Here is a 57671-nt window from a genome sequence, read left to right as displayed (position 1 = left end):
TGCTGCGTCTTCTGAGGCCCCCGAACGATCATGGCGGCCAGCCATCCCGGAGAATGAGACGATCACACAGGTTTTTGCACGGTAACGCTCATCGCACTTTGCCATCCGGACGATGCATCCCGCATCCCCCACGGTAGCCGCCTCCGACCCTCATGCCGACCACCGTATCTTGCCCCACCTGCGGTAAGCAGGTCATCTGGAACAGCAAATCGCGCTGGCGTCCTTTTTGCAGCGAGCGCTGTCGCCTGATCGACCTCGGCGATTGGCTGGACGAGTCGCACCGCATCAGCGACAGCGGTATCGAAACAGACGGGCCCTCTGACGGGGCTCCTTGGCCGAGCGCCGACGCTAGCGACGACACGCCACGTCACTGAGGCCAAGTGCACTCGAATTCTGAGCGCTCCAAGCGTTTGCGGCTCAGCCAACCAGTCGATCGATCAACCGAAAACCGGCGAGATAGGTGCCGAGCGCGGAGCCGAGCGTGCTGAAGATGAACACCAGCAGCACGCGGGAGACGCGATTGTGCCACCAGCCGCGGAGCCGGGTGACGTCGTCGCGCAGGCTGCTGAAATCGCCGACGCTCGGGCGCCGCAGCAAGAGCTCCAGGCCGCCGGCGACCATGCCAGCGCCGATGGTCGGATTCAGCGAGGTCAGCGGCGCCGCGCAGAACGCGCCGAGCACGGTCAAGGGATGCGCCGCGGCCAGCAGTGTACCCAACGCGGAGAGGCCGCCGTTGATCAGAACCCAATCACCGACCATGTTCCAGCCGAGCTCAGGGCTGCGGGTGAAGCCGTAGACGAAGACCGACAGGATCAGGATGACGACTAACCATGGGAAGGCACGCCAGAAGCGCGACGGTGGCGGCACCTCATCCAGTGTAGCGATGGTCTCGTCGGCGGACTCGTCATCGGCCAGGTGCTGAGCGACGCCTTTGAGGTGGCCGGCCCCGATCACGGCAAGGATATGCTTATACCCATGCGTCGTGGCCTCCTGACGCAGGCGTGCGGCCATGTAGCGGTCGCGCTCGGCAATCAATGGCGCGAACAGGTCCGCTCGATCCTGAGCGAATTCGGCGAAGGCCGTCTCGAGGATATCGCCCTGCTTCAGCTGCTCGACCTCTTCCTCGGTCACCTGCTCACGGGTGAGCAGCCCGGCGAGCAGGCCGCTAAACAGGTTCAGTCGCTTGAAGAAGCCGAGCCGGTGTGCCACCCGCCGCAGCGTCGTCCCGATCTCGCGGTCGATCAGGAGCATCGGCCGATGGGTCGCCTCGGCCAAACGGATTGCCGCCCGCTGCTCGGCGCCCGGCTCGATCCCGAACTGATCCGCGATCCGCTGCTGATAAGCGCCCAACGCGAGACTGGCCGCAACCATATAGACCCGCTTCTCGCGGATCACGGCGAACAGGTCGAGGCGCGCAAGCGCATCGGGATCGGTCATCGAAGCGGCGCGGCTCGCACAGAGCTCGACGGCGATGGCGTCGACATCGAGCCCGTCGTCGCCGAGCAGCTCGGTCACCTTATCGGCACTCGCACGCGAGACATGCGCGGTGCCGAGCAGGGTCACACGGGTCCTACCGATCGCTGTTTCGATGAGGGGCTCTTCAGGCGGCTGGTCACTCACGAGGTCTTGCGGATCAATCAGCAGAGGAGAGGTGCATGATAACCCAGCGAAGGGGTTCGGCCAGGGACTGGCATCGGGGACCTGAAGTCGCCTATGATCGCGAGGTGGATGAGCGAAGGCGCCCCCTCGGCTGTAGCCGAAGACCTGACTGCGGAGCTGGCAGCGCCGTCGCGCTGTGGCCCTGGCTGGCGTTGCTCATCGTGCTCGCTGGGCCCGGCTGCGGCCCGGTCAAGGATGATGCGAAGCGCAACGCCCTCGACAACACGCTACGCAGTTACCGGCAGGCGATCCGTTGGGGTCAGTTTCCCGCTGCAGCCGGCTTCATCGGCCCGGATGGGGGCGCTGAGATCGACCTGAGCAACATCCGCGTCACCGGCTATGAGGTCATCCAGCAGGGCGTCATCGGCCCCGACGACAGCGCCGTCCAGCTGGTCCAGATCGACTACGTGCTCGAGGACCGTCAACGGCTGGAGCAATTGATCGACCGCCAGCTCTGGCGCTATGACGAGCAGAGCGGCGCCTGGTGGCTGGAATCCGGCCTCCCGCGCTTCGTTGCGCCCGATGCGAGTGATACGCGATGACCGACCACCTGCTCGCACTGCTGCTCGTGCTCGGCGTCGGCTGGTTCTGGCTCGATTCAGCACGAGCACGCGAGATGGCGGTCGGACTCGCCCAGCGTGCATGCCGCGAGCGGGACGTGCAGATGCTCGACCAAGCGGTTGCGTTGCGCCGCATCGGGCTGCGCTGGCTGCAGCGGGGTCTGCGGGTCCGCCGTGTCTATCGATTCGAGTACAGCGAGGAGGGGATCGGGCGCCGCACTGGCTATCTGGTGCTGCTTGGTCTGCAACTCGAGGAACTGAGCCTGGGCCTGCCGCAGGTCAGCACCGACGCATAGGCAAAGACCGGACGCTGATCCAGACGAAGGCGCCCGCGAGCGGGTGCGACCCACCCTCCGCTACTTCACCACGCGCAGCGCTGGCCGCTTCCCCTTCTCCGCAGCCTCTCCCGACGAATCCGACGACGATCCATCGCTGCCATCGGCTGTCTCCGAGCCCTCTTGCTCAGGTGTCTCTCCGGTTATATCAGCCTCATCAGCAAACAGCATCCCTTGACCGTTTTCTCGCGCATAGATCCCGAGCACCGCTGCAACGGGTAGCTCCACTGGAAACGGCTTGCCGCCAAAACGCGCCGAAAAGCGGATTGCATCGTTGCCGAGGACGAGGCCGTGTACCGCAACGGCAGCGACGTTCAGCACGATACGCCCGTCCGCGACGTAGTCGCCCGGGACGACCGCCTCGGGATGATTCGCGTCCACCAGAAGGTGCGGTGTCATCTGGTTGTCAGCGATCCATTCGTACAAGGCTCGAATCAGGTAAGGGCGGTTCGAGGTCATCGCTCACTCCGACTTCGCGTTTAGCGGAAAGACTTCAACCGTCGTCGGCAGCGCTCTAGGCCAGATCCGTGACCATCTCGCGCTCTGCCTCGGTGAGGCTGTTCCGGAACGACGGCCATTCGAACATCCGTGCGGCGTATTCGGTCACCGGGCTCGCCGCCGCTGGCAGCTCAAGCTCGAGGACCGGTAGGCGCCATAGCAGTGGGGCGACGCAGCAATCGACCAGCGAGAACTCGTCGCTCATGAAGAACCGACTGGCACCAAAAATGGGGGCAACGCCCGTGAGACTCTCGATCAACGCCTTGCGCGCCCGGCCTGCCGCGGCCGCGTCACCGGTTCGGATATCGCGCATCCAGGCATACCAATCACGATCGATGCGATACATGAAGAGTCGAGCGTTCGCACGACCGACCGGATCGACTGGAAGCAGGGGTGGATGCGGAAACCGCTCATCGAGGTACTCCATCACGATCAGGGATTCGTAGAGCCAGAGCTCACGATCGACCAGGGTCGGCACCGTTCCATAAGGGTTCGCCTCAAGGACCTCGCTCGGCAGGGCCTGCGCATCGACATCGATGACATCGATGTTGATGCGCTTCTCCGCAATGACCATCCGGACGCGGTGGCAGTAGGGACAGGTCGGATCGGAGAACAACATCAAGGGCGCTCGTCTGATAGCAGCCACTGGCTCACTTTCCTGATAAGGAGCTTGCCGCTGCGTGGCGGGGAACGCAGGGTGCCGTAGGAGGTAGGTTGCAGGTCCCAATGACCAGGCGCCGCTCTCCCCCGAGTCGGACACCCTGCGGGAAGGATACACTGAAATCAGGCAATTGGGTTGCTGGAGCCGCCGCTGTAAAGACGCCGCGAGTGACCAACGAAAAACGGCCGGCGATCCGAAGATCGCCGGCCGCATCAGGCAAGCGCCCAGGCTAGGGCGAAGGTGCCAGGTCTCTCATCTTCCCTCTACTAGTGCACGTCCTTCCAGAACTCGCGCTTGAGATAGAAGGCCAGGATGAACAGTAGTCCCAGGAACAACAGCACGTAGAGGCCGAGCTGGCGCCGCTCCAGCTTGTAGGGCTCCCCGACATAGGTCAGGAAGTTGGTGATATCCCGGACCATCGCATCGTACTCACCCGGGGTCAGCTGGCCGGGCTCGACCAGCTTGACATCCACGACATGCCCATCGCCTTCATGGCCTTCGCCGTGGGAACCCGCATAGACCGGCGCTTGAATCCCTTGCAGGTGAGCGAACGGATGCGGCATGCCGACGTCCGGAAACACCAGATTATTGACGCCGTAGGGCCGCGAGTCATCGACATAGTAGGCCTTCAGGTAGCTATAGACCCAGTCTGGCGAGCGCCAGCGTGTGACCAACGTGAGATCCGGGATCTCGGTGCCGAACCACTTCTCACCATCTGCAGGCTTGAGTGCATTCGTCATCATGTCGGTTGCCTCGGCGTCGCCGAACAACAGGTTCTCTCGCAGCTCGTCTTCCGGGATCTCCAGGTCATCTGCCATGCGCTGATAGCGCATGTACTGCAGCGAATGGCAACCCATGCAGTAGTTGACGAAGTACTTGGCCCCACGCTGAAGCGAGGCCTTGTCCTTCAGATCGATGTTGGCATCTTCCAGCTCCGGACCATGCCCGCCGGCGGCGAGCGCAGCCAGCGGCGTCACGAGGAGGGCAAAGGCAAGGATTAGATGTCTCATGAGGTCACGCGCTCCGGGACTGGCTTGGTCTTTTCCAGCTTCGTGTAGATCGGCATCAGTAAGAAGAATGCGAAGTACACGACCGTGAAGATCTGCGCCAACAGCGTGTAGAGATCGGTCGACGGCATCAGACCGAGATAGGCCAGCACCACGAACGACACCGCGAAGGCACCGAGGAAGAAGCGCGACAGCAGCCCTTTGTAACGCATCGAGCGAACCGGACTCCGGTCCAGCCACGGCAGCAGGAACAGGATCAGGATGGCGCCGAACATCACCACGACACCCGGGAACTGAGACCCGCCAATCGGCGGAACCGCTCGCAGCATCGCGTAGTAGGGCGTGAAGTACCAGACCGGCGCGATATGCTCAGGGGTCTTCAACGGATCGGCCGGCTGGAAGTTTGGTGGCTCGAGGAAGAGCCCGCCCAGATCCGGCGCATAGAAGACGACGAGCGAGAAGATCGCGAGAAAAACCACCAAGCCGGTGATGTCCTTGACGGTGTAGTAAGGATGGAATGGGATGCCGTCGGCCGGCTGGTTCGGGTCCCACTTGTTCCCCTTCGGTCCCTTCTTGATCTCGATCCCGTCCGGATTGGTCGAGCCGACCCGATGCAGCGCGACGATGTGCACGAACACCAATGCCGCCAGCAGGAACGGGATCACGAAGTGGAAGGCATAGAAGCGGTTGAGCGTGACATCGGAGATCACATAGTCACCGCGCACCCAGGTCGAGAGGTCGGCGCCGACCTCCGGCACCGCCGCGAACAGATTGACGATGACCTGCGCGCCCCAGTAGGACATCTGTCCCCAGGGAAGCAGATAGCCGAAGAAGGCCGTCGCCATCATCGCCAGGTAGATTACGACACCGATGATCCACAGCAGCTCACGCGGATTCTTGTAGGAGCCCCACATCAGCCCGCGGAACATGTGTAGATAGACGAGGATGAAGAAGAAGGAGGCGCCCGTCGAATGGATGTATCGCAGCAGCCAGCCCCAGTTCACATCACGCATGATGTACTCAATAGACGCGAAGGCTTCTGCTGCCGATGGCTTATAGGCCATCGCGAGCCAGAGGCCGCTCACGATCTGGATGATCAGCACCACCAGGGCCAGCGATCCGAAGATCGACCAGAGGCCCATGTTCTTCGGCGCGTAGTACTGGGCCATGTGGTCATTCCACACGGCCATGACCGGAAAGCGCTTGTCTAGCCAGCCGAGAAATCCTCTCGGCGCCGTCTCTACCGTCTCAACGCTCATCAGGCGGCTCCTGCTTCATCCTCACCAATGAGGAGGGTCGAATCGTTTAGATAGGTATGCTTCGGGATGACGAGATTCGTCGGTGCCGGAACTCCCTTGTAGACCCGCCCGGCCAGATCAAACTTCGATCCATGGCAGGGGCAGAACCAACCGCCCTTCCACTCAGGCCCGAGATCGTCCGGCGCGAACTCGGGACGGTAGGTTGGTGAGCAGCCAAGATGGGTGCAGATCCCGATCGCGACGAAGTAGCGTGGCTTGATCGCGCGAACCGGGTTCTGGCAATACTCGGGTTGTTGCGTGGCGACCTGCGAGGCGGGATCGACCAGCTTCGGCTCCACCGTTGGCAGGGCCTCAAGCATTTCGTCGGTGCGATGCACCACCCAGATCGGCTGCCCGCGGAATTTGACGCGCAACAGGGCGCCCGGTTCCAGCTTACTGACATCCGCCTCGACCGGTGCACCCGCCGCGCGCGCGCGCGCGCTCGGGTTCATGGAGGCGATGAAAGGGACGGCCGCAAAGCCGACGCCGACGGCACCGACTGCGCTCGTTGCAGCAACGAGGACGCGCCTGCGGCCCTTATCCGTGCCTTGTTCGTTCATGCGTGTGTCGACCCCTCGCTAGGCTCGATGAACGACCTCTCGCGCGACGAGATGGCCGAACAGTCAAAAGATAAAGATAAGAATATCGCTAAGCTTTGCATAACCGACCGCGCATTCTCTATGAAGCGGCCAGCCCAGGTCAAGAAAGACCCCGAATGATCAGGGTTTTACAACAACCGCGATCTGGCCCCGATTACAACCAGCAAACGCTTCCCAAGCGACGACAAAGGTCAAATAGCCCTCAATAATCGCGGGCTTGCGAGCAGGGATGCCCTGCAAAGGGCGTCAGCCCGCACCGGTGAACCGCCGATACGGCCCAGCAGTGGCGGCGTCGCGACTGCGACAGCGTGTGAGCGGATCAGTTCACACCGGGTTATCGATCTCGATGTAGCGGTGCTCGATCCCAAATGCTTCCGCCAGATGCTCGCCCAGTGCCTGAACGCCATAGCGCTCGGTCGCATGATGGCCAGCCGCCAGGTAGTCGAGCCCGAGCTCGCGGGCCAGATGCACCGTTTGTTCCGAGACCTCCCCACTCAGATAACAGTCTACCCCGAGCGCAGCGGCGCGCTCGATCGCCCCCTGAGCAGCCCCGGTGCACCAAGCCAGGCGCTGTAGCGGACGATCGATCACGGCAATATGCAGCGGCTCACGTCCCAGGCTGTGCCCAACCTGGGCGGCGAATGCCGAGGCCGGCATCGGGCTCGCGAGCGAGCCACACCAGAGCAGGTCATCATCGCCTGCGCAGGGTTGAACGCCTTGCAGCTCCAGGATGGCCCCCAAGCGGCGGTTGTTACCGAGCTGCGGATGCGCGTCCAGTGGCAGGTGGTAGGCGAGCAGACTGATGCCGGCCCGGTTCAATGCCCGAACCCGCTGCCCTTTGACACCGGTCAGCGCCGCGGCCTCGCCTTTCCAGAAGAACCCATGGTGAACCAGCAGCGCATCGGCCTCGGCCGCGACGGCCGCCTCGATCAGCCGTTGACAGGCCGTGGCCCCGGTGACGAGGCGCCGAACCGGTCGGTCACCTTCGACCTGCAGCCCGTTCGGACAATAATCGCTGAAGCGCTCGCAGCGTAGCAGTGCGTCGCAGTGGCTGGCGATCTCGGCAGCTGTGATCATCGAACCTCGCTCGATTCGGTTGGTTTCGGAAGCCCTTCAGGAGATGCTGATTGATTGCCCGTGCAGGCCAAACATTGCACGGGGCCGGAACCTGTTCGCAAGTGGGCAGTTTCCCGACCCCTTCATTTTCAAGCGCTTGGGCGCCTACCAATGGCGGTACATCCTGATCCCACGCGGGAAGCGCCGACAAACCAGCGCCTCCTTCAGCAGTCTCGCGACGAACAGCCGGCACATCCGGTCGTCATGCGATCGACTCGGACCCGTGATAGCTTATCGGCATGCACCCGACGACCCACAGTATCGCACTCACGCTGATCGGCTTCACGGCCGGCGCCGTCGTCGTCTTCGGCCTGGACCGCCTGCCATCGATCAAGGCTGCACCGGAGCCTTCCAAGCCCGCATCCAAGGAGGCCCCGCTCAGTCATCGGGTGCCCGTTCCCGCATCCGCCGCGGCCTCGCCCGGGTTCGCCGAAGCCGTTGCCGCAGCGGCGCCGGCCGTGGTCAAGGTCTATGGTCGCGGCCAGCCCCACACGCATCCATCACCGTCGTCCACCCTCAGCGCCGGCTATCTCGCTCAGCCCAGAGCCCGGAGCCGTTTGGGCTCCGGGGTCGTGATCGCGCGCAACGGCCTGATCGTCACCAACAGCCATGTTGTCCGAGGACTTGCACGGATCGAGGTCGAGCTGATCGACGGGCGCCGGGCTGTCGCCGATCTGCTCGGGATCGATGAGGCCACCGATCTTGCCCTGCTAAGGGTACCATTCACCGATCTGCCCAGTATCGAGATCGGCGATCCGACGCAGCTGCGTATCGGCGACCTGGTGTTGACCATCGGCAATCCGTTCGGGATCGGCCAGACCGCGAGCCTCGGGGTCGTTTCGGGCACCGGGCGCTCTCAGCTCGGCCTGACCGAGATCGAGGACTTCATCCAGACCGATGCGGCGATCAACCCCGGGAGCTCCGGTGGCGCACTGATCGACATCGAGGGCCGCCTCGTCGGTATCGCAACCGCCGGCATCAGTGAAAGCGGACACTCGGAGGGGGTCGGCCTAGCCATCCCGGCCTCACTCGTGATGCAGGTGGTCGAGGCACTCTCCGCGCACGATCACCCTGCGCCCGGCTGGATTGGGCTTGGCGGCCGCAGCGTCACCAGCGAGCTCGAGCAACGCTTCGGCTTGCGCACATCCCGGGGCGTTCTGGTCTCGACCCTCGACGAGCAGGGACCAGCCGCCGCAGCGGGCTTGCGGGCCGGCGATGTCATCACCGGCTTCAACGGCGTCGAGATCGACGATGCCTTGCAGCTGCAGGCGTTGATCTCGGAGACCCGGCCGGGCAGCGCGATCGAGCTGACCGTGTCACGCGGCAGTGAGCGTATCCAGATGCAGCTGCATATCGATGGGTCGGGGCCGGCGCAACGAGACCCAACCGCCGCCCACCGCCAGCGACAAGCCCAGGTCGGCCAGGCGGTGACCGACTGGGAACGCGCAGCGACGCCCTCCGCACGGCCTGGCTGTCAGCACAGCAGCCGCGGCTGCTGACGACCTGTTGCGCGTCGCAACGCGCCCAACCTGACTGACCCAGCTGACCGCGCGACCCGACGGGCACAGCCGGCTGGGTCGGCCTCTTTGCCCTGTGCCGCACGAGCAGCGATCCGATGAGCACAGCACGGTTCAGGTCCGATGGGGGTAGAGCGGCGCGAGATCGTCGGCGCGAGCACGATCCGCGCGGTCCCGACCCGGGTCGGGACCGAGCCCATGCTCAACCGCCTGCCACAGGACATCGCCGCGCCAAGCAGACTCGTCACTGCCCGCTCCATACAACGCCTGCTCAAGCGCCTCGAGTGCCGGGCGCTGCGCGACCGCAGCGCGCTCCGCCAATGCCCTCAGACTCATCGGCGGCGCGTCCGGCCAGCGTGCCCTGCCCCACTGAAGCAACGCACTCGCCGCAGCCCGGGCATCGTTGTGCTCGCAGGCGCGCTGCAGTGCCGCCTTCGCCCGATGCTCCGCTTCGGGACCTCCATTGCCATGTGCAGGCACAGCGCCGCCGTCCCGGCGCAGGCCACGACTGATCGCAGGGCGGGTCGCAGCGGGACGCGCCGCACTGGCCACCGCATCGCTGCGGACGGACTCGGCGCCGCCGCTGCGCTCCACCGACGACAAACGACCAAACCGCACAGGCCGCCAAAGCCAGAGCGCTAAGGCCGCGAACAAGGCGCCGCCGAGCCCAACCGCCAGCGCAGGCCGCAGCCAACCGCCGCTCGCGCCCGGCCCCGGCGCATCGGGCGCATCGGGCGCATCGGGCGCATCGGGCGCATCGGGCGGCTTCGGCTGTCGATCCGTCTCCGCTCCAGTACGATCTTCGGCCGCCCCAGCAGGCGTCTCGGCGATGGCATCAGCCACTGTCACGGCAACCGGTGGAACCACAGCGGTCCGTTCCTCGGCACGCTCCGTATCCCACCAGGGCACGGCGATTCGCGGCAGAACCCGGTCGCCCCCGCGGGTCGGAATCAAGGTGACCTGCTGTCGGCTAACGCCGATCAAGGTCTCTCCATCACTGCGTGTCTCGGCCTCGGGCTGCTCCCGATAGACCCGAAACCCATCCGGCACCGGGACCTCGATCTCGGGGATCTGGCTGCCAGCCAACCCTGTCGCGACCAACGTCAAGGTGCGGGTCACCGGCTCGCCGACCACCAGCCGCGGCACCTCGCCGCCGTCGGTCGGATTCCAGGAGTCCTGAACCTCGAGCTCAGCCGCGGGCAGCCAATGCGGCCCACCGAAGCTCGCCGGCGCCGGTGCAACCTCGAGCTCCAAAGCCTCGCTCTGCGCGCGCACAGGCTCGCCGCGCTCGAACATCCCCAGGCCTGGCGCGGGTCCGATCCCACCCAGCATGCGGTCGAACATCGGATCATCGAACAGCCCGGAGAGACCTGGCGCCCTGGCCCCGCGACCGTTCGACACAGCCTTCAGCTCCGCGCGAAAGGTGATCGGCGGGACCCGAAGTGGGCCGCTGCGCTCCGGGTTGAGGGTGAATCGACGCTCGATCACCCGGTACTGCCGGCCCGCACGGGTCCTGAGATGGCCGCTGTCACGGCCGATGCGGGTCAGCACCGCCCCGTCCACCGCGGGCATCTCGATCGCGTAATCGATCAGCGGCTGCGCGCTGTAAGCCCGAACGGTTAGCGGCACCTGCTGCTGCACGACCAGTTCGTCGGCATCGGCCCCCAGTTCGACCTCAAGCCATACCTTGTCGCCCGGCGCGCCAAGCCCGCCGGCCGGGACGGGTTCGACCTTCAGGGTCAGTGGCTCCGTGCGCTCGCTGCCGACAGCGATCGCCGGGATCGTCAGCGTGCCGAGCCGCTTCGGTTCCAAGGCGATCTGCCAACTCGTTCGATCCGAGCGCCGGCCGTTGATGATCTGCGTCTGACGCGAGGTCCCGGTACCACCGACCCTGAAGTCCTTCCGCAGCGGCGCCAGGTCCGGCTGACTGTCCGGGGTGCGTCCTTGTGCCTCGATCGTGAGACGCACCTGGTCGCCCTCGTAGACCTGCTCCCGGTCCAGATAAGCCCGAACCGCACCCAGTGCGGTCGAGGCCAGGCTGCAGAGCAGCACCAGGGTCGTGATCAAGAGCCAAGGCCGCAGCAGGGCGCGCTTCCCGCGCCGCTTCCCCAGGGCCTGCCCGCCTCGCTCCCCAGTTGGGTCTCCGGTTGGGTCTCCGGTTGGGTCCCAGGTTGGCTTGCCGATTGGCTGCACGGCTGGCGTCCCGACCAGCCTCTCGCCCGGCCTCTCGCCCGGCCTCTCGCCCGGCCTCTCGCCCGGCCTCTCGCCTAGCCTCCCCGCGGCCCCCACGGCTGTCGTCCCGCCCAGCCTCCCGCTGGAAGCAGGGTCCTCAGGGATCGCGCAACGCAAGCTCACCGCTTCACCGGTGATTCCGCAATGCATGCTCATCGGCTTCGGTCCCCTCATCGTCAGGCCACCCATTCGCCAAACTCACCAAGGCTCGCCGCTGGCCAGCGCATCCGGTTGATCAGGGCGTTCCCGATACTGATATTGAAACTTGCGCCGCAGCAGCTCGGCCGGATCATCGGGGATGCGGCGCAACCACTGCTCGGCCGCCTGCCGCGCCTCGCGCGCCTGGGCTGTGCGCTCTGCCGATGCCCCGACCGCATCCGGGCTGGCATCCGGGCCGCCATCCGGGCTGGCATCCGATGGCGCATCCTCAGCACCCTGAGCGGTGCCGGAACCCGCCTTCGCGGCCTCCTCGCGGTAATCCGCTGCCGCACGCTCAGTCTCTGCCGCATCAACGACATCCTGAACCTCAGAGCGCGCCCTGGCACCTCCATCCTGTGAAGCAGCAGCCGCATTCGGCTGATCCGACAGTGCACCGGACCCGGCCTCGGTGTCCGCCGCGCGTTCCTCGTTCGAGCGCGAAAGCGATGCGTCTGGATCGCCTTGTCTACCTGCCTGACCTTGCGCAGAAAGCGAGCCTCGCCGCTCCGGCACATCGGATGCAGAGTTCCCAGCGGCATCCTGTTCGCCAGCCGCCTGCTCCCGGCCCGCCGGCTGATCGGATGCCCGCGCGTTCGAAACTGAACTGTCCGCTGGGTCCTTGGGCTCGCCGCCCGTCTGACCACCTGCCCCTTCGCCTGACTCGGCGCCCGGCTCGCCGCCCGATTGGGCTTGCTGCCGGCCAGCCTCGGCAGAACCTGGCTGTCCGGGGGCGGCGTCTGAGTCCGCTCCGGACTGGCCAGACTGCGCGCGCTGCTGTCGTTCCAGCGCCTGCGCAACCTGCGCGCGATTGAATTCGGCATCGGCCAACGACGGATCACGCGCGAGCGCCGCATCATAGGCCGCCATCGCCTCCTCCAGTCGGCCGCTGCGAGCCAGCGCATTACCGCGGTTGTAGTGATCGACCGCACGCTCACCCGCGGCAAACTGCTCTGCCGCATCCTGGAAGTCGCCGAGCCGATAGGCAGCGCTGCCGGCACGCGCAGGGGCTCGTGCGAGCTCGCGCGCGCGCTGGGCATCGCCAGCGGACAGGGCCTCGGCCGCCTGCTGATCCGGGCGCTGCCAGAGGTCAGCCCAACCGAACGCGCGGACCGGCATCGGCGCCAGAAACGCGCCTTGGGCGACCAACACGGTCAGCACCATCAGCCAGCCACGCCGAAACGCGAGCGCCGCCAGCGGCACCAAGGGCAGCAGAATCCAAGGCCCGAGCTCGTGCCAACGCTCTGCCAGCTGTGGGTCTCGCTCGGCACCAGCGTGAGACCGCCGACCCGGTTCGCTGAGCACGAGCTCGAGGTCCTCATCACTGGTGGTGAGCGTCGCGTAGAGACCCGCCCCAGTGCGCGCGAGCCGCGCGAGTGCGTCCGGCTCAAGCCGCGAGATCACTGGGCCGTTCGACCGGGTCACACCGGGGACGGGCGCACCTTGCGGGGTGCCAACACCGATGACGCCGAGCCGATGCCCGGCCTCGCGCAAGGACTGCGCCGCGGCCCGCGCGGATGCGCCGCCGGCATCATCGGTCAACAAGATGACCTCACCGTCGCGCGCGCCGGCCTGCGTCAATAACGCCTGGCCGAGCGCGATGCCGCGGTCGGGGCGGCTGCCTTGAACCGGCATCACCTGTGGCGAGAGCGCGTCCAGCATGCTTCGGATGGTCTCGGCATCGTCGGTCAGCGGCGAGACCGCGAAGGCATCGCCGGCGAAGGCGACCAGCCCGACTTGCCCGTCGGCGCTGCGGGTCAGGATATCGGCCACCTTGTAGCGCGCGCGCTCGAGTCGCGATGGGGTCAGATCCGCAGCCAGCATCGACCGCGACAGATCGAGCACGACGACACGCGCAGCATCCGGTCGGAAGGCCGGCACCGGCTTACGCTCGAAGGTCGGGTTGGCGAGCGCCAGCACCGCGAGCGACCAGCCGACCGCGAGCAGAGCCAACGGCCGCCACCGCCCTTGCCCGTTGCCGCCCCCGCGCAGCACCGCAAGCAGGCGCGGGTCGACCACTCGACGCCAAGCCGAGCCTGCGGTGTCGGTACGCCAGGCCACCCAGAGCAATAGGCCCAGCGGGGCTAGCGCCAGAAACCACAGCGGCTCGATGAAATGAAACTGGCTCATCGACTCATTCATCACGCGCCCTCACCTGGCGATCAACCCGTCTTGCCAACCAAGACGCCCGAGCAGGATCAGCGCGCTCAGCAACAGTGATGCCGCGAGTGGCCAGGCAAACAGCTCACCGACCGGGCGGAAGGTCCGTTCATCCGACTCGACTGGCTCGAGCTCGTCCAGCATCGAATAGATCTCTTGCAGCTCGCGCACATCACGCGCGCGGAAGTAGCGACCGCCGGTGACATCGGCGATGGTCGACAGCGTCTCCTCGTCGAGCGGATTGCGTCCCAAGCTCAGCGAGAACGCCCCGAGCCCGGTTCGCGGATCGGAGCCAACCCCGATCGTATAGATGCGTATCCCCTCTTCGGCGGCCAGCTCGGCAGCCTTGAGCGGGGCGATGCTGCCGGCGGTATTGGTCCCATCGGTGAGCAGGATCAGCACCCGCTCCGCGGCGGGCTGATCGCGCAGCCGTTTCACCGCCAGCCCGATCGCGTCCCCGATCGCGGTCTCCCGCCCGGCCAGCCCGACCGCAGACTCGAACAGCAGGGTGCGCGCGGTCGCCCGGTCGAAGGTCAGCGGCGTCTGCAGATAGGCCTGCTGGCCAAACAGGATCAGCCCAATCCGGTCGCCCTCGCGGCGCTCGATGAAGTCGCCGGCAACAGCCTTCACCGCGGTCAACCGATCGACCACCCGACCGCCGATCATCATGTCGTCCTCAGTCATCGAGCCCGAGATATCGACCGCGAGCATCAGATCACGACCAGCCAACGGCAGCGGCACCGGATCACCCAGCCATTGCGGGCGCGCCGCTGCAAGCACCAGCAACAGCCAGGCCAGCGCGCCCAGCACCAACGGCCAGCGCAAACCGCCGGCCCCAGGGCTTTCCGCCGGCTGACCCAACATCCGGTAGAAGGGCACGCGCAGCGCGCCCGAGTCCGCCGTCTCGGCGCGCGGCAGCAGCCGCCGGACCAGCAGCGGCAACGGCAACGCCAGCAGCAGCCAAGGCCAAGCGAGCTCGAGCCGCACATCGGCCAGCCCAAGTCCGGCAAGCAGGCCGTTCATTCAGCAGGCTCCCTCATTCTCGTGACCCTAGAAACGGCCGTTGACCGCTTCCCCGTGTGCATAACCGTTTGCTTGCATTCGCGATTTCTGAACGAACCCCAAACGACCCTGCTCCTGCAGGGCGCCACGACCCCCAGGGCAGGCCCCGCGCGGCGCCCCACCGCGTTATAGCCATTTCGTCGGATCGCCGGACAAGACGCGCCCGACCCGTTTCGATGACAACGGGCTCATCCTGTCCAGCAATCAACGCGCATGGCAATACAACGCGTTGGATCAGCTGTTTCTCAGCAGCCAACTGCGAGCCGCCGCCAGTAAGCCCGGACCATCGACGGCCGCGGCATCTGGTGCGTAGGGCGCATCCGCCAGCGCCCGTCCAGGCCCCTCAGCGAAGCGCCCTTCACCGCCGGTCCGCTCGAGGAAGGCGAGCCAGGCGTCGCCGGTCAGCGGTGCGACCTCGGCACGCGGATAGCGGCTTAGCGCCACCCGTTTGAGCAAGGCCGAGACCGCGGCGGCGAGCGCTGGACCAGCGTCTAAGTCCGCGCGCAGACGCTCGAGCTCGGCGAGCAGTACACGCCGGCGCCGCCATCGGCGCCATGCACGCCAGCCCAAGCGCCCGCCGCTGATCAGCACCGCGAGCAGCACCGCCGCCAGTAGCCACCAGCCCGGTGCCGGCGGCCAGAACCCGGGCTGCTCCGGCAGATGGATATCGCGCAGGTCGAGCTGCTCACCGACAGGTGAGAATGGCCCAGCCGCGTCGGTTGCGGCGCACTCCGCCGGCACCTCGCCGATGCCCGAGCGGTTGGTCTGCGCCGTCACCGCCGCCACCTCCGGAATGGTAGGAGACCCATCCGAGATGAGCGCCCAGCAGGCGGGCCTTCCCCCATTCCGCCGTTCGGGATGCGATCACTCGCAGCAGGCGCCTTCGCGACACCCTGACCCGCTGCCAAGCCGTTGACGGCAGCATCGCCTGCTGCAGCAACTCTTGCTGCGGCACCCGTTCTTGCAGCACCGGTTCCTGCTGCACCATTTGCTGCAGTGCGCTGTCCCGCGCCCGCGCTGGCAATTCCGTCCGTTCCGGCGCGGCGGCCTGCAGCACGTGCCGCGAACAAGCCGCTCAGACAAGCGCTCGGATCATCGGTCGTCGAGCATCGCGTCAGCCCGATCCCATTGGCCGTGATTCGCTGCCGGACCCGTTCATGGTGTTGCGAGAGTCGTTCCGCGTAGCGTTCGCGCTCCGCCCGAACACGGGTATCGATCACCCAGCGGCGACGGCCATCGCTGACGCCGTAGCGCCCGGGCGGCGGCGGCGCCAGCTCGAGCGGATCGACCAGCTGCACCGCATGCAGATCGCAGTGGCGCACGAGCTGACTGAGATGCCGCACGCTCTCGGCGTCCAGGCCGTAGAAATCGGATAGCAGAAACACCAGGCTGCCGGGCCGAGCGACGCGGCCTAATCGCATCAGCGCCGCATTGAGCCCGTTTTCATCGCTGCTCGCCGCTGCGGCCGCACTCGCTGCAGTGCTGGCAAAACCCGCCTCCGGATCACCGCCCGCAACCAACGCCCGGATCAAACGCATCTGTCCGCGGCGCCCTCCTGCCGGCGGGAGCTCCTGATGCCGCCCGGCGGTCTCGCCGCCCTGTGCCGCACCGGTGAAGAGCAGACCACCGATGCGGTCGCCGCGAGCGATCGCCGACCAGCCGATCAACGCCGCCAGCCGCGCCGCCTGGACCGACTTGAACACCCCTTGAGAGGCAAAGAACATGGTCGCGCCCAGATCGACCAGCACAACGATCGGCCGCTCACGCTCCTCGTCGAAGACCTTCACATGCGGGTGGCCGCTGCGAGCGGTGATGCGCCAATCCATGTTGCGGATGTCATCACCGGCCTGGTAATGCCGAGACTCGCGATAATCCATGCCGCGCCCGTGCAAGCCTGAGCGATGCGCGCCGGCCAGCGCCGAGCGCGCCGACCGTGCGCGCGGTGCCTGCAGCCGCTGCCCGGCGGCACGCAGGGCCAGCAGGTCATCGGTCAGCACTCGATAGACTCGGGCGTCGTCAGTCATCGGTATCGCTGCTCCTGGATCGGCATCGCGCCGGCTCAGACCATCGGCACCTGACGAATCAGCGCCGCGACGAACGCATCCGGCGTCAGCCCCTCGGCTTCGGCCGCATAGCTCAGCAGTACCCGATGACGCAGCACATCGTAAGCCACGGCCTGGCAATCATCCGGGGTGACGTACTCGCCGCCGCGCAGCCAGGCGCGGGCGCGTGCGCAGCGGTCCAAGGCAATGGTCGCGCGCGGGCTGGCTCCGTAATCGATCATGCGCGCCAACTGGGCGTCGTACGGGGCCGGATCACGGGTCGCCAGCACCAGCTGGATCAGATACTCCTCAAGGTTATCGGCCATATGCAGCGCCATGACCTCCTCGCGCGCGGCGAGGACCTGATCCCGGCTTAGCAGCGGCGTCGCACTCGCGCGCGTTCGCAGTTGTCCGCGTGCCTCCGCCCGTGCGATATCGAGGATACTGCGCTCGGTGGCCGGGTCTGGATAGGCCACCCGCACATGCATCAGAAAGCGGTCCAACTGCGCCTCCGGCAGCGGATAGGTCCCCTCCTGCTCGATCGGGTTCTGGGTCGCCATCACCAGAAACGGCTCCGGCAGCGGGTAGGTCCGCGTGCCGACGGTGATCTGACGCTCCCCCATTGCCTCGAGCAGGGCCGATTGCACCTTCGCTGGCGCGCGGTTGACCTCATCGGCCAAGACCAGATTGTGGAACAGCGGCCCGGGCTGGAAATGGAAATCGCCGGTCTCGGGCCGATAGACATCGGTCCCGGTCAGGTCGCCTGGTAAGAGATCGGGGGTGAACTGCACACGTTGGAAATCCCCTTCGATCCGCAGCGCCAGTTCCTTGATCGCCGTGGTCTTGGCCAGGCCCGGGGCGCCCTCGACCAACAGATGCCCATCGGCCAAGAGTGCGATCAGCAAACGCTCCACGAGCGCATCCTGACCGACGATGCGTCCAAGGAGATCGGCACGCAGGCGCCCGAACGCCTGCTGCGCCCCACTGCCCGAGGCGGCCGCCTCATCGCTCATCGCCATGACCTCATCCCCCAACATCGCGTCAACCCGACTGGAACAGCTTTCAGCACACAGGATAACGGCTCGTTCGTTACCGGGACTGTAACCGCGCATTACCGAGCGTTAAGGCGATTGCCGGAAAAGCTCGTACCGAATTGCGCAGGATTTTCGTTTGCCTTCGAGGAGCGTCGCCGGGAGCATAGCCGGGCTATGTGACCGGCGGCGCGACGAAGAAGGCGAGCAAAAAGACCAGCAAGGCGGTATGAGCTTTGACAGAAATCGCCTAAGGCGATCACCGCAAGAGCGCTTGCGAATCAGTGCGTCGGATCGCCGTTTGCTTTCGAGGGGCGCCGGCGGGACCATAGGCAGGCCCTGCAGCCGACGGCTGCCCGACAGCTGCCCGACGGCGCGACGAGGAAGGCGAGCAAACGGCCCAGCAACGCTGGTACGGTGGGGACAGAGATCGCCTATGTTGACGGCAAGCCCCAGACCGTCGCCGACGATGCCAAGGCCACTCACGGGCGGAGCCAGGCGTTTACCGTGAATCACCCGGGATTCATCGTTCGGGGTGGCACCCTGCCATGCGCGTTAGCACCAAGCCGCTTCGCTCGCACGCGAGACGGTGCCAGCTATACTCAGGCCAACGCCAAGACCGACTCACCCCGCCTCCGTCCATTGCGCGTCTCGAGGGCCATGACAAACCTCTATCACACCGACCTTCATGAGTGGGCCAACCGGCAAGCGCAGCTCCTGCGCTCCGGTCGGCTCGATCAAGCCGATATCGAGCTCATCGCCGAGGAGATCGAAAGCATGGGCAATAACGAGCTGCGCGAGCTCGAAGACCGTCTCGCCGTCCTGTTCTCACACCTGCTCAAATGGCGCTTCCAGCCCGGCCAACGCAGCCGCCACTGGGAGCTGACCATCAAGGAGGAACGCCGGCGGCTGCGGCGGCATCTTGCCCGCAACCCGAGCCTCCAACAGCATCTCGCGCAAGCTCGAGAAGAGGCCTATGGCGACGCCATCCTGGAGGCCGCCAGTGAAACCGGCCTCGCCGAGCATAGCTTCCCGGAGGGCTGCCCCTTTACGCCGGAACAGACACTTGACGATCAGTGGTGGCCGACCTAGCCCGAGCGAGCGTCTCCTGATGGACCGAGCGAACACCGACTGCAACCGCGTCTACGCCATCGCACGTTGGAGCGAAGGCTACTTCGAGATCGGTCCCGGCGGCCATCTCTGCGCGCGACCGCATCCGCAATCGCAGACCCGCATCGAGCTGGTCGCGCTCGCCGAACGGTTGCGCGCGGTCGGGCTCTCGTTGCCGGTACTGGTGCGCTTCGATGATATCCTGCGTCACCGCGTCCGACGTCTCCAGACCGCCTTCGCCGACGCGATCGACCGCCACCGCTACCGCGGACACTACCGGCCGGTCTACCCGATCAAGGTCAACCAGCAGCGCAGCGTCGTGCAGGCGCTGCTCTCGGCCGGCGGGCTCGGGCTCGAGGCCGGCAGCAAGCCGGAGCTGATGGCCGTTCTCGCGCTCGTGCCGCCCGCAGAGCCGGTGATCTGCAACGGTTACAAGGACCGCGAGTACATCCGTTTGGCGTTGATCGGGCGCCGTCTCGGGCTCGATGTCAAGATCGTCATCGAGAAACCCTCGGAGCTGGACCTCGTGCTTGAGGAGGCCGCACGGCTGGACGTCGAGCCGGCGCTCGGCGTGCGTATCCGGCTTGCTGCCGCGGCGGCCGGCAACTGGCAGAACAGCGGTGGTGACAAGGCCAAGTTCGGACTGTCGGCCGGGCAGCTGCTCGCGCTGGTCGAGCGCCTGCAGGGGCTGGGCAAGGCCCATTGGCTGCGGCTCTTGCACGCCCATCTGGGCTCGCAGATCCCGAGCCTCGACGACATCCGCGCCGGAGTCGGCGAGCTCGGTCAGTTCTACGCCGCCTTGCATGATCTCGGCGCTGCGCCCGACACCCTTGACCTCGGCGGCGGGCTCGGCATCGACTACGAAGGCACCCGCACCCGGGCCTACTGCTCGATGAACTACCGCGCCGAGGACTACGCCGATGCGCTGGTCGGCACGCTCGCCGAGCTCTGCGCCGCCCGTTCCCTGCCCGAGCCGGACCTGATCACCGAGTCCGGCCGCGCGCTGACTGCCCATCATGCGGTGCTGATCACCGATGTCGTCGACCGCGAGCGCGCCGGCGACGGCGATCAAAGCGCTGGCGAAACCCCATCAGGAAACGGCAAGGGTGCACCCGAACTGGAACAGCTCGAGCGTGCACGCATCGAGGCCACCGAAGCCCCAGCGCTTGCCATCTACGAGGCCGCCGAGCGCGCCGTGACCGGGCTGCGCGCCCGCTTTGCCGCCGGCGAGCTGAGCCTCGAGGAGCGCGCCCGCGGCGAAGGGCTGTACATCGCCTGCTGTCGCGCGCTGCGCCCACGTTTATCCCATGCGAGCCGCCGCCAGCGCGAGCTGCTCGAGCGCATCGACGCCCTGCTCGCCGACAAGCTGTTCTGCAACTTCTCGCTGTTCCAATCGCTGCCCGACGTCTGGGCGATCGATCAGATCTTCCCGATCTGCCCATTACAACGGCTCGACGAGACGCCGACCGAGCGCGGCGTCATCCAAGACCTGACCTGCGACTCCGACGGCAGCATCAGCCACTACGTCGATCAGGACGGCATCGAGGCGAGCCTGCCGGTCCATGCCGTCGACCCCGAGCAGGAGACCTATCTGCTCGGCTTCTTCCTGGTCGGCGCCTATCAGGAGATCCTTGGCGACATGCACAACCTGTTCGGCGACACCGATGCTGTCGCCGTCGAGTTGGACACCGATCAGCCCGACGGCTGGCGCCTGCTCGAGCTCGAGCACGGCGACTCGGCCGACGAGCTGCTCACCACCGTGCACTTCGAGCCGCGCGCGCTGCTCGCCCAATACCGTCGGCGTCTCGACGACGCCGGGCTCGACCGCGAGACGCGGGAGCAGCTCTATTCCGAGCTCAAGGCGGGCCTGTACGGCTATACCTATCTGGGGCGGTTGTAGTGTGGGGCGCCGGCGCCTGCGCGCTCAGGACGATGCGATCAGTTGTTCGAGCAGCGCCGACAGGACTTCTGGCGCCTCGAGCAGCGGGTTATGGCCAGCGCCGTCGATACGATGCAGCCGCGTCGATGGGCGCCAACGCTGCACCTCGCTGGCCAGCGCGCTGAATCGGTGATCCTCGGCCCCAGTGATCCAGTGCAGCCGGCCTGGATACTGGACGATGACCTCACGCATCGGCGGCATCTCAGCCAGGCCGTGCACGCGCAACGAGGCAGCCAGCCCCTGCGCACGCTGATCCAACCGCCGGGCGCGCTGATGGTCCAGGCGCTCCGCCGGAACATGCGCCTGGCTCGCGAACAGCGGCAGCTGCTCCCAAGCCGCGACGAAGGCGTCGATCCCATCGCGCTCGAGCCGCTCGATCCAGCGCGCATCGGCCGCGCGACGCTCGGCGCGGGCCGCAGGGTCGGCCAACCCCGGATGGGCCGAGACGATCACGGCAGAGCGAAACCGCTGCGGCGCCAGCCGCAACAGCCCGAGCGCGAGCCGACCGCCGAGCGAGTAGCCGACGACCCGATCGATCGACGCGGGCAATGTCGCCAGCAACTGCTGCAGACTGCTCTCGAAATCCCGCTGTGGATCGGCGCTTGTGCCATGCCCAGGCAGGTCCAGCGCCAGCGCCGGCTCGTTCGCCGGCCAGACATCGACCCAATCCTCGGCCAGCCCGGTGAAGCCGTGCAGCAACAGGCTGCGCGGCTCAGCGTCCGCGGGCCCAACGCCCAGCTGCAGCCCGCGGTAGGCGTCGGGAATCGAGTCGGAGCGCACGCTTGGGTGGATGAGAAGAGCCTTGTCTCGATACAGCCGAGCGTCGGATTGCGGCTCAATCCTGCGCGCGCAATCGGGCCTCGAGCTCAGCGATACGCTGTTCGGCCTGTCGGCGCCGCTCGGCCTCCAGGGCGGCCTTGGATTCGGCATCGCGTCGCGCCTGGTCTAGCTCGCCATAAGTGAACAACAACTGCCCCGACTCCGTGTCCGCAAAATGGAAGCCGTCCTGATCTAGCCGCAGACTGAGCCCGAGCGCATCACTTGTGCCGATCAGGCTTCCTTCCTCATCGGCCTTGACCGGGATCGGCCAGTAGTTGCGATCGACGAGGCGGAAGCCGGCGAGCTGGGGCTTCAGATAATCACCGGTCGGGTCGTACTGCCAGTACTCGGAGACCCCGAGGTAGGCATAGAGGCCGCGCTTGTTGCCTTGGTCCTCACTCACCGTGGCCTTTGAGGTGACCTCGAGCACGAAGTCCGGGGCCTTCGGCTCCTCCCATAGCTTGTACGAGCGCCGATCATGGCTCGCTGCGCCAAGCACAACGAGCACGTCGGGTGCCACGGCCGCACGCGGGTTGCCCTGCTCGTAGTACAGCAGGATGTTGCCCGATACGTAGACATCGGCGCGGGCGTGGAACCACCGCCGCAATGCGCTGATTGCATAGAGGAGCGGCTCACGCTGGAAATCACTTTCCGCCACGGGCCGACCGTCACTGTCGGGGTAAACGCAACCTCCGCTGAGATCGGGGCTCAAGATCATGCATCCGGGCCTCCCAGTGCCTGATCGACGACCCAACACTAGTCGAACCCTCGACCACAATCAATCGTGGCCCAGCCCCGATGCACCGACCCGGCGATGCGCTGAATGGGCAGCACCAAGTCTCGAGAGCGCCGAGATCCGCTTCCAAGCAGCCGGCTGACTGGATGGACGCATACAATCCTGGCCTTAACCTTAGAAACCGCAGCTGACCGCTTCACAAAGCATGCAACCCTTTGAAGGATAGCAACTTATGATGCTTTCTGAGGCGCATCCATGGATGATGGCTGTCCAACTGCGGTTCCTAGTGCATCGCGTCAGAAACGCCGAGACCCTTTTCCGGCCATCTGGCTCTCAGCGCTGTAGGCGAGCAGGCCGCGCTCACCTGTTCCGAACCGCTTCTCGAGCACCCATCGCCCGTAGGAGCCCGCTTGCGGGCGAGCAGGCCGCGCTCACGGCGGCGAAAATCGCCCGCAAGCGGGCTCCTATCCCACGGCCATTGGGGCAGCGACAATCGGTCTCGGGATTTCCACTGGCTTGCGCTAGGTCAACCGCTTACGATCGCTGATCAGGCAAAACGGCTGTGCATCGAGGGGGTTGGGGTAAAGCCGCTGCCTGCGGTCTCGCCGAGCCAAAGCTGTCCATGCTCGATCGTCGGTGCGCCCCCCAAATCGGCCGCCAGCCAGTCGCTGGTGGCCAGCCCATGCGCCAGCGGCGAGCCGATTGCGGCCGCGAGCTGGGCACTGGCCCAGAGGCCCGCGGCGGATTCGATCAAGCTGGTGATCACCACCTCGAGGCCGGCCGACTGGGCGGCCTGAGCCAAGGCCAGGGTCGACCTCAGTCCACCGAGTACTGCAGGCTTCAGCACCAATCGCCGCACCGGCAGATCAGCGAATGTGGGCGGCCAGCCTCGACCCGCCAGTGACTCGTCCAATGCGATGCTGAAGGCCGCCTGCGCTTGCAGCGCCCGAAGTACGGCATCGTGCCGGGTCAGCTCCGGATCAGGACGCAGCGGCTCCTCGAGCGATTCGATGCGCTCGCTCAACGGCTCTAGGAGTTCCAATAATTGCTGTGCCTCGGCCGGTGACCAGGCCTGATTCGCATCCAAGCGCAGCCGCACGGCAGGCGGCAACAGGTCGCAGAGCGCCTGCAGCCCCCTGATCTCGTCATCCCGCGGCGCGACACCGACCTTGAGCTTGAGCACGCTGTAGCCAGCTGAGAGCGCCATATCAAGGGCTGAGGGACGACAGTCGGTCACCGCACCCAAGGCCGCATTGACCGGGAGCACAGCGGGCAGGGGAATCGGTACGAACAAGGGCGCATCCCGAAGCAGCCGCGCGCGCAGCGTTATCCGCTGCCGCCGGGCGTCGAGATCGAGCAGCGCCGTCTCCAATGCGGCATCCGCCGCAGGCGTAGCCGAGGAGAGCGCTGTCGGCCGAACAGGCTGGTCCTCAGCGACCGCAGCCGAGCCCCGTCGCAGCCGCGCCGCACCCGCAAGCAGGTCCAATTGCTCCGCCAGAGGCGACGAGCCGGCCTGCCGGCACCACTCCTCAAGCCGATCTCGCGCGGCCTCGGCCGTCTCTGTGCCAGCCTCGGGCAATGGCGCACAGTCACCATAGCCGGCCAGCCCGTCGAGCTCGGCACGCACGAGCCAGCCGCAGCGCTCGCGGCGCAGAACATGGGCGCTGCGCCAGGGACGGCGCAGCGGCAACCGATAGGCGATGACCGACAGCCTAGGAAACTGCGGAGGTGCGACGACGGTCGCGACGACGGTCGTCACCAGGCAGGCCGAGAGTAGAATGGGATATCGACGACGACTGGCCGCCAGCCAAGAAACGCCCCGGCTCGGTTCGGTAGCTGAGCGGCGGCACCGATAAGTCCGAACGAAATGCCTCCGACGGCCATCGAAATCAGCAGCATCTCTAGGCTGGCCGGCCCATTGCTAGGGCGTCCTAGGCCCCGAGCAGCAGCCCGGCCCCGAGCAATAGCACCAAGGCGAGCTGGTATTGCCCAGTCTGAGCCAGCAGCTGGTTCAGCGCCCGCCCCTCAAGCTGCCACAGGCGCCTGATCAGAACCAGCGCCAGCGGCAGCGCGAGCAGCAGTAGCCAGCCCTGCATTGGCAAGCCGCCGAGCAGCAGCAATGGGATCGGCAGCAGCAGGAGTGCCGCGTAGAGCACCCGCGCCGCTGGCCGGCCGAGCAGATGACAGAGCGTGCGCCGCCCGGCCGCGCGATCGGTCTCGAAATCTCGATAGTTGTTCAGCAGCAGCACCGCCGCCGCCGGGAGGCCGAGCGCGATCCCGAGCGTAATCGCCTGCACCGACAATGTCAGGGTCTGGAGGTAGTAGGTGCCGCCGACCGCGCTGATCCCGAAGAAGACCAGCACATAGAGCTCGCCGTAGGGGCGATAGGCAATCGGACGCGGCCCGCTGGTATAGGCATAGCCGGCGGCGATCGCAGCGACGCCGAGGAGAAAGATCGGCAAGCCGCCGCGCAGCACCAACAGCAGCCCAAGCAGGAAGCTGGTCAGGAACACCAGATGTGCGGCGCGCTTGACCTCTGCCGCCGTGAACCAGCCCTGAGCGGCCGCCCGCGGCGGACCCAGTCGATCGGGCGTATCGGTGCCACGCTCGAAATCGGCCGCATCATTGTAGAGATTGGTACCGACCTGGATACCGGCCGCAGCGATCAGGGTCGCCAGCGCAGTGAAGAACGCGAGCTGTCCGCTCTGGGCTACTGCCAGGAATAGGCCGCCCAACACCGGCGAGACGGCCAACGGCAGGGTCCGCGGGCGTGCGGCCTCGACCCAGCGCCGCAACGGCCCAAGCGTCTCATCGGCATCGGCGGGTTGCTCTGATTGGAGGTTCATCGGACTCTATCTCGGCCTGCGTCGTTCGGCTTTGCTCAGGGGTTGCTCGGCAGGGCGGGGGGATGTCAGCGCATCCGGGTCAAACCAGCCTTATCGCCGTTCCGCCTGATCGCCGGACTGAAAACGCCGGAACAGTCAGCACCAATCGGCTCAGCCTGTCCGGGAACCAGGGCGGGCGACTATAACAGGCCGCAGTAAAGCAATCGAAGTCAGCGGCTTGCTCAGACCTAGAGGCCCTATCAAAACGGCCGCTTGACCCGCGCAAACCCCTGATCTATCTGGCTACAGGAGGCACTTTGTTAGGGCGTCTTAGGCGGACGTCATACCCGGGCATCTAGGAATGGCGCCGAAACGGGCCGAAATCGGGAGCGCGCTTCTCGAGAAAGGCATCGCGGCCTTCCTGGGCCTCGGCGGTCGTGTAGAACAGCCCGGTCGCATTGCCGGCCAGCTCCTGGATTCCGGCGAGCCCGTCGCTATCTGCATTGAAGGCGGCCTTGAGCAGACGCAGGGCCGTTGGCGAGTGCCTCAGCATCTGTCGGCACCAGTCGACCGTCGTCGCCTCCAGCTCCGCGAGCGGCACCACGGTGTTGACGAGCCCCATCGCCAGTGCCTCTTGGGCGTCGTACTGGCGGCACAGGAACCAGATCTCCTTGGCCCGTTTCAGACCGATGGTACGCGCCATCTGCCCGGCCCCGAAGCCCGCATCGAAGCTGCCGACCTTGGGTCCGGTCTGACCGAAGCGGGCATTCTCGGCGGCGATGCTCAGATCGCAGATCAGGTGCAGCACATGACCGCCGCCGATCGCGTACCCGGCGACCATCGCGACCACCGGCTTCGGCAAGGTTCGGATCTGACGCTGCAGCTCGAGCACATTGAGATGCTCAGCACCCGCAGTGTCCCGATAACCGGCATCACCGCGGATGCGCTGATCGCCGCCGGAGCAGAATGCCAGCTCGCCGGCGCCGGTCAAGATGATCACGCCGATCTGGGGGTCCAGATGGGCACGGCGGAACGCGTCACTGAGCTCGAGCACGGTCTCCGGCCGGAACGCATTGCGTACCTCGGGCCGGTTGATCGTGATCTTGGCGATACCCTCGGCTCGGTGCATCAGGATGTCCTGATAGCCGGGCTCGGTCACCGGCTCCCAGGCGATCGGCTTGGGCGGCTGTTGGTCTTCGGTCATGATCAGTCTTGTTCTCTTGTCGATTTCCACTGCTGCGCCAGTGCAGAACGCCAGCGCGCCGGGCACTCGAGCCCACCTTCATCGGTCTCGTTGATCATCCGGCCCCGTATCGCCCTGAACAGCGCAGGCACCTAGTAGACCGTTCCAGCTTATCTTGCCACTCTGTGCCGACCGCGAGCTAAGGCGATTTCTGTCAAAGCTCATACCGCCTTGCTGGTCTTTTCGCTCGCCTTCTTCGTCGCGCCGCCGGTCACATAGCCCGGCTATGCTCCCGGCGACGCTCCTCGAAGGCAACCGAACATCCTGCGCAATTCGGTACGAGCTTTTCCGGCAATCGCCTAACGCCTTTGGCACTGGGTTCCGGCATCCTGCTGGAACGACGGCAAAATAAGGTGGAACGCGGTACTAGCCTGATTCTCGGCTCTCGGCTCTCGGCTCTGACCACAAGGCTGCGCTGGTGTGCCGGGGAGTCAATCGCTCAGGGTCGAGGTCCGGGCCAGACGCTCCCAGAGCCCAAGATGGGTCCGCCGACTGATCTCCGGATCGACCCACACCTCGATCACCGCAGGGCCGAGCCCGATATCGGCCAGCGCCTGCTCGAGGCCTACCACATCGCCAACCTGCCTGTGCTGCAGACCGGCAAGGGCAGCCACCGCCCCGATCGAGACCCGCTGCGGCGTCTGCCACAGACGCTCGAAGTCGGGCAGACCGTTTTGCGGCAGATAGTCGAAGATATGGCCGCCGTCATTATTCAGCACCAGCAGCGGCCGGTCGAGCCGTGCCGCCAGCAGCAGCCCGCTCAGATCGTGGCAAAAGGACAGGTCTCCAGTCAGCCCCCAACAATGCAGCCCGGCAGCACTGAGCCCGGCCAAGGTCGACAGATAGCCATCGATCCCGCTGGCGCCGCGGTTCCCGAGCAGTGCAACCTGAGCGTCGCCGCCGCGCCACCAGGTATCGAGTTGGCGAATCGGCATCGAGTTGCCGCAGAACAGGGCCTCGCCGGTTGGAATCAGTCGGCGCAGTACGTGCACCACCTGGCCTTCGGTCAGCGGCGCCAGCCCAGCCGGACCGTCCTCCGACGCAGCGTCGAGCTCGGCCGCGACCAGCCCCCAAGCGCGCTGCTCGGCCGAGCGCCAGCACTCGAGCCATTCCTGATCCGCTGCAACCAACTGCTGCGCAACCAGTGCCTCGCAGACCGCCGCGGCGGGCAGCTCGAGTCGGCTCAGCGCGTCGTGCCCCGGGTCGGACCAGCGCCCGGCCGGATCGGCGAGGATCGCCGGCACCCCCTCGAGCCATCGACCGAGCACCTTCGACACCGGCGCCCGGCCGATCCGCAGCACCCAGTCCGGCCGCAGCGCCTGCGCCGCGCTCGAGTTGCGCAGGATCGCATCATAGGCGCTCACGCGCGCATCCGAGCCGGGACCTGTGCGCAATCCCGAGAGCGGATCGACCAAGACCGGCAGCGCCAGCACATCGGCGCAGCGCCAGAGCGCAGGCGCCAACGCCTGTTGCAGTGGAAGCCGATCAGCTTGCGCGCTGACGGGAGTCCGCTGCTCGGCGCCGGGCCCGCAGACGATCAGCCCGCGCCCTTTAGGCCAGCCGGAGAGCTTAGCCCGAACGCTGAGCGCTGCGGGCCGAGCCTCACTATCACTTGTGGGTTCGAGCCCAGGCGCTGTCGAGCCTTGGCTGAACGCCGTCCGCGGCGGGCTGGCCAGCGTTCCCGGTGACGTTGACGACACCGTCGGCTCGGGACTTGAGCTCGGCAGCGCGTGCCCCGGTATCACAACCGTGGCATTGCAGTCCTGCCCAGGAACCAATGGCTCATCGAACGGCAGGTTGATGTGCACCGGCCCGGCGTGCCGGCCCTGGCTGACCTCAGCCGCACGCCGGCCAAGCGCGCGCTGCGCCTTGAGGGCGGCGGCTGCCTGCGACTGCGAGGGCCCGGGTGCGTCGGACTGGACGGCTTCGTGCTGGGACGCGGCGGACCGGGAGGGGCAGGGCTGCGGCGGGCCGGGATCATGGAACTCACGTACGAAGGCGCCGAACAGCCGCGTTTGATCGATGGTCTGGTTGGCGCCCCAGCCATGCAGCCGCGGCGGCCGATCGGCCGAGAGCAGCAACAACGGCAGACCGGATTCTGATGCCTCGATCACCGCCGGATACCAGTGCGCCGGCGCGCTGCCGGAGGTCGCAAGCAGCGCCACCGGCTGCAGACTGGCACGAGCGAGACCGAGCGCGAAGAAGCCTGCGCTGCGCTCATCGAGCACCGGCGTCAGCACCAGATGGCCCGCCTGCTCCAAGCGCTGCGCGGCGATCACGACTGGGGTCGAACGCGCCCCCGGCGACAGCACCAGCTGGCTGATTCCGGCCGCGACCATGCCTTCGAGCAGCGCCAACGACCAGCGCAGATTGCAACAGCCGAGGTCCTCGGCGAAGCCGGCGGCGGCGCTCGATGTCTGGGCCGGCGCGCTCACGCGTACTGCAGCGCGGACAGCATCGCGCTGAGCTTGGCCTCGGTCTCCTCCCATTCGGTGCCGGGATCAGAGCCCGCGACGATCCCGGCACCAGCATAGAGCTCGGCGCGCTGACCGCAGAGCCGGGCGCAGCGCAGTAGGACCCAGAGTTCCCCGCTGAGGTCCGGCTCGAGCGTACCAGCAGCACCGGTATACCAGCCGCGCTGGAAGGGCTCGCCCGCCTGCAGCCAACCGCTCGCGCTATGGCGGGGCTGACCGTTGGTCGCCGGGGTCGGATGCAGCCGCGCGGCCAGCTCGAAGAGATCCACCGCCTCGTCGGCCTGGGCCCGAATCGGGCTCCATAGGTGCTGGGCATTACTCAACTGCATCAGCTGCGGCTGTTCCGGTGCCTCAATCCGGGCGCAGCAGGGCTGCAAGGCTTCGCGGATCGCATCGATGACGAACTGATGCTCACGCAGGTTCTTGTCCGAGGTGCAGAGGGCCTCGGCCAGCGCCGTATCGGCATCGACATCCTGGTCACGGCCAGCGGTGCCGGCGATCGCGTCGACCTCGATGGCCCGGCCATGCTGGCTCAGCAGCCGTTCCGGCGTGGCGGCGACGAAGGTCGACCCGTTGCGGCGTAGACTCACGATCTGACAGGACGGGAACAGGCAGCTCAAGGCCCCCAGCAGCCGGTTGACATCGAAGCAGCGGGTGCCGGTGACGTCGATCCGGCGCGAGAGCACGACCTTCTGCAGCGCACCTTGGTGGATCTGAGCGAGCGCAGCCTTCACCAGCTCGGCCCAACCGGCACGGTCCGGCTCGGCGAACTCCCGCCGCAGGTCGGCAGGCATCCGCGGACCATCGACCGGTTGGTAGAAGGACGGGATCAACTCATCGAGCAACCCGCTCCAGCGCTGCAGCAGCGCCGAGGCCTGCGCCGGACGACGCGTCGAGAGCACCAAGACGGCACTGCCGCCACTCGAGCGAATCCCGACCTCGGGCACCCAGAACAGCGCGTTCGGCAGATGGTCCTCGATCATCGGCGCTGCATCAACGGTGGCCGCGAAGCCCAACATCGCAAAGGCATCGAAGCCGGTCTCGTCCGGATCGACACGTTCCCAGACCGCTCGCAGTCCGCGCGCAGACTCGGCCAACTGCTCGAGCCTCGCCGGACCCCCGGCGCTCCACTCGGCGGCAATACCGTAACCGGCTCGCAGATCGTCACGGTGCACATGCCGGAAGTGAAAATGCGGACCCACTCGCTGCGGCAGCGAGGTCGGCACACGCGGCAGCCCCAACAGCAACGAGACCATCCCGTCCTCGCCGTTCAGAGGCAGTCTGCCGATGCCTTCGGCGAGGGATACCTTCAACTGGTCGAGCACTTGCAGCGGAGCGAGCACGTTAGAACCTTGGCTGAATCCAAGCGAAGCCCAGGCGTCGAGCTTGGCCGCCGCCAAGCCGACGCCGGCGCGCTACAGCGGCAAGGGATTCGAATTGGATGACCGCCGTGTCACCGCCGAGCCCGATGGGTCAATCACGTTGCGACCAGAATTCATCGAGCGCAGCGACAACGCCCTCCGGGCGCTCCCATTGGGGGATACCAAGCGTCGGCGCGACGCGAACGGCCTTCCAGTTTGGGTGGGTCGAGAGGAAATCCGGCAGCAGCTCAAAGCCGACATTGGCATCGCGATCGTAAAGCACCAGTACCGGGAGCCCGAGTTTGGCGTAAAGGGTCTCGGTCGCCTGGCGGGTAAACAGCTGCCCGGCCAGGAAATAGTACGGCGCATGCCGCGCACCGGGCTGGTGCGAGGTCGCATAGGCGTAATCGACCATCGCCTCGGGTGGCTCGCCGACATAGCTCCGGCGCAGGAAGTAGCGAATGCTCGGCCGTTTGGTCAACAGCTCGTAGAGACCCTGGCCGAGACCGGGCAAGGTGAAGAAGCCATGCATGGCCCGACCAACGCCGCCGGAGGGCAGCTTGCGATCGCTGAAGCCCGTCGGCGACAGCAGCGCCAAGCTCAGAAAGCGCTCACTCGCCGCGAGCGCTGCCCGTGCAGCAAACTCGCTGCTCAGCGAAAACGCGATCACATCGGCCGGAGCCTGCACCACATTGGTCAAGAAGGCATTGATCGCGTTCGCATAGAGTTCCGGAGAGTAGGGGCGATCGCTGCGGTCCGAAAAGCCGAATCCCGGCAGTTCTGGCACATAGACACGGCGGCTGGCGCAGTAGTGGTCGTAGAGTGGTTTCATCTCGAACGCGCTGGGCGCTGCATTGATGCTGTGCAGCAACACCAGCGGTCGGCCATCCTCCGGCCCGCCGACGTAGTAGCTGATCTCTTTCAGATGCGTGGTCGCAAAGCTGTCGCGCGTGGCATCAAGTGCCTCGGGCAGCTCCACCTGCCGGCGCAACGGCGCAGAAGCGGCCGAGGCAAGCGGATCGAGGCGGAGACCAAAACGCGCTCCCGTGACTACGGACATGGGATTCACCTATCGAGTGGCGGAACTTCGTCGGACGGAGAGTCGTCGGCAACCTCGACCAAGACCTCATTCCGGCGTAAAAACCCGGGTACGAAAGGGGCATTGTACCGCGCGAACACCGGCGCGCCGATAACCCGGAGCCCATCGTCCTCGAGCGCCTGCAGCAGCGCGGCCTCGTGCTCGCGGTAGCGTTCCTCGCTCCAGCCGCCACGATAGCGGAGCGCAGCGACGAGGCGCTCGGGCATCGTCTGCAGCAAGACCCGCTCGTCGGCCGGGGCCGGCAGATAGGATAGCGGATACTCCGTCGGCATCACGAACTGCACCAGCCACGAGCTCGACGCATCGTCCTCGGCTCGGAACTGGTTCACAGGGGCCATCATCGGCAGATTGCGGTTACCGCGATTGCCGCGCTGGATGTAGTCCACGAGGCGCTCGAAGGCGTTCTCGGTTGCGCCGTCGAAGTCGCCGGCGACCCGTGTCTGCGCGACATTGAACGGCTCATAGCGCCGCAGTTCGTAACCGTCACCCTTGGCGACGACCTCAAAATCGGGCTCGGGCAGTGACAACAGGGCAGCCCCGATCAGCACGAGCGGGATCAAGGCGGCGATCGCAATCAATGCTTTGCGTTTCATATCGGGCAAACGGCGGGGGCTGTCAACACGCGACCGCCGATTCAAGCATGGTCGCCCACTCATTGCGTTGTCCGTCGTCAAGGATCGCCGGCGCCATTCACGACGGCTCGGCACCCAGCAGAGAAGCCCATCGGAGTATCGAGTCCGCGTTCGTGAAACCCGGCGGATCGATCCTCGCCCCGGGACTCACGCACGGCGACAGCCTTGGGAACCCTAACAGAATGCCCTGTATCGGCTCAGAAATCAGCAGCTTGTTCAGCCTGGCAGGTGTATTGATGAGGCGACACCATAAGCTAACGCCTCTCGGCCGAATCCAGAGTCGATCGGGCCATCTGCCCTAGTTCAATGGCCCCGGCGACCTTATCATCAGCAGGCGCGATCATCCCGAATCAGACTGTTTCACGCTAGCGATCAGGCCGCACCGATGTCCCATTCAAGCTTCTCCATCCCAACCCTTGCCCGCTGCTGCATTCTGGCATTGCTGCTGACCGGCCCCTTACCAGGCCCTACTGCAGCACAGCAGCAAGAAGGGGTCACCGGGGAAGCGATCTACCGCTACTGCGAGAGCTGCCATGGTGACAGGGGTGCCGGTGGCGAATCCGGCAAATATCCGCGCATCGCAGGTCTTCCGGTTGGCTACATCGATAAGCAGCTGCATGATTTCAAGGCCCAGCGCCGTGTCAACAAGCCGATGATCCCGATCTTCAAGCACCATCGTTTCGACGAGACGGTGATCGACAAGGTCTCTGCGCATATCGCCGCGATGCCCCCGCCGCAACTCGCGCTCTGGCCCTATGAGCCGAGTCGTGACGCGATCGAGACCTACGGTTCAAAGCAGGCACTGGCAGCCGCCGGGGCTGAGCGCTATCAGGCCGACTGCGCCAGCTGTCACGGCGACGAAGGCGGCGGCGGCAGCGCCCCCCCGCTGATCGATCAGTATCCCGCCTATCTGAGCAAGCAGATCCGCGACTTCGGCGCTGGGCGGCGAACACATCCCGCAGCCGATCAATGCGGCTCGCTTGATGCAGCGCAGACCGAGGCGCTCCTCGATCATCTGGTCGAGCTCGGCAAGGATTGAGCCGAGCGGACCGATTGGAGGGATGCGTCATTCCTGTCCGACGCCTGCGGGTCCTGGTCCCGGGGGACCTCGGCGCCCGCACCGGCGGCTACCGCTATGACCGGCGGCTGATCAGGGGCCTATGCGAGCTCGGTTGGACGGTCCGCGTCACCCGCCTCGACGACAGTTTTCCCGTACCGACTGCCGACGCACTGACCGAGGCCGCGACCCGGCTTGCCGAGCTCGACCCCGGAGAGCTGGTGCTGATCGACGGACTCGCGCTTGGCGTGATGCCGGAGCTCGTCGCGGCCCACCGTGAGCGCCTGCGCATCCTCGCGCTGGTGCACCACCCGCTTGCAGACGAGGCCGGTCTCACACCCGAGCGCGCCGCAGCGCTGCGCGCGAGTGAGCAGGCCGCACTCGCCTCTGTGCATCGGATCGTCGTCACCAGCGCGGCCACCGCCCGCCGCCTCACCGCGATGGGTCAGGATGCAGACCGCATCGACGTCATCGAGCCGGGCACCGATCCCGCATCGCTCGCGGCCCGCACTGGCCTCCCGCCGCTGCAGCTGCTTTGCGTCGGGACGCTGATCCCGCGAAAAGGCCACCGCTTCTTGATCGAGGCCCTCGCGCGACTGAGAGATGAGCGCTGGCACCTGACGATCGTTGGCAGCCTCGCCCGTGACCCCGAGACCGCCGCGCGAACTCGGGTACTGATCGACAGCCTGGGGCTACACGAACGGATCACCCTGGCCGGTGAGCTCAACGACACGGCGCTCGAACAGGCGTACCAGGAGGCCGATCTGTTCGTGCTGCCGAGCCTCTATGAAGGCTACGGGATGGCCTTTGCCGAGGCCCTGGCACGCGGTCTGCCCATCCTCGGCAGCGGTGCCGGCGCGGTCCATGAAACGGTTCCACCTCAGGCCGGTCTGCTCGTGGAGCCCGGATCGAGCGAAGCGCTGACCGCTGCGCTGCGCGAACTGCTTCATGACCGCGAACGGCTTACGGGGCTCGCTGCCGGCGCCGAGCAGGCGCGGAAACGACTTCCGGATTGGCCGAGCTGTATCCGGCGCTGGAGCGCGTTACTCGAGCATGTCTGAGTTCAGTCTGAACTGGCTGCAGCTGCGCGAGGAGGCCGACCACCGCGCACGAGCCGACAGTTTGCTCCAAGCGCTGCAAAGACCTGCTCTGGCAACGTCCTGCGCTCAGCGTCCGCTGCAGATACTCGATCTCGGGGCCGGCACGGGCGCCAATCTGCGCTATCTCGCGCCGAAGCTTGGCAGCGGACAGCAATGGCGGTGCCTCGACCACGACCCCATCCTCCTCGACGGGTTGTTGCGTCTCACCCGGGACTGGGCCAGCGCTCGGGGTTACCAAGTGGATGTCAAAGCCGGCAGCCTCCTGCTCGCCGGCCCGGCCTGGGACGCACAAGTACAGGTGGGGCAGGCCGATCTTGCCGCTGGCCTCAGGGCGCAGCAGCTACCAAGCGGCGGCCTGGTCACGGCCTCGGCGTTGTTGGATCTCGTCTCCGAGCCCTGGCTGTGCGCAGTCGTTGAGCGCTGCAAAGGTGCCAGCTGTTCGCTGCTGTTTGCGCTAAGCTACGATGGCCGGGTGCGGCTCGCGCCTGCACAGCCGATGGACCAAGAAGTGATTGCGCTGGTCAACCAGCATCAGCGTCGCGATAAGGGATTCGGACCAGCGTTGGGGCCAAGCGCTTCTGCCGCGGCACAGCGATTGGCACTGGCGGCGGGTTATCAGGTGCAAACAGCGCCGAGCGCCTGGTCTCTGGAGGCTGATGAGGCGCCGCTGCAGCAGGCGCTGCTCGAGGGATGGGTTGACGCCGCCTGCGAGGTCGACCCGACGGCGACTTCGCGACTGCAGGCCTGGTGTGCAGCGCGGCAGGCCGAGGCCGCAGCAGGGGGGCTGAAGATCGCGCTAGCCCATCGCGACCTGATCGCTGTATCGCCGGATCAGTCTCCCGAACCAGGGTGACAGGTCGCCCGAACAGGACGCAGCTCGCCAAAAAAGAGACCGCCGCGACAGGGTGTGCTTCCGTCGGGGCGGCCCAAAGAGGCTTGCTGCCCAGAACCGGTTCGATGAGTGGTTATCAATCCTGCGGCACGGCTGCTACGGGCTGCTCGGCTTGGAGAGAACGCTGCTTGAGAGAAGGCGCCTTGGAAGCAGACCGGTCATTCTGCGAGACCAGGCCGACCAAGAATCCGCCACTCACCACTGCAACGAGCAAACCGCCAATCGTCAACGCATCGAAACACATACAACTACCTCCGTTTCGTGCATCCAGTCGGAAAGGTTCGCTGGGTAGTTCGCTGGGTAGTTCGCTGGGTAACCGGCGGCCGCTCCCCAAGTGGGGTAGCGGTGAGCGGTACCAGCGAGCGGGAGCGGAAAATCGATTTCCCCAGCGCTCAACCTTCAGTATCGCCGCAGCAACCGTGCTGGGTATTTCAGCATATACTTATGCGGTGACAATTTGTAACGATGGGACCTGACGACAGAACGCACAGGCACTGGCCATGGCTACCGACGCTGTGAGCACGAAGACCCAAGTCCTCGTGGTCGACGACGACGCCTCGCTTCGCGAGCTTTTGCAGGATTATCTGCAACGGGAGGGCTTCAATGTCACCGGTGTCGCTGAAGGCAATGCGATGTTCGAGTGGCTGGATCAGAACGAAGCCGACATCATCATCCTCGACCTGATGCTCCCTGGTGATGACGGGCTCACGCTGGCGCGGCGATTGCGGCAGAAGATGTCGATCCCGATCATCATGCTCTCGGCCCGCGGGGACGAGATCGACCGGATCATCGGCCTTGAGGTCGGTGCGGACGATTACCTCGCCAAGCCCTTCAATCCGCGTGAGCTATTGGCCCGCATCCGGGCGGTGCTGCGCCGCCCGGCGCACCGCGAAGACAACAGCTCGGCCGATCAGATCAGCTTCGGCCCCTATCGCCTGGAGCTCGCGAGCCGCCGCCTGCTGCGTGATGGCGACAACGTCGCGCTCACCGGCAGCGAGTTCGATCTGCTGCGCATCTTCGCCGAGCATCCGAACCGCGTGCTGGATCGCGACCGGCTCTTGGACCTGCTCAAGGGCTACGAGCGCAACCCCTTCGACCGCAGCATCGATGTGCAGGTCGCACGACTGCGCGCGAAGATCGAGCCCCACAAAAAAGAGCCCTGCTATGTCCGCACCGTCTGGGGGCGCGGTTACATCTTCACGCCTGCCGGCGAGGTCTAGCGCCTGGAGATCGGCGCCTGGGCTCGCATGCGCTTTCGCCCCGCCTCGCTCTTTGCCCGGGTACTGCTGACGTTGGTGCTCAGCTTCGGCGCTTTCGCACTGATCACCTTCGGCTCGGCGCTCTACTACGTACTCTACCCGGTCGTACAGCGCTCGACCGCGGACCTGGCCGCGTTCATGGAGCTCTCGGCGCGCACGCTGGTGCTGCTACCCAAGCCAGCCCGGCAGGATTACCAAGACAAGCTGCTCGAGGAATATCAGGTGCGGCTGCTGCCCGGTTCAGACCCGCCGCAAGGCCTCGATGACTACTTCTATCCATATGTGTTCCGACTGAGCCAGGCGCTGAGCCAGCGCCTGGACAGGCCAGTGCGCATGCAGAGCAACCTGATCGAGGGTCGACGTTGGTTCTGGGTCAACCTCGAGACGAACCAGGACACCGTCTGGGCCGGTATCCCGCGCGATCGTATCGGCACCCGGCCGCTGATCGGCGTGCTGGTGATCTCGGCGCTGGCCGTATTACTGGTCGTGCTGACCGCTGCCATCCTTGCGCGCCGGGTCACGGCACCGCTGACGCGGCTCGCACGCGCGGCCGAGGAGGTCGCCAAAGGCCGCTCGCCCGAGCCCCTGCCCGAAAACGGACCGCGCGAGCTCGCCGACCTCGCGCGCCAGTTCAACGAGACCAGCCAGCAGGTTCGAGAACTGCTCGCCGACCGCACAGTGCTGCTCGCCGGCATCTCGCACGACCTTCGCACGCCATTGACGCGCCTGCGGCTAGCGCTCGAGATGCTCCCGGACGAGGCCGATCCACACTTGACTGCCCGCATGCGCCGCGACATCGACGAGATGAGCACCCAGATCGGTCAAGCCGTCGAGCTCGGCGGCACCCTCGGTGCCGGCGAGCGCCAACGGGAAGATATCGCCGAACTGGTCAGCGAGGTCGTCGGCAACCGGCCTCGAATCGCCTGGCGGCCGCTCGGGCGCTGCATCCACTCCATTAATGCCTCCGCGCTGCGCCGCATCCTCGGCAACCTGATCGAAAACGCGTTGCGCTACAGCAACGGATCGGTCGAGGTCCGCCTCGACTGCCGGCACGAGACACCCTCGCTATTCGTACTGGACCAGGGACCGGGCATCCCCGAGAGCGAGCGCAATGCCGTGTTTCGTCCCTTCTACCGTCTCGAGCATTCCCGCAACCGCTCAACCGGCGGCTCCGGCCTCGGGCTCGCAGTCGCCCGTCAGCTCGCCGTTGCCAACGAGATGGAGATCGAGCTCGGCGACCGCGAAGGCGGCGGCCTGATTGCCCGAATCCGCCTCCCAAACGCACGGGCCGGAGATGACACCAAGGTCGTCCATTGAGCGGTTGTCAGGGACTCAACGGTTGACGCCTTCCCCCAGGCCACCTAGATTCCGCGGAGATCGACCGCGGAGCTCGACCACCGCCCCCGGCCGCCGCACCCCAACCGCCGCGGATATCGCCAACCGTCGCATCAAACTCGAAACGGCAAGTGGCCGCTGCGCAAACGGGCAATCGAAAACGCCCCCAGAAGGTGTCCGCCAGAGGAGAGACCTGCAATGCTGCAAATGGGCGACCAAGCGCCAGAATTCTCGCTGCCCGATGCAGACATGGAACGCGTCCACAGCGCCGATCTGCTGCGCCAGGGCAAGATCGTGCTCTGTTTCTACCCAAAGGACGACACGCCGGGCTGCACCATGGAGGCTCTCGAATTCAGCGACCTGCAACCCGAGTTCGAGGCCTGCGGCGCGACGCTCGTCGGCATCAGCCGCGACACTTGCGCCAGTCACGGCGCGTTCCGCGACAAGTACGGCCTGGCCATGCGTCTACTCGCCGATACCGACGGGGATGCCTGCCAAGCCTATGGCGTGTTGAGGGAGAAAGAGAAGAACGGCGAGCGCCGTATCGGCATCCAACGCAGCACCTTTATCATCGGCCAGGACGGTATCATCCGTCACGCGCTCTACGATGTGACGCCGAAGGGCCATGCGCAGCATGTGCTCGAGCTCGTGCGCGCTGATTAACAGGCACTGAGAAGCCCTGACAGCATACTCCTTACGGCCATCGAAATCAGAGGCCCGTATAGGCTGGATCAGTATTCTGACAGGGCCTCGTAGCTAGAATCCGGGCACGACCTTGGTCGCGAGCCCGGTCTCGAGCGCCTCGCCGAGCGAGATCCAGTACATCTTATTGTTGGGCACGGCCGCAGCGGCCAGCGCAACGCTCTCATCGATGCCCATCTCGCGCAGGTAGAGTGCGGCGCTGACCACCGAGAGTTGCCCACCCTCATGGCTGCTCAGATGCGCCGGCACCCTGCTCTGGTGGATGCCGAGCCGTGCGTTCGCGGTCACATAACGCTCGATGCCGCCGGCCAGCACGTCGACGCAGGCCGAAGTACAGATCCGGTTGACCCCAACCGGGATACCGTTCTCGCGCAGCCAGCGGCCGAGCTGGCGTGCTTCATAGAGCGAGCCGCCAGGGCTGTTGATCACCAGCCCGACCGCCCGCTCGGCACGCAGCCGCTCGATCACACGCTCAGCGAAGCCGTCGCTGATCTCACCGTCGACCACCAGCCAGGTCTTATCGACGCTGCCATCGGGATCGAACCGCACCAGACCGGGCGTCGTGCCGGTCAGAGCGGCAAGCTGCGTGCAGGCGTTTTGGGCTCGGCGGCGAAGCCGTGCGCCCTCGTCCGGTCGAGCGGCGACGGCGCGCGTGAGGTCGTTTGCGCGCCGGATCATGCGCTCGACGCCGAAGCCGTATTGGTCGAGCGCGGCGATGACCACCGCATCGGTCGCCGCCCGGTCCTCACTTTGCATCACCCGCAGCAGGTGACAGGCGGCGATCTCGGTGAGCAGCTCATCACGCTCGAGGCCAGCCGGCAGCGCCTTGTGGCCGAGCGGCAGCTGTGCACAGCCGATCAACAGCAGCGTGCCGAGCAGCACGGCGCCGAACCGCCGCCCGCATCCCCCGCTGCGGACCCGAGGTGCGATATCGAAGCGGCCGTCTCGACTGGGCATCTCAGTCACGCACGGGAATGCCGTCGTCCCGAAGCCGTGCCTTGACCGAGGCAATCGGCACCTCGCGGCGGTGGAAGATCCCGGCTGCGAGTGCGGCCTCAGCACCGGCGGACTGAAACACCTGCGTGAAATGCTCGGGGCTGCCCGCACCGCTGGAGGCGATCACCGGGATACCGACCGCTGCCCGCACTGCAGCGACGAGCTCCAGATCGAAGCCGCTGCCGGTGCCGTCGCGGTCGATCGAGTTCAGCAGGATCTCGCCGGCTCCAAGCTGCTCGCAGACCCGCGCCAGCTCGATCGCATCGACGTCCCGGCCCTCGCGTCCGCCCTTGACGGTGCACTGGAACCAGCAGAAGCGCTCACCGTTCGGCCCCGGCAGCGCGGTCTCGATCGTCGTGCGCTCGGTGGCGTCCGGCGAGTCGACGTAGACCCGCCGCGGGTCGACCGAGATCACCACCGCCTGATTGCCGTAGACGGTCGCGATCTGCTCGATCGCGCTGCTGCCGTCGCCGCCGCTAGCGCGGAAGGCCTCGACGATCGCGACGGCCTCTGAGCCGATCGAGACCTTGTCAGCACCGGAGCGGAAGTATTCCCCGGCGACATCGAGCGCGCTATACCCGTGGCCGTCGGCATCGGTGAAGGCCCGGATGCCGCCGCCGATCGTCAGCGGGACGAAGACGTTCTCGGAGGTGCGCCGCAGCACCTCGAGCATCGGCTGATCGGCCAACGGGAAGTCCCGAAACGCCGTAATGTTCAGGAAGGTGATCTCATCGGCGCCCTCGTCGTAGTAGCGTCCTGCCAACTCGACCGGCTTGCCGAGATTGCGCACTGCACCACCAGGCTCGCGCACGTCGTATTGATCGCCCTTGGTCACGACCAGATCCCCGGCATCATTGCTGCGCACATCGAGACAGGCGATCACCCGGCGAGCCAACTGTGTCGGCCCCGACGTCCCTTGCTCGGCCGCCGATTCCCGCTCCGGCTGCAGGGCCTCCCCACTGAGGAAACGCCGCAGCACCTCAAGACCGTCTTGACCACTCTTCTCGGGATGGAACTGGACGGCCGCAACCCGGCCGCGCTGCACAGCGCTGACGAACGAAGCGCCATAGTCGGTCTCGGCGAGCACCCAGCCCGCATTCTCGGCGGTCGATTCGGCGTAGAAGGAATGGACGAAATAGAACCGCTGCGCATCCAGACCGGTCAGCAGCGGACCGGGGCGCTGCAATCGCAGGCCGTTCCAGCCCATGTGCGGCACCGCAAGCGCCGACTCGGGAAAGCGCCGCACCTGCCCTGGGATCAGACCGAGGCCGGCAATCCCGGGCGACTCCTCACTGGCCTCAAAGAGCGTCTGCAGCCCCAGACAGATCCCGAGGAAGGGTCGGTCTGCAGCCAGATATTCCTTCAGAGGCTCGGTATAGCCGAGGGCGTCGAGTCGCTGCATCGCGGCGCCGAACGCACCGACGCCGGGGAAGATCAGGTACTCGGCATCGAGGATGTCGCGCGGGCGCCGGATATCGATGAGCTCGAAACCGAGTTTGGCGATGGCATTCCGGACACTGCGCACGTTGCCGGCGCCATAGTCGAGGAGGGAGATCATGAGCGGTGGGACAGCCTGGACGATCGATCGAAACAGAAGTTTAGCAGCACCCTCGCCGAGATCGCCCGCGAGGGCAACCGCGCCCGCTCAGATATCGATCCCCTCGGCCTCGACGACGCGGGCAAGCGCAGCCTCCATCGTGGCGCGGGCGCGCGCAGTGGCCGCATGGAGGAAGGCATGCAGGGCAGCATCCTCGGCGTTGCGGCTCTCGCACTCGCGGCTGTACTGCTCGAAGGCGACGAGGCTCGAGACGAGCTGCACCAGATGATGCGGGCACTCGCAGCGAACGGTCGGGGACGCGGTCGCGATCCGCGCCAGCATCGCGCTGTCATAGAGCCGCCGCGGGATCGGGGATGAGAGATCGATATCCGCGAGCAGGGTCTCGGCGGCCGGCCGCTGCTCGGCCCCATGCAGCGCGGCGCACCAGCGCGCGAGCTCGGCTGCATCGACCGGCGCGCGCTTGGCCGTGATCCGTTGCGCCTCCAGCCGCTCGACCGCGCCCCTGGATGCGAATCCATAGACTACTAGCCCCTGCGATGCACCAGACTCGGTCAGCAGATCGCTGATCTGCGCGATCCGATCAAGCTGAATGGTCGGTCGCTCCAGTACCAGTAGGTCGATCTTGAGCTCGGCGGCCGCGTCGCGGAAGCGGCGCTCATCGTCGAATGCCCCGACCAGCTCGATGCCGTGATTCTCGGCACTGAGCGGTTCACCGCCTCTAGCCAGTAGCGTGGGCAGCGTCGGCCCGAGCACCGCGATTCGGCAGGGTTGTCGCTCGGTCTCGTTGCTCGGCGCCACCTGCAGCCCCTGTGAGCGCTCGCGCAGTTGCGCCAGCGTCAACGGTGCGACGTGGCTTATCGCATCGCCGTTGTCGACCAGCCGCTTGATCAGGGTCAGTCGCCCGACGTCTTCGGCGGAGTAGAGCCGAGTTCCGGCCTCGGACCGGATGGGTTCGACGACGGCATAGCGGCGCTCCCACACACGTAGGGTATCGGGCGGAATTCCGGTGAGGCGCGCGACGGCGCCGATCCGGTAGGTCTGACAGGTGAACGGCTGCTCAGATTCTGACAAGATCACACCCTCGATGAACAGATTTTGTTCATATAAAAATTGGATTTCCCCATTGACAAAGCCGAATTATCGGCCTAGATTCAGTTCAAATCCTAGTCAATATCGATGCTCAGCAATCGCATCGCGGGCGGCAGGGCCCCAAAAGAGGCACACTGCTCCGCTAGATAATGGTGACAGTATCAGGTACGACCAAGTTTTGTTCAGGCAGAACCTGACAACACCCCGTAACCGGCGGGGAGGAGACGCACGATGCTCGTGACTTCGCAGAGGCTGATCGCAGTCCGCCGAGCCCTGCCGGCCCTAATCACCGGCCTGGTCCTCTGGTCCCCATCCGGAACGACCGGCGCGGGCCAGCCAGGGTGCTCAGGCGATGCCCTTTACTCCCATCTCGCATCAGGGGTTCAGGCATCCAGTCTTGACTTACTAGCCGCTGCCCGCCAGGCGGCGGCACCCTGGGCATCAGCCCCGATTCGGTCGGCACCGTCCGCACAGCCCACCCGGGGCGGAATCGAGGATCAGCAAAGCGGACGACTTTCTGAGGCCGCCCTCCGCGATCGTGTTGCCCGGTATCAGATCGTTCCGAGTCCCCCCTCCGACGCGCCAGCGGTCGCACTCAACTCCATGCCTGATCCGTCCTGCCCCGCGGACTGAAGATCGCATGATCAGGCGAGGCCGAGCGCACCCCAAAGCGCACCCTAACCAGCCCGACGATAACCAGCTGCCCGACAAGCCGCCCAGCCAAAGAGGTAGAACGTCATGAATCACTTCGAATACTGGAGTCCAGCGCCTTTCCAGAGTATCGACCTCGACCTCCCGCTGCACGAGGAGACCGATGACGGCGAGGCGGTCGCAAGTTTGGTCCAGAACATCTTGACCGGAGTCGACGACCTGGCCGCGGGCGGTGCCATCAGTGGCCGCGATATCGTGCAAGCGCTCAGCATCGCGACCGCTGTACATGCAGCCAAGGTGGAGGTCTCGGCATTGAGCGGAGAGACGCTCAGGCTCAACCTGCTCGATGTTCGGCTACAGGAGGAACGGCTGAACTGAAGCCCAACACGGCAGTTACCGTGAATCACGCCGCATTCGGCATTCATCGTCCGGGGTGGCACGCCGTGCCATGAACGTCAGCGAGGCCCTCGCCACGGCCATGCGCCCCACGGTCATCGGCCCCACGGCCATCTGCCCCATGGTCATCGGCAAGCGACTCCGAAAGGGACCGCACTGACAGGCACAACGTAACCCCCCAGCAGAATCTAGCGCCGGGCGGGTGCCAAGGGGCCATGCGCTGTCGCCGGACGCTGCAGCCTTGGCCAGCTCAGCGTTTTCGGCTGCGGTACCAGCCACGAATCGCATCAGTGGCCTGCCTAAACCAGAACGAGCCTGGCGCCAGGCTCAGATAGACCATCAAGAGGATCGCAGCCTGGTACCAGAGCATCCCCATCCAGGCCGGCGTCAGACCGGTCTGAAACCAATTCTCAGCCAAGCGCTGTAGATTGAAGAAGGCGAAGTAGGTCAGGAAGGCCAGCAGGAGTCGAGCCGTTCCCCGCTGACGCGGCGACAGGGTCGTGAGCGGGATCGCAAGGAGGGCCAGCGCATAGATCGCAAGCGGCGCCGCGAGACGATGGCTGAGTTCGGCGCGCTCCGCGAGCGACTCGGCACCAACCAGATCCCGCGTCGGCATCGCTGCGCGCCGGCGCCGCTCGATCTCGCTCGTCCGATCACTGTCGAGAAAGTAGGTGTAGCGATCAAAGTGCGCTAGCCGGTAATCCGCTCTCCCGGCCGTGCCGTCGTAGCGGCGCCCCGATTCGAGCACCACGCGCTGCTCACCGGTTTCGCGGTCGCGTTGGTAAGTGCCGCTGTCGGCAACGATCAGTCGCGGCTGCTCGGCGCGCCTGTCCTGCAGGAAGATGCCGCGAAAGCGGTTCGCTTCGTCGATCTCAGCGGCGTAGAAGGTGATGCGGCCGCCATCCTGTTGATAGAAGCGACCGGCGCGGAGGCCGGCGACCTGTGTCGAGCGTTGGTCCTGAGCATCCTCGATGATCTGGACCTGCAGCGAGGCATAGGGCTGACCGACCAACGCGAACCAGCCGGTCACGAGCGAAAGCGGCACTGCGAACAACAGTAACGATCGGTAAAGCCGCACCGGGCCGAAGCCACAGGCACCGAACGCGATCAGCTCGCTGTCGCGAGCGAGGCGCCCGAGGGTGACCAGCACCGCGATGAAGAACGCCGGCGGCAGCAGGCTCGCCGTATCGCGCAGGATCTGCAGCCCGAGGTAGCGCAGCACCGCATCGTTGCTGAGTGCGCCAACGTTGACCTCCTCGAGCGTGCGCAGCAGCAGCATGCTGACCATCACCATCAGCAAGGTCAGCATGATCGCAGCAAAGACCTTGCTGATCTCCGCCAGCAGGTAGCGATCGGCGACGCTCAGCACGGACGCCCCCGACCGCTGACCACTGATAGCTTCACCCAGCCGGGCGGCGCCCGGCCGCCGCCTTCATCGCACAGCCCAAGCGCGCGCTGAGGCTCAAACCCCCGACGCGGGCGGGAAACCAACAGGCTCATTCTGCCGCTCGGATCAGCACCGAGCCAGACGCCGTCCGCCCCCGGAGCTGGGGCTGATACATCGCCTCGACCGCGGCGGCCGGGTGACTGAATTCGCCCGGCGAGACCGCCCGCACCACATAGGCGAGCTGGAAGCTCGGCGGATCACGCCGCTCGCGATTGACGGCCGCAACAAAGCGATCGGCGCCGAAGGCGGTATGCACCGGCTCGGTGATCAGATTCAGCCAGGGCAGCCCCTCGACCGAGCCGGACTGGAGCAGGTGCGGATTGTCGATCTCGAAGCCGGCCGGCAGCGGATCGCTGACGATCAGCCGAGCGGCGCGACGGCGATCGGCGGTGACCGTGACCAGCACCACCAGCCGCGCGCCTTGCTGGACCTGGGTCGGATCGACTCGACGGCCGTCGAAATCGTAGTAGGCGCGTTCGATTTCGTAACCGCGCGCAGATGCCGGCGGCTTTGTCTGCGGCACGCCGCTCGCGGTGACCGATGCCGTCAGCGACCGCTCGCCCGCATTGGCAATCGCGAGCGCCGCGAAGGCGTCGCGCTGGCTCGGATCGTAGCGGCGGAAGAAGGCGTCGCCGACCGGCTCACCGCCGACACGGAGACGGGGCTTGGCGGCACCATCCATCAGCGCATGGGCGGCGAGCAGCATCCAGACCTGCTCCTGGGTGCTCGGGTATTCAAGCGCCGACCATTTCTGCGCCAGCCGCTCGCCAAGGGCGCGCAGGTCGATCGCGCCGAGGTTCGCCTCGGCCGCGAACGCGAGCAGCGCCGCGCCGTCGCGCAGATGTGAGCCGAAGTCGTCGCGCCAACCGTGGGCATCGGGACCGTCATTCCATCGATCCAAAGCGGAGCGCAGCGCGATCGCGGCGCGGTCGCGCTCGCCGTACAACGCCAGCGCCGCACCGAGCTGGGCGCGCGCCATCGGCGTCGCGAAGGCGTTGAGCTTGGTCTCCAGGTAGTAGCGCAGGTCGCCAACCGGGACGCGCTGATGGCGGGCCAGCACATAGAGCCCATAGGCGATCCCTTCGCCGCCCTGATCGAAATCGGACGCGTAGCTGAGCTGGTTGCGCAGGTTGCCCAGCGAGTTGTCGAAGGCCGGCACCGGCACCGTATAACCCTGCTCGCGCGCCCGGCTCAGGAAATCGGTGACATAGGCATCGAGCCAGAGATCGCCGGGGGCGGGCGACCAGAGCCCGAAACCGCCATTCGACGCCTGGTGGGCGAGTACCTGCGCGATCGTCTCGCGCACCCTTTTCGCAGCGGTCTGATCGGCCGGCAGCCCAGCCGCGACGGCGACCTGATCCAGGTACAGCAACGGCAGCGCGCGGCTCGTGCGCTGCTCGACGCAGCCGTAAGGATAACGATCCAGCGCCCAAAGCAGGCCGGGCACGTCGATGCCCGCGGCGCCGCTGACCGAGACCAGCCAGTGACCGGTCCCGGGGACGAAGTCGGTCCCTTCGACATCGTTCAGCATCGAGCTCGGCGCCAGCGCATCGGCCCCCGGCTCAAGCCGGGCCGTCGCGGTCCGTCGAACGGGCGGCTCGAGCGTCCGCACCCCGAGCTGCAGGGTCTTGGTCAGCTCGTCGCCGGCCGGGGTGACCAGCCGGATCAGCAGCTCGTTGTCGCCGAGCCGGGTCGCGGTGACCGGGTACTCGAGCCGAGCGCGGCCCTGCTCGGCGAGCTCGACCAGCAGCGGGGTGCCGTCGTTGTCGATCGCCAGCCCCTCGCCGTTGCTGGTCAGCGAGACCTCGACCGTGCCCGCCGGTCCCTCGACATGGGCGAGTTCGACCAGGATGCGCGAGCGGTCGCCCGGCGCCAGGAAGCGCGGCATCGCCGCACTGACGACGATCGGGTCGCGTACCAGCACCTGCTTGGCAGCCTGGCCAACGCCGTCAGCGGACCAGGCCATCGCCATCAGTTGTACCTGACCATTGAAGTCGGGCAGATCGAAACGCGCCTGAGCCTGGCCGTTCGCATCGACCTCGAGGATCTCGCTCTGGAAGGCGACCAGGGCCTCGCTCGGCGGCGGTCCCTCGAAGCTCATCAGCTGCCGGGCGCCGCTGCCGGTGCGCAGCCGGCCCGGCTCGCCCTGCATCCGGTCGATCAGCCGGCCGTAGAGATCGCGCAAGGCTGCACCGAGCCGACGCTGGCCGAAGTACCAGCCCACCGGCGACCAGGGCTCGAAGCCGGTCAGATTGAGGATACCGACATCGACCGCGGCCAGGGTGGCATAGGCCGTTTCACCCGGAGCAAGATTGGTCAGCCTGAGGTCCACCTCGAGCGGCGCGCGTGGTCTTGTGCGCTCGGGGGCATCGATCACGACCGCCAAGCGTCGCTCTTCCGGGTCGACACCGGCCCAGTGCAGCCCGATCGCGCGCCGCGGCATCCGCCGCGCGGCCAGGTCTATCCCGCGATAGAGCATTGCGGTCACATAGACGCCCGGCCCCCAGTCGGCGGTGACCGGCGACGCGACCGTCGCACCGTCCTCCGGGACCTCGGCCGGGTGCATGCTGACCAGGCCGTCGCCGCTGATCACCACCACCAGCGCCAGGCCTGGGAAGCGCGGCTCGAGACGCACCCGTGCCTGCTCACCGATCCGGTACTCGGGCTTGTCGAGCGAGACCTTGAGCCCATCCGGGGTATCGAACGCCTTCGGCGCGACGTACCAACCGGCCTCGAAGCCGATACTTGCCGGTACAAGGTTGGGACCGGCCCCTGAGCCAGCCCCCGGGCCAGCCCCTGAGCCAGCCTCTGAGCCAGCTTCTGATTCTGCGCCACCCTCGACCCGCAGCTCGTACGCGCCCCAATCGACCGCCGCCTCGAGCGTTCTCGTGAGCGGCCCCGTGCCGTCGACGCCAACGCCGCTGTCCCCAACGCCGCTGTCCCCAACGCCGCTATCCCCAGCGCCGCTATCCCCGGCGCCGTGCCCAGAAACGGGGTCGCCAGCGCCGTCACCGCCCGAACCGTCACCCCCAGCATCATCACCCCCAGCGCCATCACCCTCAGCCTCGATTGCGAGCTCGCCGCTCGCGACCCGGGTGCGGCTGACGATTGGCTCATAGCGCCAGTCGCCGTCGGTCTGATACCACTGATAGGAGGTCTGGACCTTGGACAGGGTCCAGCGCAGGTCCGAGGCCTGAGCCGGTTGGCCGTCCCCGCCCAGCACCATGACCTCGAAACGGGCATTGGCGCCCTGCTCGACGGCGCCGTCAAACAGCGGTCTGATGCCGATCCGCGGGCGCGGGTCGGCAATCGGCAGGCTGAGCTCGCGCTCCACCGGGCGCCCGCCGCCGTCGAGCACCTGTACAGTGATCTGCGCCTTGAGCGGCCGGCTGCTCGGGGCCAGCGTTGGCAGCTCGATGCCAACCTGCGCCTTGCCGTCGGCGCCAGTCTCGGTACCCGGCAGCGGCGCGGTTCGCTCATGGACCTCATCATCGGCGAGGCCGAACTGCCAGCCCGGCCAGTCCTCGAGGCCATCGGCCTGGCTCACGCGGGTGCTGCCCTCGACCTCGAGGCCAGCCGCCGGCGCGCCGTAGAGATAGCGCGCGTCGATCGTCAAACGCGGCGGCGATGCGGGGTCCAGGGTCTTGGCAGCCGACTCGACAGTGAAATCGAGCCGCTCGGGCTCGAAGTCCTCGACCAGGAATGGGGTCTGGGCCAGGGCCTCGGCCTGCGGATCAGCAAACACCTCCGCCTGCCAGGTACCGCGCATTGCGTCGTCGAGCAGCGGCACGCGCAGCAGATGGCCGCCGAATCCCTGATCCGGGACCTGCTCGCGGCGGAACTCGACACCATCGGGCCGTTCGAGCACGAAGGTCAGCGGCACGTCGGTCAGCGCGCCGGCGCGCAGGTCGCGCGTCAGCGCGGTCAAGGTCACTGTTTCGCCGGGCCGATAGATACCGCGCTCGCTGACCAGATAGCTGTCAATCGGCTTCGGTGCTGGCCGACCCTGCACGCCGCGGTCGCTCAGATCGAACGGGCTCGCCTGCAGGTCGAGGAAGCCAAAGTCGCCCTGCGCGCCTTCGGCGCTCAGCAGGGCGGGCCGGTTGCCGCCCTCGCCGCGCAGCAGGCCGGGGTCGAAGCGCGCATGGCCCTGCGCATCGGTGCGCGCCTCGCCGAGCACCTGCTGGTTCAGCGCCAGCAGCTGCAGCCGGACATCGGCGAGCGGCTCGGCGCTGGAGAGCGAGCGCACGAACGCGTGCAGGCCATCGTCGGCGGAGAGCGCCGTCAGCCCGAGATCGGAGACGACGAACCATTGGGTCGCCAGGCCATCGGTCTTGAGCGCATCGGCCGGCCGCGCGGTGAGGATATAGGCACCCGGGGCGAGACGACGCACTGGCGCATCAGGCTGGCGTGCGGTCGTATCGGCCTGAGTCGCTTGCGCGCCGGGCGACGGTGCGGACATGTTGGCCCGGCTCGGCTGCTCGCTCGCCCGGGCTGCAGTGCCATCGTCCTGGCCTGCCGGCGCACTCGCCACATCAGTCCGGGTCGCAGCGGTCTGGCCCGCATCGGCCTGGCCCGTGCGCGTGCTGCTCGCATCGCCGTGGCGAGGATCGATCTCGGCGATCAGCTCCGCGATCGGGATCGCCGTCGTGACCTCACGGTTGAGCTCGGAGCGGGTCTCGATCTGCCCCTTCCAGAGTCGTTCGCCGCGCCGCTCTTGCAGCGCCTCGGTCTCGTACTCGTTGAGCTGCGCGAGCAGCTCGTCATCGGCCGCGAAGCCGCCGAGGGCGCGATCGCCGACCCGATAGAGCGCCGCCTCGAGCAAATCGGTGTTGACCGTGACCACCGGCAGCGCCGCATCGCCGCCGCTCGGCAGCACATAGGCACGACCCGGGAAGCGCACCGAGGGTGAGCGATCACGCACATAGACCTTGAGCTCGACCGTCTTGGCGAGGCGCTCGCCACCGTTGGATGGCAGACCCTCGCGCACCTCGATCCGATAGCGCTCGCCGTGCGCGACACCGTCGATGCAGATCTGCTCGGCCTCCGGCTCGATCGCGAGCCCGGCCGCATCGAGCGCGATGTAGTCCGCGAGCACGACGCCGTCGCGGGCCAATGGATCGGAGAAGCGGATGCAGATGCGCGGGTCACGCGCATCCGAAGACACGCTGTGGTCGACGACGCGGAAGCCGTGCTGTGCGACGAGCTGGTCCAGGTGGGACTGCAGCGCCGGATCATTGACCAGTGCCAGCGACGCACGCGCGGCCCGTATGGCCTCGCGCCAGGCCGAGCGCGCCTCGAGCGCGCGTCCGATCCGCGCCAGCGCCCGCGCCTGCTGGCCCGGATCAGTGGCGCTCAGATAGGCGTTGATCGCCGCCGCGGTCGCCTCCTCGCGGAAGCGCTGGCGCAGCGACCAATCGTTGGTCTCGACCGCCCCAGCGGCCTCGGCCAGCCGCATCCAGAGGCCGTAGTCGTCGGTTGCCAAGCGAACGGCGACGCGATAGGCCCGAGCCGCGTCTTGGGCGTCGTTCGCGTTTAGCGCGCGCTGGGCGTCGGCGATGATCGCATCGAGTCCGCCATCAGCATCGGTGCTATCGTCGGCCTGCGCGATCCGTCGGCGCAGCGCATCGGCCTCGTCCCGATAACGGCTCGGCAGGAACGCCAGCTCCGAACGACGCTCGGCGCGCCGGTCAGCGCGCTCGGGTGCGGCACCCCGGATATAGCCGGAGATAGCGCCATCGAAGGCGCGCAGCTCACCGAAATCGGCCTTGAGGAAGCACCAGCCGGCATTGCGGTTGTAGGTGAATGCCTGGCAACGGTTGTCGGCGAGACAGGCGGCTTGGCAGTCGTCGAGGCCAACGTCCTGCAGGGTGTCGTAGTCCTCGCCAAAATAGTCGGCGCCGTTGATGATGACCAGCTCGCGCGGCTCGGCAGCAAGGCCAGTCACCGCCGATAGGGCCAGCAAGAGCAGCGTCAAACCCGGCCCAAGCGTCAGCCGGCACACGCCATTCAAGGTTTGTCCCATCGCCGTCTCCGGTACTGGTGAACGCAGGTTATACCCATCGCAAACTGATTTTCGGTGTTCCTCGACTGCTCCGGGTCGCGTCACCCGACCCTCCACTTTGCCGTGCCGAGCATTGACGTGCTTTGGGTATAACAGCAAGTGTATACCGCGCACCCGCTGCTGATGAGGCGATCGGCGATGGCGCGGCTCCGCCTTGCTCGGCGCGCTGCGCTTGCAGTGCGGTCTGATCGTCCGGCTTCGCGTTAGCGCTTGCCCGCAAATACCCTGAACACTCTGCGCAAGAGCCAACCCCCGACATTTTATAGCCATTCCGCCGGATCGCCGGACACAAGGGCCGGCCAGAAGGGCCGGTCAGAAGCGCCGGAACAGTCAGCACCGATGGACTCAGCCTGTCCGGAAACCAGGGCGGGTGACTATAGCTGCCAGTCACCCAAATCTGTTTATACCCATCTCAAATCAGTTTTCGGTTTTACTCGACCGCTCCGCGTCGCGTAACGGCGTTCGGGGGACGCCGTGAATCCATCCGTGGAGGCTTGACGACGGCATCCATGCCGTCGACACCCCCGCTCGCCGTCACCCGACCCTCCGCTCTGCCGTGCCGAAAATTGACGTGCTTTGGGTATACACTGCGTCCAGTTTGGGATGTGCAATTTTGACCGCGCCTGCTGCGAAAAAATGACGTTTCTGTCTCTGGACGCGGTTTAGACTGTTTGCGGCCAGCAAGGCGGGGTCAGCTTTGACAGAGATCGCCTTGGAAGCCCTGACAGCATGACTCCTACTGCGAGCGAAGTCAGGAGCTTGCGCAAGTCAACCGGCCGTTTTGATCGGGGCTCTCTTAGTCCGCATGCAAGGCGTCGAAGGCGTCACTGGCGCGGGCCTCGAATGTCTCGCCGGCATGGTCAATGAATAACGCGGCCAAGCCCCGTTCTTCAGCCAGGCCCAACCCCCGATCCGGCCCCAGGACGAGCAGCGCGGTCGCCCAGGCATCCGCGCGCATCGTCGATTCGGCCAGCACCGTGACCGAGGCCAGCCGGTGACCGACCGGACGCCCGGTCGCCGGATCGATCGTATGCGAGTAGCGCCGGCCTTCGACCTCGAAGAAGTTGCGATAGTCGCCGGAGGTGGCCATGCCCAGATCACGCAGCGCCACGACGCGGAAGATCGCTCGCTTGTCGGTCTCGGGGCGCTCGATCGCGATCTGCCAGGGCTGACCGCGGCCATTTCGGCCACGCCCGCGCAATTCGCCGCCGATCTCGACGAGATAGTCGGTGATGTCCGCCGATTCGAGCAGTTCGGCGATCCGATCAACCGCATAACCCTTCGCGATCGCCGACAGATCGACAGAGAGATCGGCGCGCGTCTTGCGCACCGCCGGCGGCTGTTCCCGCAGCCGCAATTGCTGCCAGCCGACCCGCGCCCGGGCCGCGGCGATCTCGCCCGCAGTCGGCAGCGCCTCCGCGCTGACGGTCGGCCCGAAGCCCCAGAGATTCACCAAAGGGCCCACCGTCACATCGAATGCACCGCCGCTAGCCCGACTGACCCCCTGCGCCGTCTTCAGCACCGAGACCAGCTCCTCTGAGACCGGGAACCAGTCGGTCGAGGGGCTTGCGTTGAAGCGCGACAGCTCCGAGTCGGGCTGATAGGTCGACATCTGCGCATTGATCGCCACGAGCCTCGCCTCGATGCGCTCGGCCAAGGCGGCGCGGTCGAGCTCGGCCGCCGGCTCGACGATCTGCACGCTGTAGGTCGTCCCCATGGTCGCGCCGCGCAGCCCGAGCACGGTTGGTCCCCCGCCACGGCTACAGCTGGCCAAGAGCAGCAGGGCCGCAATGAGCAGCACCCAGGGCGCCAGGCGGGAAGCGGCGAGCCGGGGCTCTGCGGCGGAGTCGGTACAGCGCTGCGCGCCTCGAGGGAATAGCTTCAGTATCATTCGTCTACACACGACATTATCCAAGCGCGTGCGCTCGAGACCGGCACGAGGCCGGGCGGCGCCGCACAGCTGAGCACGCAATGATAGACCCTGACCCGGAAGCGCATCGGTCCGGCTTCAGCCCACGGCGCAACGCCCTGATGCGCCTGGATGGGGCGAGTGCCGGCCCCTATGGCGGGCTCGGGCTCGACGGCCCGCGTCTGCGCCTGCGCGACTATCTCTTCTTGCGGCCATATGGCCGCCAGCTGCTCACACCAGCGGCCGCGGCCTGGATCGGCTCGGCCTGGGTGCTGATCCTGCTGATGGCGAGCCTCGAGGGCTTTGTCTGGGGCATGATCGGCCTTTCGCTCGTGCCGGCTGAAACAGCCTGGCTGGGACCGCCGATTGGGCTGTTCCTGTTCGCGTTATTGTTCGCGGTGGTCTGGGTCGTCGATGCCTCGTTGATCACCTCTGAGAAACCTCGCCTGAGCGGGCAGGCACTGCGCGAATCCGGCCCGTTGCTGCGCTGGCTGCTCGGGCTGCTCGTGCGGGTCGGGATCGTCGCGATCTCGCTCTACGTGACCGCGCCGTTCATCGAAAAACTGATCCGAGCCGATGACATCGCCGCTTGGCATCAGTCCCAGGTCGAGCACTATTTCGATCAGCGTGCCGAGATCTTGCGCGAGCAGGTCGATGAGCGCATCGCCCAGCTCGAGACCGGCTTTCAGGCGCGCATTGCGGGTCTCGAGCAGCAGATTGGTCGCATCGATGAGGCCATCGCGACCGAACGGCAGCGGCGAGAGCGTATCCGGGCCGAGTATCAGCCCGAGATCGAGGTGCTGACGCGGGACCTCGCCGAGGCGCGGCAGCGGGTGGGCGACGAGGTGTTCGGACGCGACGGCCGGCCGGCGGGCTACGGCCCCGAAGCGCGCAAATGGAACGCCCGCGCCGAACTGCTGGCCGAGACGCTGGAATCCAAACGCAACGAGCTGGAAGAACGGGTCGCGCCGATCGATGCACGCATCGGGGCGCTGCAGCAGCAGCTCAGTGAGATCAATGCCGCATTGGCCGAGCTCCGCATCGAGGAACAGGCCCTGCGCGAACGGATCAGGGCCGAGATCGAGGCCGAGCAGCCGCCGCCGGCGCCACCTGAGCTGACCTTTGCCGCACGCTCCAAGGCGCTCACCGCGCTGCGCGAAAGCTCGGGCGAGCAGGGCGTGCCCCACTTCGAGACCGTTGAGGGGTTCGCTCAGGCCGCACTCGGTGTGCTCTTCTTCGCCCTGATCGCCCTCAAGCTTTTCGAGCCGCCGGCGGTGCAGGCCTACTACAGCGAGTCGGTCCAGAGCCAGTACCGCAAGTATCTCGCCGGTGGACTCGCCGACATCCCGGGATTCGCTCATCACGATGATCCGGCGCGCCGACTCTCGCCGGCCGAGTTCGCCCGCCGCTGGGAACAGTGGGAGCGCAGCCCGGATGCCTTTCTCGCCGCCTACCGTGACGAGCTCGACGCCAAGGCGAGCCTGGACCGCCTCGACGCCGACCGTGAGCATGAACATGAGCTGCTGAGCCGCCGACGCGAGAGCATCGACCATCAGCTCGCGCTCGAGCATCGACAACGGGAATCAGAGCTGGCCGTGCGCGAGCAGGAGCTGCAGCTGCGATTGGGCCAGTTCAAGGAGCGGCTCGACAGCGAGACGCGTCGACAACGGATGCGCGACGAGTGGGCGCTGGAACAGGAGCATCAGGAACAGCTCGAGGCCAACCGCGAGGCGCAGCGCGCCCGACGCGAGCAGCGCATCGATGCGCTGCAGCAGCGCTTGGAGCAGCATCGCTCGGCGCGTGCTGCATGCCGCGACCAGCAGCTCAGCCTCACGCGAACCCTGGCCGAGTATCGCGAGGCGATCAGTGCGACGGCGCAGACGCTCCGCTCGGTCGAGGCACGGATCGACGCCCAACAACCGGCCTTGCGAACATTGCGCAGCGACCTCGAAGAGGCCGAGCGGCAGCGTGCCGCAAAGGGCGTATCCGGCTGGCTCAGCGCCCCGGCGCGCCGTTCGCGGCGACTGCGGCGCGGCATCCGACGGATCGAAAGGCTGCTCGCACCGGAGTACAGGCTGCTCGACGCAAGCCGGGGCCGGCTCACGGTGCTGGAGACCGAGCATGAGCAGTTGCGGCGCTCGCTCGAGGAACAACGGGCTACCGAGGACGAGCTGCAAAGGCGGTGCGACGATGAGCGCTCGGCCTTGGAGCACCTGCTACTGGAGCCGCCACCGCAATTGCGATCCGATGCTGCGAGCCCGACAACGGCTTCCGCCAATGGAGACTCCAGGGACTCGCCCGCAACCAAGATCACATCAGTTTGAAGACCTGCTGATTTCCCAGCCCGAGCACCTGCTGCGCCAAATCGAGGGCCTGCTCTGCGAACGCATCCAGGTCGCTCCAGCGGTCTGCTGTATCGAGCACATCGGTCAAGCTCGCGCTGATGACGCGCAGGTCGTAGGCTCCCTGGCTGCGCCGCTCGGCTGCCGCCTGCTCGCTCGTCACATAGAGAACCGGCTCCTGCTCGCCCATCGGCACCAACGCCAGGATGAACCGGTAGTCGCGGTCATCATCGCTGTCGATCTCGCCCAGCAAGGTCGCTGAATGATCGCCGATCTGATAACGCCGCTTCGGCAGCGCGGTCTTGATCTTGGGTCGCTCTTGCATCGTCCTGCTCAATGGTTGGAGGCGTCTCACCAGGCCCTGCACGAAGGCGAGCCGCGCGCGACGCGGGCTTTCGCCAACGAGAAGCGATCCCGTCTGCTTCCGATCCAGCGATGCGCTCCGGCACGGCATTCCCGCGGTTGCGGGTCGAAAGCGTCCAGGCGGCCTGATCTAAGGCGATTGCCGGAAAAGCTCGTACCGAATTGCGCAGGATTTTCGTTTGCCTTCGAGGAGCGTCGCCGGGAGCATAGCCGGGCTATGTGACCGGCGGCGCGACGAAGAAGGCGAGCAAAAAGACCAGCAAGGCGGTATGAGCTTTGACAGAAATCGCCTAAGGGTTTGTTCGCGAGCGGGTGCATGGCGTTGCTCCCGCTGCTGCGCCCGAGATGGCGCCATCGTAGCCGCCGCACAACGTCAGCGTCGCAACGCCAACCCACGCTTGGCGCGCAGCAGCTCCCGGACCAAACCGGGCCCCCGATAGATCAACCCCGTATAGACCTGCACCAGATCGGCGCCGGCGTCGCGTTTCGCCGCGACATCCTCGGGCAAGAAGATGCCGCCGGTACCGATCAGCACCGGCCCTGGGCCGACAGCGGCACGCACCTGTGCCAGCAGCGCGGTGCTGCGAGCGAAGAGGGGGCGTCCGGAGAGCCCACCGCTGAGGCCCGCCTGAGGCCGACTCAATTGCTCCAGCCGGACCGTTGTATTGGTCAGGATCAAGCCAGCGCAGCCGGCCTCGAGCGCCGCATGCGCGCAGGCGATCGCGTCTTCGTCCGCTAAATCGGGTGCGAGCTTCAACAGCACTGGACGGGGGCGCGCCAAGCGCTGATTCGGCCCCTGCACCGCATCGACCAGACGCTGCACCTGCTCGACCGTCTGCAGGTCGCGCAGGCCGGGCGTATTCGGGCTCGAGATATTGACGACCAAGTAATCGGACAGCTCGGCCAGCAGCTCGCAGCTGCGCCGATAATCCTCTGGCGCCTGCTCGGCGGCCGTCACCTTCGACTTACCGAGATTCACCCCGACCGGCACCTGCAGGATCGCGCGCTCGCGCAGTCGCGTCAGCCGCACCGCCATGGCCTCGGCCCCGGCATTGTTGAATCCCATCCGGTTCACGAGCGCAGCATCGGCAGGCAGCCGGAACAACCGTGGCTGCGGATTGCCCGGCTGGGCCAGCGCGGTCACCGTGCCGACCTCGACGAATCCAAAGCCGAGCCGCTGCCAGAGCGGCACGGCCTCAGCGTCCTTGTCGAGTCCGGCCGCCAGACCGATCGGATTCGGGAACTGCAGTCCCATCGCCTCGACCCGCAGGCTCGCGGAGCGCGCGGGATCACCCGCGCTCAGCTCACCGCTAAAGACCTTCGACCAGCGTGCCGCGAGTGCGAGGGCGATTCGGTGCGCCTGCTCGGCATCGAGTCGGAACAGCAGCGGCCGCAACCACCACCACAAGGCCCCGACAGCGCCAACGGAAGATGAGGGAGAGCTTGGCATCGCGAGTGAGCAGCCTGGTGATCAATCAGGTCAAGCAACAGGGCGGCAGGCCGCCCCAGACCGCTCACATGATCCCATCGCTTGCGTGCGAACGCACCCGAGCGTGCGGCAGATCCCATTGCAGGCGGATTGCTCAGGGCTTGTGTGAACCGGTTCTCGCTGCCTGCATCGCGCCCGCCTAGATTGCGATCTCTCAATGGCTAGTTAATTTACTATATGCTAATAAAGTAGTAGAGCATTCGCTCTGGGCGGTCCCAGCACCGCCTCGCGGCGGAACACCGCGGTCATGGTGTGCGCACCCAGGTGTTCCTGTTCACCCCACTGCTTACGACGAGGACTGCTGCAATGAAACTTCTACAGACGCTCAAGCAACTCAACGGCGGCGAGATCCTGTCCATCGCAGCCGTGATGCTGATGGTCGTTGGCGTTGCCTACGGCTTCTTGGTCTAGGCTGATGCTGCTCGGTTGGCCACCTCAGCCAACCGCCAGGCGGGGCCGCTTGCCCCGCCTCTTCCTCCGCGCCGGCTCAAATGCCGGCGCAATGAACTGAGCCTACCGATCCCACCCGCACCCCGCCCGCTGGTCTGAGCTCCCAGTCTGAGCTCCCAGTCTGAGTTCCTAGTCTGGGCGCGAACGCGCCCGCGACACCGCTTGCAAACCCTGCGGTTCACCTGCGGCCCATCGCAGCGCTCGACCTCTTGCAGCGGCGCCTAAGGCGATTGCCGCCGGGTGACCACGGGTGATTGCTCACCCGTGGTTCCCACAGATCCGGACGTGCGGAATTCCCGCATCCGGCTCCTCAGTTGAGCAGTCGCTACACAACAATCGTTGCACACCCATCGGACAAAAGC

Annotated in this window: 46 protein-coding genes (1 of these 46 running past the window's edge); 16 read left to right on the top strand and 30 right to left on the bottom strand. The window is 66.4% G+C overall.

The genetic code is table 11. The annotated features are described in order from the left end of the window. Together zapD and yacG are read left to right on the top strand one after the other, a co-directional pair. A protein-coding gene (gene zapD / locus CKO40_RS13140) for a cell division protein ZapD (RefSeq protein ID WP_200346678.1) crosses the window boundary here: on the top strand, positions 1-15 show its 3' end. Its footprint begins 753 nt before the window's first position; the window shows 15 of its 768 coding nt (coding positions 754-768); the start codon falls outside the window, past its left edge; the stop codon is at positions 13-15. 137 nt (positions 16-152) lie between these two features. After that, positions 153-374, top strand: a complete 222-nt coding sequence (gene yacG, locus CKO40_RS13135; RefSeq protein WP_200346677.1) for a DNA gyrase inhibitor YacG — start codon at positions 153-155, stop codon at positions 372-374. Positions 375-417: 43 nt separating this feature from the next. On the opposite strand, the gene CKO40_RS13130 is transcribed toward yacG, so the two are convergent. Next, complete coding sequence (locus CKO40_RS13130; RefSeq protein WP_200346676.1) at positions 418-1620, bottom strand: TraB family protein; 1203 nt, start codon at positions 1618-1620, stop codon at positions 418-420. Positions 1621-1811: 191 nt separating this feature from the next. Here CKO40_RS13130 and CKO40_RS13125 point away from each other — a divergent pair, with 191 nt between their 5' ends. Together CKO40_RS13125 and CKO40_RS13120 are read left to right on the top strand one after the other, a co-directional pair. Beyond that, positions 1812-2201, top strand: coding sequence for a hypothetical protein (locus CKO40_RS13125; protein ID WP_200346675.1), 390 nt, complete (start codon positions 1812-1814; stop codon positions 2199-2201). Next, a complete protein-coding gene (locus CKO40_RS13120; RefSeq protein WP_200346674.1) occupies positions 2198-2515 on the top strand; it encodes a DUF3301 domain-containing protein in 318 nt (105 codons plus the stop codon). The genes CKO40_RS13125 and CKO40_RS13120 overlap by 4 nt, the downstream gene beginning before the upstream one ends. A gap of 60 nt (positions 2516-2575) precedes the next feature. On the opposite strand, the gene CKO40_RS13115 is transcribed toward CKO40_RS13120, so the two are convergent. From CKO40_RS13115 to petA, 5 genes are all read right to left on the bottom strand, one after another. Next, a complete protein-coding gene (locus CKO40_RS13115; protein ID WP_200346673.1) occupies positions 2576-3013 on the bottom strand; it encodes a ClpXP protease specificity-enhancing factor in 438 nt (145 codons plus the stop codon). Between the two features lie 55 nt (positions 3014-3068). Continuing rightward, a complete protein-coding gene (locus CKO40_RS13110; protein ID WP_200346672.1) occupies positions 3069-3671 on the bottom strand; it encodes a glutathione S-transferase N-terminal domain-containing protein in 603 nt (200 codons plus the stop codon). A gap of 308 nt (positions 3672-3979) precedes the next feature. Then, positions 3980-4723, bottom strand: a complete 744-nt coding sequence (locus tag CKO40_RS13105; RefSeq protein WP_200346671.1) for a cytochrome c1 — start codon at positions 4721-4723, stop codon at positions 3980-3982. Next, positions 4720-5979: a cytochrome b gene (locus CKO40_RS13100; protein ID WP_200346670.1), complete on the bottom strand. Its 1260-nt coding sequence runs from the start codon at positions 5977-5979 to the stop codon at positions 4720-4722. The genes CKO40_RS13105 and CKO40_RS13100 overlap by 4 nt, the downstream gene beginning before the upstream one ends. Next, complete coding sequence (petA, locus tag CKO40_RS13095) at positions 5979-6578, bottom strand: ubiquinol-cytochrome c reductase iron-sulfur subunit (RefSeq protein WP_200346669.1); 600 nt, start codon at positions 6576-6578, stop codon at positions 5979-5981. The genes CKO40_RS13100 and petA overlap by 1 nt, the downstream gene beginning before the upstream one ends. Positions 6579-6605: 27 nt before the next feature. On the opposite strand from petA, the gene CKO40_RS24950 reads away from it, so the two are divergent. Then, complete coding sequence (locus tag CKO40_RS24950; RefSeq protein WP_276570815.1) at positions 6606-6737, top strand: hypothetical protein; 132 nt, start codon at positions 6606-6608, stop codon at positions 6735-6737. Positions 6738-6941: 204 nt separating this feature from the next. Here the strand turns inward: CKO40_RS24950 and CKO40_RS13090 are convergent, their stop codons facing one another. Beyond that, positions 6942-7694 (bottom strand): Nif3-like dinuclear metal center hexameric protein, encoded by a 753-nt coding sequence (locus tag CKO40_RS13090; protein WP_200346668.1) that lies wholly within the window; start codon positions 7692-7694, stop codon positions 6942-6944. Positions 7695-7972: 278 nt separating this feature from the next. Between CKO40_RS13090 and CKO40_RS13085 the strand changes: the two genes are divergently transcribed. Continuing rightward, positions 7973-9232: a S1C family serine protease gene (locus CKO40_RS13085; protein WP_200346667.1), complete on the top strand. Its 1260-nt coding sequence runs from the start codon at positions 7973-7975 to the stop codon at positions 9230-9232. A 132-nt stretch (positions 9233-9364) separates the two neighbouring features. On the opposite strand, the gene CKO40_RS13080 is transcribed toward CKO40_RS13085, so the two are convergent. From CKO40_RS13080 to CKO40_RS13055, 6 genes are all read right to left on the bottom strand, one after another. Next, positions 9365-11443, bottom strand: coding sequence for a BatD family protein (locus CKO40_RS13080; RefSeq protein WP_200346666.1), 2079 nt, complete (start codon positions 11441-11443; stop codon positions 9365-9367). A gap of 237 nt (positions 11444-11680) precedes the next feature. Continuing rightward, a complete protein-coding gene (locus tag CKO40_RS13075) occupies positions 11681-13819 on the bottom strand; it encodes a VWA domain-containing protein (RefSeq protein ID WP_207173616.1) in 2139 nt (712 codons plus the stop codon). A 9-nt stretch (positions 13820-13828) separates the two neighbouring features. Continuing rightward, complete coding sequence (locus CKO40_RS13070; RefSeq protein WP_200346664.1) at positions 13829-14860, bottom strand: vWA domain-containing protein; 1032 nt, start codon at positions 14858-14860, stop codon at positions 13829-13831. A 273-nt stretch (positions 14861-15133) separates the two neighbouring features. Next, positions 15134-15676 carry a DUF4381 domain-containing protein gene (locus tag CKO40_RS13065; protein ID WP_338074172.1) on the bottom strand — a complete coding sequence of 181 codons (543 nt, stop codon included), beginning with the start codon at positions 15674-15676 and terminating at the stop codon, positions 15134-15136. Next, on the bottom strand, positions 15673-16923 hold the full coding sequence (locus CKO40_RS13060; RefSeq protein ID WP_200346663.1) for a DUF58 domain-containing protein: 1251 nt from the start codon (positions 16921-16923) through the stop codon (positions 15673-15675). The genes CKO40_RS13065 and CKO40_RS13060 overlap by 4 nt, the downstream gene beginning before the upstream one ends. A gap of 35 nt (positions 16924-16958) precedes the next feature. After that, entirely contained in the window at positions 16959-17954 is a 996-nt protein-coding gene (locus CKO40_RS13055; protein ID WP_242477018.1) for an AAA family ATPase, read from the bottom strand. 678 nt (positions 17955-18632) lie between these two features. On the opposite strand from CKO40_RS13055, the gene CKO40_RS13050 reads away from it, so the two are divergent. Beyond that, positions 18633-19064 carry a DUF29 domain-containing protein gene (locus CKO40_RS13050; protein ID WP_200346661.1) on the top strand — a complete coding sequence of 144 codons (432 nt, stop codon included), beginning with the start codon at positions 18633-18635 and terminating at the stop codon, positions 19062-19064. A gap of 19 nt (positions 19065-19083) precedes the next feature. Continuing rightward, positions 19084-20982, top strand: coding sequence for a biosynthetic arginine decarboxylase (gene speA / locus CKO40_RS13045; protein ID WP_200346660.1), 1899 nt, complete (start codon positions 19084-19086; stop codon positions 20980-20982). Positions 20983-21006: 24 nt separating this feature from the next. On the opposite strand, the gene CKO40_RS13040 is transcribed toward speA, so the two are convergent. From CKO40_RS13040 to CKO40_RS13000, 9 genes are all read right to left on the bottom strand, one after another. Continuing rightward, positions 21007-21801 (bottom strand): alpha/beta fold hydrolase, encoded by a 795-nt coding sequence (locus CKO40_RS13040; RefSeq protein WP_338074171.1) that lies wholly within the window; start codon positions 21799-21801, stop codon positions 21007-21009. A gap of 55 nt (positions 21802-21856) precedes the next feature. Further along, positions 21857-22498 (bottom strand): Uma2 family endonuclease, encoded by a 642-nt coding sequence (locus CKO40_RS13035; RefSeq protein ID WP_200346658.1) that lies wholly within the window; start codon positions 22496-22498, stop codon positions 21857-21859. A gap of 625 nt (positions 22499-23123) precedes the next feature. Next, positions 23124-24335 (bottom strand): o-succinylbenzoate synthase, encoded by a 1212-nt coding sequence (menC, locus tag CKO40_RS13030; RefSeq protein ID WP_200346657.1) that lies wholly within the window; start codon positions 24333-24335, stop codon positions 23124-23126. A gap of 172 nt (positions 24336-24507) precedes the next feature. Further along, the gene (gene menA, locus CKO40_RS13025) at positions 24508-25422 is read right to left on the bottom strand and encodes a 1,4-dihydroxy-2-naphthoate octaprenyltransferase (protein ID WP_200346656.1); all 915 of its coding nucleotides are present in this window, start codon (positions 25420-25422) and stop codon (positions 24508-24510) included. Between the two features lie 334 nt (positions 25423-25756). Next, on the bottom strand, positions 25757-26605 hold the full coding sequence (gene menB, locus CKO40_RS13020) for a 1,4-dihydroxy-2-naphthoyl-CoA synthase (RefSeq protein ID WP_200346655.1): 849 nt from the start codon (positions 26603-26605) through the stop codon (positions 25757-25759). A 470-nt stretch (positions 26606-27075) separates the two neighbouring features. Next, positions 27076-29079: a 2-succinyl-5-enolpyruvyl-6-hydroxy-3-cyclohexene-1-carboxylic-acid synthase gene (gene menD / locus CKO40_RS13015; RefSeq protein WP_338074170.1), complete on the bottom strand. Its 2004-nt coding sequence runs from the start codon at positions 29077-29079 to the stop codon at positions 27076-27078. Beyond that, complete coding sequence (locus CKO40_RS13010) at positions 29076-30461, bottom strand: isochorismate synthase (protein ID WP_200346653.1); 1386 nt, start codon at positions 30459-30461, stop codon at positions 29076-29078. Before CKO40_RS13010 ends, menD begins: the two co-directional genes overlap by 4 nt. Positions 30462-30591: 130 nt before the next feature. Beyond that, positions 30592-31539 (bottom strand): alpha/beta fold hydrolase, encoded by a 948-nt coding sequence (locus tag CKO40_RS13005; RefSeq protein WP_200346652.1) that lies wholly within the window; start codon positions 31537-31539, stop codon positions 30592-30594. Between the two features lie 5 nt (positions 31540-31544). After that, positions 31545-32171 carry an SOUL family heme-binding protein gene (locus tag CKO40_RS13000; protein ID WP_242477015.1) on the bottom strand — a complete coding sequence of 209 codons (627 nt, stop codon included), beginning with the start codon at positions 32169-32171 and terminating at the stop codon, positions 31545-31547. A 424-nt stretch (positions 32172-32595) separates the two neighbouring features. On the opposite strand from CKO40_RS13000, the gene CKO40_RS12995 reads away from it, so the two are divergent. The 6 genes from CKO40_RS12995 to CKO40_RS12970 all read left to right on the top strand — a co-directional run bounded on the left by CKO40_RS12995 (position 32596) and on the right by CKO40_RS12970 (position 38516). Next, a complete protein-coding gene (locus CKO40_RS12995) occupies positions 32596-33249 on the top strand; it encodes a c-type cytochrome (protein WP_200346651.1) in 654 nt (217 codons plus the stop codon). 14 nt (positions 33250-33263) lie between these two features. Further along, the gene (locus CKO40_RS12990) at positions 33264-34328 is read left to right on the top strand and encodes a glycosyltransferase family 4 protein (RefSeq protein ID WP_200346650.1); all 1065 of its coding nucleotides are present in this window, start codon (positions 33264-33266) and stop codon (positions 34326-34328) included. Next, positions 34321-35220 carry a class I SAM-dependent methyltransferase gene (locus CKO40_RS12985; protein WP_200346649.1) on the top strand — a complete coding sequence of 300 codons (900 nt, stop codon included), beginning with the start codon at positions 34321-34323 and terminating at the stop codon, positions 35218-35220. The genes CKO40_RS12990 and CKO40_RS12985 overlap by 8 nt, the downstream gene beginning before the upstream one ends. 539 nt (positions 35221-35759) lie before the next feature. Then, a complete protein-coding gene (locus CKO40_RS12980) occupies positions 35760-36479 on the top strand; it encodes a response regulator (protein ID WP_200346648.1) in 720 nt (239 codons plus the stop codon). Between the two features lie 27 nt (positions 36480-36506). After that, the gene (locus CKO40_RS12975; RefSeq protein WP_200346647.1) at positions 36507-37835 is read left to right on the top strand and encodes an ATP-binding protein; all 1329 of its coding nucleotides are present in this window, start codon (positions 36507-36509) and stop codon (positions 37833-37835) included. Positions 37836-38051: 216 nt separating this feature from the next. Beyond that, positions 38052-38516 carry a peroxiredoxin gene (locus CKO40_RS12970; protein ID WP_200346646.1) on the top strand — a complete coding sequence of 155 codons (465 nt, stop codon included), beginning with the start codon at positions 38052-38054 and terminating at the stop codon, positions 38514-38516. Positions 38517-38609: 93 nt separating this feature from the next. Here the strand turns inward: CKO40_RS12970 and CKO40_RS12965 are convergent, their stop codons facing one another. The 3 genes from CKO40_RS12965 to CKO40_RS12955 all read right to left on the bottom strand — a co-directional run bounded on the left by CKO40_RS12965 (position 38610) and on the right by CKO40_RS12955 (position 42180). Then, entirely contained in the window at positions 38610-39512 is a 903-nt protein-coding gene (locus tag CKO40_RS12965) for a COG3904 family protein (RefSeq protein WP_242477014.1), read from the bottom strand. A 1-nt stretch (position 39513) separates the two neighbouring features. Next, complete coding sequence (gene hisF, locus CKO40_RS12960) at positions 39514-41109, bottom strand: imidazole glycerol phosphate synthase subunit HisF (protein WP_200346645.1); 1596 nt, start codon at positions 41107-41109, stop codon at positions 39514-39516. A gap of 87 nt (positions 41110-41196) precedes the next feature. Continuing rightward, positions 41197-42180, bottom strand: a complete 984-nt coding sequence (locus CKO40_RS12955; protein ID WP_200346644.1) for a MerR family transcriptional regulator — start codon at positions 42178-42180, stop codon at positions 41197-41199. A gap of 756 nt (positions 42181-42936) precedes the next feature. Between CKO40_RS12955 and CKO40_RS12950 the strand changes: the two genes are divergently transcribed. After that, complete coding sequence (locus CKO40_RS12950) at positions 42937-43227, top strand: hypothetical protein (protein WP_200346643.1); 291 nt, start codon at positions 42937-42939, stop codon at positions 43225-43227. A 268-nt stretch (positions 43228-43495) separates the two neighbouring features. Here the strand turns inward: CKO40_RS12950 and lptF are convergent, their stop codons facing one another. The 3 genes from lptF to CKO40_RS12935 all read right to left on the bottom strand — a co-directional run bounded on the left by lptF (position 43496) and on the right by CKO40_RS12935 (position 52647). Continuing rightward, positions 43496-44614, bottom strand: a complete 1119-nt coding sequence (lptF, locus tag CKO40_RS12945; protein ID WP_200346642.1) for an LPS export ABC transporter permease LptF — start codon at positions 44612-44614, stop codon at positions 43496-43498. A gap of 127 nt (positions 44615-44741) precedes the next feature. Then, positions 44742-50717 carry an alpha-2-macroglobulin family protein gene (locus tag CKO40_RS24945; protein ID WP_200346641.1) on the bottom strand — a complete coding sequence of 1992 codons (5976 nt, stop codon included), beginning with the start codon at positions 50715-50717 and terminating at the stop codon, positions 44742-44744. 835 nt (positions 50718-51552) lie between these two features. Beyond that, positions 51553-52647: an FAD:protein FMN transferase gene (locus CKO40_RS12935; protein WP_200346640.1), complete on the bottom strand. Its 1095-nt coding sequence runs from the start codon at positions 52645-52647 to the stop codon at positions 51553-51555. 80 nt (positions 52648-52727) lie between these two features. Between CKO40_RS12935 and CKO40_RS12930 the strand changes: the two genes are divergently transcribed. After that, positions 52728-54989 carry a DUF4407 domain-containing protein gene (locus CKO40_RS12930; RefSeq protein WP_200346639.1) on the top strand — a complete coding sequence of 754 codons (2262 nt, stop codon included), beginning with the start codon at positions 52728-52730 and terminating at the stop codon, positions 54987-54989. Here the strand turns inward: CKO40_RS12930 and CKO40_RS12925 are convergent. Together CKO40_RS12925 and CKO40_RS12920 are read right to left on the bottom strand one after the other, a co-directional pair. Next, positions 54976-55332: a hypothetical protein gene (locus CKO40_RS12925; RefSeq protein ID WP_200346638.1), complete on the bottom strand. Its 357-nt coding sequence runs from the start codon at positions 55330-55332 to the stop codon at positions 54976-54978. The two genes, CKO40_RS12930 and CKO40_RS12925, sit on opposite strands and share 14 nt — an antisense overlap. A 411-nt stretch (positions 55333-55743) precedes the next feature. Further along, the gene (locus tag CKO40_RS12920; protein ID WP_242477013.1) at positions 55744-56778 is read right to left on the bottom strand and encodes a quinone-dependent dihydroorotate dehydrogenase; all 1035 of its coding nucleotides are present in this window, start codon (positions 56776-56778) and stop codon (positions 55744-55746) included. Between the last annotated feature and the right edge of the window lie 893 nt (positions 56779-57671).

Origin of the sequence: Halochromatium glycolicum, from assembly GCF_016584085.1 — a bacterium.
Taxonomy (GTDB): Bacteria; Pseudomonadota; Gammaproteobacteria; order Chromatiales; family Chromatiaceae; genus Lamprobacter; species Lamprobacter glycolicus.
The sequence above is the reverse complement of the archived record's forward strand: the minus strand, read 5'-3'. Positions and strand labels throughout refer to the sequence as shown.

Bases quoted from the DNA above. Each gene is read 5' to 3' on its own strand.
- CKO40_RS24945 (WP_200346641.1), bottom strand. From the start codon at position 50,717: ATGGGACAAACCTTGAATGGCGTGTGCCGGCTGACGCTTGGGCCGGGT.
- CKO40_RS13085 (WP_200346667.1), top strand. From the start codon at position 7,973: ATGCACCCGACGACCCACAGTATCGCACTCACGCTGATCGGCTTCACG.
- CKO40_RS12975 (WP_200346647.1), top strand. From the start codon at position 36,507: ATGCGCTTTCGCCCCGCCTCGCTCTTTGCCCGGGTACTGCTGACGTTG.
- CKO40_RS13120 (WP_200346674.1), top strand. From the start codon at position 2,198: ATGACCGACCACCTGCTCGCACTGCTGCTCGTGCTCGGCGTCGGCTGG.
- CKO40_RS13000 (WP_242477015.1), bottom strand. From the start codon at position 32,171: ATGAAACGCAAAGCATTGATTGCGATCGCCGCCTTGATCCCGCTCGTG.
- CKO40_RS12925 (WP_200346638.1), bottom strand. From the start codon at position 55,332: ATGCAAGAGCGACCCAAGATCAAGACCGCGCTGCCGAAGCGGCGTTAT.
- CKO40_RS13060 (WP_200346663.1), bottom strand. From the start codon at position 16,923: ATGACTGACGACGCCCGAGTCTATCGAGTGCTGACCGATGACCTGCTG.
- CKO40_RS13105 (WP_200346671.1), bottom strand. From the start codon at position 4,723: ATGAGACATCTAATCCTTGCCTTTGCCCTCCTCGTGACGCCGCTGGCT.
- yacG (WP_200346677.1), top strand. From the start codon at position 153: ATGCCGACCACCGTATCTTGCCCCACCTGCGGTAAGCAGGTCATCTGG.
- CKO40_RS12935 (WP_200346640.1), bottom strand. From the start codon at position 52,647: ATGATACTGAAGCTATTCCCTCGAGGCGCGCAGCGCTGTACCGACTCC.
- CKO40_RS13070 (WP_200346664.1), bottom strand. From the start codon at position 14,860: ATGAACGGCCTGCTTGCCGGACTTGGGCTGGCCGATGTGCGGCTCGAG.
- CKO40_RS13110 (WP_200346672.1), bottom strand. From the start codon at position 3,671: ATGTTGTTCTCCGATCCGACCTGTCCCTACTGCCACCGCGTCCGGATG.
- CKO40_RS12985 (WP_200346649.1), top strand. From the start codon at position 34,321: ATGTCTGAGTTCAGTCTGAACTGGCTGCAGCTGCGCGAGGAGGCCGAC.
- menB (WP_200346655.1), bottom strand. From the start codon at position 26,605: ATGACCGAAGACCAACAGCCGCCCAAGCCGATCGCCTGGGAGCCGGTG.
- CKO40_RS12930 (WP_200346639.1), top strand. From the start codon at position 52,728: ATGATAGACCCTGACCCGGAAGCGCATCGGTCCGGCTTCAGCCCACGG.
- CKO40_RS13090 (WP_200346668.1), bottom strand. From the start codon at position 7,694: ATGATCACAGCTGCCGAGATCGCCAGCCACTGCGACGCACTGCTACGC.
- CKO40_RS13100 (WP_200346670.1), bottom strand. From the start codon at position 5,979: ATGAGCGTTGAGACGGTAGAGACGGCGCCGAGAGGATTTCTCGGCTGG.
- CKO40_RS13005 (WP_200346652.1), bottom strand. From the start codon at position 31,539: ATGTCCGTAGTCACGGGAGCGCGTTTTGGTCTCCGCCTCGATCCGCTT.
- CKO40_RS13075 (WP_207173616.1), bottom strand. From the start codon at position 13,819: ATGAATGAGTCGATGAGCCAGTTTCATTTCATCGAGCCGCTGTGGTTT.
- CKO40_RS12970 (WP_200346646.1), top strand. From the start codon at position 38,052: ATGCTGCAAATGGGCGACCAAGCGCCAGAATTCTCGCTGCCCGATGCA.
- CKO40_RS12995 (WP_200346651.1), top strand. From the start codon at position 32,596: ATGTCCCATTCAAGCTTCTCCATCCCAACCCTTGCCCGCTGCTGCATT.
- speA (WP_200346660.1), top strand. From the start codon at position 19,084: ATGGACCGAGCGAACACCGACTGCAACCGCGTCTACGCCATCGCACGT.
- CKO40_RS12980 (WP_200346648.1), top strand. From the start codon at position 35,760: ATGGCTACCGACGCTGTGAGCACGAAGACCCAAGTCCTCGTGGTCGAC.
- CKO40_RS13050 (WP_200346661.1), top strand. From the start codon at position 18,633: ATGACAAACCTCTATCACACCGACCTTCATGAGTGGGCCAACCGGCAA.
- hisF (WP_200346645.1), bottom strand. From the start codon at position 41,109: ATGATCTCCCTCCTCGACTATGGCGCCGGCAACGTGCGCAGTGTCCGG.
- CKO40_RS24950 (WP_276570815.1), top strand. From the start codon at position 6,606: ATGAACGACCTCTCGCGCGACGAGATGGCCGAACAGTCAAAAGATAAA.
- CKO40_RS13055 (WP_242477018.1), bottom strand. From the start codon at position 17,954: ATGAGCGATGAGGCGGCCGCCTCGGGCAGTGGGGCGCAGCAGGCGTTC.
- petA (WP_200346669.1), bottom strand. From the start codon at position 6,578: ATGAACGAACAAGGCACGGATAAGGGCCGCAGGCGCGTCCTCGTTGCT.
- menA (WP_200346656.1), bottom strand. From the start codon at position 25,422: ATGAACCTCCAATCAGAGCAACCCGCCGATGCCGATGAGACGCTTGGG.
- CKO40_RS13115 (WP_200346673.1), bottom strand. From the start codon at position 3,013: ATGACCTCGAACCGCCCTTACCTGATTCGAGCCTTGTACGAATGGATC.
- CKO40_RS12950 (WP_200346643.1), top strand. From the start codon at position 42,937: ATGAATCACTTCGAATACTGGAGTCCAGCGCCTTTCCAGAGTATCGAC.
- CKO40_RS12965 (WP_242477014.1), bottom strand. From the start codon at position 39,512: ATGCCCAGTCGAGACGGCCGCTTCGATATCGCACCTCGGGTCCGCAGC.